Source organism: Kitasatospora sp. NPDC053057 (assembly GCF_044546945.1).
Lineage (GTDB): Bacteria > Actinomycetota > Actinomycetes > Streptomycetales > Streptomycetaceae > Kitasatospora.
Genome location: NZ_JBITZP010000053.1, coordinates 1 through 43,975, shown reverse-complemented (window position 1 = coordinate 43,975; position 43,975 = coordinate 1). Strand labels below are relative to the sequence as shown.

The following is a 43,975-nucleotide window of genomic DNA, read 5'->3' as shown; positions in this document are numbered from 1 at the left end:
CAGGCGTAGAGAACCTCGATCATCTCAAACCCACAGGGACACCTGTCGTCGTATCAGCCACGAACCCCCACCACTACCTGCGGATTCGGGTCTGACCACCCGGCGACCGCACCTCGGCCGAGGCATTCCACCCGTTCAGCCCCCAAGGCTCGACGGGATGACCGCCTCGGCCGACCCACATCCAGAGCCCGTTGAACAACAGATCATCAGATGTCAAGCACCCTCACGCCGACCTCTGCATGCGAGCTTGTACTCCGCTCTGCAGATGAACTCGTACCCCGACAGATGGGTTACAAGGCGATCTACCCGGCCGAGACGATCGAGGCCCATCGCGCCTTCATTGCCCGTCGCCGGGCCGCCCGACCCAGCGATGAGTATCGGACGCCGACCGAGGAGGAATGGGACGCTTTCCTCGCGCACTTCGAGAAGCGCAAGGTCTCCATCGGCACTTGCGCTCGTGCCTTTTCAAGCCCTTGTTTTCATGAACACGCTTGTGTCCGTTGCTCGCTCCTCCGGCCGGACCCGGCCCCGCGCGGCCGGTTGGGGGAGATCCGCGACAACCTCGTCGCCCGCATCGCCGAGGCCGAGCGCGAGGGCTGGCTAGGCGAGGTCGAAGGACTCAAGGTCAGCCTCGCCGGCGCCGAGGATAAGCTCGCCCAGATCGACAGGCGGTCCCAGAAGGCCACCATCAGCCTCGGCATGCCTACGACCAGGAGTGGGGGACGTTGAGTAGCGACGCATATCGAGAAGAACCAGGCCGCGATCTGAGCACGTGGACGCTCGACCAGCTGCAGACGTTCATCCATGACGCCCGCGGCCAGCAACTTGAGACGGCACGCGTCGCCGCGCAGGGACAGGCCTACAACTCCAGCCATCCCCAGGAAGCCCGTCGCCAGTGGGCGAAGCTGTCACTGCTCGCGAACCGGCGCATGCTCGACCACGCCGAGGGACGCTCTGCACGGGTGGCCCAGCAGGACTTCATGCTTCGGATGTGGGTGATCGACCGGCTGGGCCCCGACGACACGGACCCCGACTGGAGCCCCGAGGCGCTGGCGTCCGACACGCTCGACGCACTGACCTTCACGCCCACACAGGCCGCTGGTCTCGCCGAGGGCTGGCGCGACCTTCCCATCGAGCAGATCCGCGAGCTGCGGTGGCATAAGAACCTGACGGCCCATCTGGAAAGCCTGGTCGGTTACCTGGCACCTGGTCCGGTTCGTGAGCGACTCGTCACCTGGACCGCGACCCGACCGCTCTTGCCTTGACTAGCCCCCAGCGTTCAGGTCGCCTCAACTGACTTGCTTCAAGACGAGGTTCAACCAAACGGCGGTCGAAGATCAAAACGGAACCGACAGACCAGCGTCGCGCAGTCGGGCCAGAGCGACGGACATGCACTGCTGGACAGTCCTTCCGTCAGCTCGCATCCCATGCGCCAACGGGCCGCCGCTGGCGGCGAACGTCCACGCTGGCGCGTTGTCAGCCAGCCTCTCGGCGTCCATCCTGATCATGGCGTTCACACCCTGCTCGCCCAGCCACTCCAGGATCAGGAGTGTCACGTCCTCGACGCCGCGTTCCTCATCGATCTTCGGCCAACGGCCTCGGTTCCCAGTCATCACCCCAAACTCTATCGAGGCCCCGGAGGCGGAAAGGGGCCCCAACCGGCAAGTTCAGAGAAGCCTGTGTCAGGTGCCCCCTACTCCGCGTGGACCCAGCCCAGATGCCACGCCTCCAGGAGATCCGCGCCAATCTCGTCGACCGTCTCCAAGAGGCCAAGGAGCAGGGCTGGCTCGGCGAGGTCGCCGCCATCGAGACCACCATGGCCGCCGCCACGCAGAAGCTGGAGGCCATGCGCGAGCGTGCAACTCAGCCATCCACCGTTCACCTCGGCATGCCCGACATCCGACGCGACACCGGACGAAGCAGCGCCGACGCTGAGACAGCCTTCCCAACGGGTCCTAAGCTTCGCGGATGACCTACGAAGAGCTGTGCTGGGAACCGATAGCGGCGCTTCCAGAAGGAGAGCCCGAGACGTCCTTCGGCGGGCGTTGGAAGGACCGGCTCTGGTTGAACGTTCCTGGCCCCTTCTACACCGGCATCGCCGACAACTGTTGGACGGGCCGGCTGCACGCACCGCGTCATGTGCTCTACGGCGGCGAGTACTTCGGTGAATATGTGTATCGCCAGCCGACGACCACGGCCGAGGTCCTGAACCTGGTGACAGCAGCCCAGGAAGATCCGTACCGCGGCTATGCCTGCGACGGCGACAGCCGATGGACACCCGAGGCTGTTCGGGACTGGTGGCGCGACCGCGGACGGGTCACCGAGTACCTGGAGTCCCTGCTGCCCAGATGGTCGTCCAGCGACAGGTCTGACGAGCGGGAAGCCGCAGAGGGGCTGAGGGACTTTGCCACCTACATCACTGAAGGGCTCGGCGCGGACCTCCGGAAGTACCTCTTCCGGCTTGAAGAGGGCCGCTACCCGAAGAGCTCCGGACCACTGCCTGAGCTCCGATAAACAACGACGGCTTCGCTGCCCGCTCAGCTGTCGTTCCACCACGGTGATCTGATGGCTGCAGCGCCGTGATCTCCACGTCTTTTGCCGGTCGCTCATCGACAGCAATCGGAATATCGCGAACGCGTTCGTCACACCCAGATACGCAAGTCGCAGCAGCACGGTTGATCATCATGCCGCGCAGATCGCCTGCCGCACCAGAGCCCCGAACACAACTCCCACGGTCTGTGCCTGAAGACGGGCTCCCATCAGGGCGGATGAGGTTATCGGCAAGGGCAGGGTCGGAAGTGACGGGCGTCGTTCCAGGAAGCGGGCTGGCTCGTACAGCACAAATCCCCTGATGGAACGGGGAGTTCACATATCGCTACGTATGCCATAGGGTTCCCTTCGCGTCCAGGGGAGGGGCCTCATGTCTCGCTATCTGTTCGACAACACCGGTGCCGAGACCGGGGGCCGTTTCCACGCCCTGGAGTCCTGCTACGACTCCTTCTCCCGGCGCCAGCTGGAACTCACCGGACTCGCATCCGGCTGGAAGTGTCTGGAAGTCGGTGCCGGCAGCGGTTCCCTGGGCGATTGGCTCGGCGAACAGGTCGGCGGCAGCGGCGACGTCACGATCACCGATCTCGAGCCCTCCTGGGCCATCCCCCGACAGCGCCCGGACCACGTGCGCCTGCTCCAGCACGACATTGCGCGCGACCCGCTCCCCGGCGAAGGCTACGACCTGGTGCACGCCCGGCTCGTGCTGCTCCACCTGCCCGACCGGCTGCGCGTGCTGGAGCGGCTCGTCGATGCTCTGCGGCCGGGCGGATGGCTGGTGCTGGAAGAGTTCGACTGCGGGTGGACGCCCGTGCTGGCCGCGCCCGGGCAGGAGGCGCAGGACCTGTTCGAGCGTGTGCACACGGCATTGATGGGGCTGCTGGAGGACGCGGGAGCCGACCCGCTGTGGGGGCGTCGGGTACTCGCGGCGATGGCACGCACCGGGCTGGAAGACCTCGCCGCGGCGACATACGCCGAAGCATGGCCGGGCGGAGGCACCGGAATCGCCCTGCATCGCCACAACATCGACCAGGTGGCCGAACGCCTGATCGCCTCGGGGATCAAGCCCGGTGAGCTCGACGGCTTCCGCGCTCTTCTGGAAGACCGCCGATTCGTCGTTAACTCCTATCCGCTCATCAGCGTCCGGGGACGCCGACCGTCTGAAAGGACCGACCGGTGAACCGCCGGAGCTACCGGGAAGCACACCTCGACATACAGGAAGACCCGCTGCGCCTCATGGCGCGGCTGATCCGCAGCGGCTTGTTCGACTCGTACGTGGTGTACGAGGACGGCAGCCAGTGGTCCCTGGGCGGCAATGCCCTGGCGACCGTTCAGCTCAGCAGCGACGACGCAGCGGACCTGAACCGGGTCGAAGAACAACTCGCCGCCGTGCCGGTGAACGACTGGCGGGCCTACGGGTGGGCCGCGTTCGAGCTCGGTCCCGTGCTCGCCGGGATGGACATCCCCGAGAAGACACCCCTGCTGCATCTGGTCATCCCCGCCGACGAGGTACGCGTCGAAGGCGGCAGCGTGCTGGTGCGGTCCGTGGACCCCGAGCGCCTGGAGGGCCTGGTCCAGCTCGTGCGCACGGCAGGCGATGACATCAAACTGGCTGAGCGGATCAGCCTCTCGCTGGACGACACCGGAAACTACCAGGCAGCGGTCGCAGCAGCCCTCGTGGAAATCACCGGCGACGGCCCCCTCCACAAGGTCGTCCTCTCCCGGCGTCTGCCCGTGCCCACCGACGTGGACCTGGTCGCCACCTATGTCGCAGGCCGCCGGGCCAACACCCCGGCACGTTCCTTCCTGCTCAACCTCGGGGGAATCGAAGCAGCCGGGTTCAGCCCGGAGACCGTCGCCGAGGTCACCAGCGACGGCACCGTCACCACCCGGCCCCTGGCCGGCACCAGAGCTCTCACCGGATCAGAAGCCGACGACGCGCGCCTGCGCGCCCGCCTCCTCAGCGATCCGAAGGAAATCCACGAGCACGCCATCTCCGTCAAGCTCGCCTTGGAAGACCTCGCCGCCATCTGCGACAACCCGCTGGTGAGCGAATACATGACGGTGCAGGAACGCGGCTCCGTCCAGCACCTCGCCTCCACGGTCACCGGACGCCTGCGCCCCGGCCACGGCCCCTGGCAGGCCTTCGCCGCGCTCTTCCCCGCCGTCACCGCCACCGGCATCCCCAAGGCCCCGGCCTACCCCCTCATCCGATCACTCGAAGGACTACCCAGGGGCCTGTACGCAGGCGCCGTCCTCACCTGCGACTCCCTGGGCAACCTCGACGCCGCCCTCGTCCTGCGCAGCATCTTCCGGCAAGACGACCGCTGCTGGCTCCAAGCCGGCGCCGGCGTCGTACAGCAGTCCCGGCCGGAACGGGAGCACACGGAAACCTGCGAGAAGCTGCGCAGCATCGCCCCCTACGTGGTGCCTGCCGAGAGTTCAGCGGATGGCAGCGAGGGCAGACGGGCCATGCCGGCCAGGTCTCGGCATCGGGTGCACACTGACCGCTGATCAAGCGAATCCGCCGGCTCCACGCGTTCACCAACGGCCTCGAACTCGACCGCGCGGCCGTCGACGCCGACCTCACCCTCCCGCACCACAACGGCCGGACCGAAGGTATCAACACCCGTACCAAGCGCATCATGAGGCAGAAGCACGGCCGGCTCAAGAACTCCATCAAGATCTCCCCCAACCATCCGGCCGTTCTCAAGATCGACTATGAATTCAAGAACGCATCACCCAACTGCAGCCCCAGGCCTTGCGTCTCCGAGAAGAAGCAAGATGCCACGCTCTGGGTGAAGTCCGAAGGCCAGAAACGAGTAGGGCTGCCCCTTCCCTATGCCTACGGATACCTGTGACGGGCGGCCTGGAGCGGCGTGATCGCCCGCGGCGCACTACCGCCGCACCCTCCCCGTGAGCCGCGCGAAGCCGCCCCGTTTGCAAGGCCGGATGCGCGAGTAGAGTGCCGACCGAGGCTGTCGTGTACATCGTCTTCTGGAGGTGGGCATGGGCACAGGACGGCGGACGGCGCAGCCGTCGCTGTTTCGGATGCTGGAGCGGCACGAGTGGATCGAAGCCGAGCGCCTGCGGCCCAAGGGGCGGGTGTTCGTGTCGGACTACAACGGCGCGCATCCCTTCGTGGAGCGGTACCTGGGCGAGCTGGCAGACCTTGCGCCGCACCGCCTGGCGGACGTGACCCGCTACTCGGCCCTGGACGAGGACGCGGCGCTGCGTTCCAAGATCGGCCGTATGCACTCCCGCCTCGACGGCGCGGCCTACGAGGCGCAGAACGTGCTCCCTGCGGGAGGATCGAGCAGCCTGCTGGCCACGTTCGTCACGTGGCTGCTCGTCAACGGCCACCGGCGCATCCACTACCTGCCGCCGGTCTACTACAAACTCGCCTACCTGCTGCGTGAGTTCGGCATCACGCCGGTTCCCGCGGCCCGTACTCATGCCCACCAGGACGACTTCGAGCTGGAGCTGCCCGCCGAGCGGACCATCCTCGTCCTGACCGACCCCGTCTGGTACGCCGGGCGGCGCGTACCCGCCCACGTCCTTCAGGCCGTCGCCGCCTGGCAGCAGGCCACCGGCTCCCTGGTGTTCGTCGACGGCACCTTCCAGTACATGCCGTGGGACGGCTGCCTGGGCGAGGCCAGCGCCCGCCTGCCCGCCGAGCAGACCCTGCGCCTTGTCTGTCCCACCAAGTACCTGTCCATCCACGGCTATCGCGCCGCCCACCTGCTGGTGCCCACCGCGCTGCGCCGGCCGCTGGCGGACCTGCACATCAACCTGCACGGCGACGTCGCCGTCTCCGATCGCCTGTTCGCCCACCGCGCGGCCGACCTCATGCTGGAGGGCGGCAACGCCGATCTCGTGGGGCACATCCGCGACAACCACCGTGCGTTGACGGCGAGCGGTGCGCTGGCCGCCGAGGTCCCGGCCGAGTGCGGTTTCTTCCTCTTCGCCCGCCCCCGCGCGGCACTGGACCGTTTCCTCGCGATGGACGCGGAGTTCTTCGAACTCGGCGGCCACGAGGGCCATGTGCGGATCAACCTGCTCAACCGTGCCGGCATCGACGCACTGATCGCCGCCGCCCCCACCGGGCACGGCCCGCTACCGGATGCGGTGTCAGCGGCCGGCGGTGGCGATGGCATGCCGCCGGTGCCACACCCCGCGTGAGATGCGGGCCAGCAGCCGCGCAGCGGGATCCTCGACGTCGTGATCGTCGGCCAGCGGCCCGGTGTAGCACACGGCCAGCACGTAGGGCGGCGCGTCGTCCGGGTGGACGAGGGCGGCGCTGTGCCGCAAGCTGGGGAACCAGCCGTTCTTGCCGGCCAGACGGATGCCGGGCGGCAGGCCGGCGGCCAGGTCCACCCGGTGCGCGTTGTGCTCCATCAGGGCCAGGACCCCGGGCTCCAGCGATTGCAGCAGTCGTACCAGGTCCAGCGCGCTGACGCGGTTGTGCACCCCCGCGTCGCGGGCCGCGTAGTCCTCGATCCCGCGCGGGCTGCCGCCCACCGCCCCGGCCCGACGCCACACCTCGACCACCGCCTCCAGCCCGATCTGCTCCAGGCACAGGTTCGTCGCCAGGTTGGAGGAATGGGTGACCATCCGCTCGGCCAGCCAGCGCAGCGGCACACGCTCGCCGAAGTGCTCCCAGGGCAGTGGGTCGCTGTCCCAGGCGCGGCTGTTGCCGTACGCCGCGCCGGTCAGCGACCGGAACCGGTTCACCGCCGGCACCCGCGCGTGCAAGGGTGGCCGGCCGAGGACGTTCACCCTCGCGGAACGCCGGGAGATCAAGAAGATCGCCAAGTCCAAGCCGGCCGAGCACGGCCTGCCCTTCTCGACCTGGAGTCTGGCCAAGCTGGCCGACTTCCTGGTCGCCGAGGGGGTGGTCGACGATATCAGCCACGAGGGCCTTCGGGTCCTGCTCCGCGAGGAGGGCGTGTTGTTTTAACGTGTGAAGACCTGCAAGGCCTCCCGCGACCCCGACTACGCCACGAAGAAGGCCCGCGTCGAGCACCTCTACGCGATCGCCGACGGCGAGGTCATACCCGAGGACGGAGAGCCCGAAGTCGTTTTCTGCATGGACGAGTTCGGCCCCCTCAACCTCCAGCCCCTCCCCGGACGGCAGTGGGCCGAACGCGGCGGAAGGCACAAGGACCCCCACCGCGATCCGCGCCCGCGCAGGCGGGCGACCTACACCCGCCCGCACGGGGTCCGGTACCTGTTCGCGGCCTTCGACCTGGCCAAGGACCAGCTCTATGGGCACATCAAGAAAACCAAGAACCGCTCGAAGTTCCTGGAGTTCTGCCGCTACCTGTGCTCGCTGCACCCGATGGACGTGCGCATCGCGATCGTCGGTGATAACTACTCACCGCACCTGACGACGAAGCGATGTCAACGGGTCGGGACGTGGGCTGCGGCGAACAACGTCGAGATCGCCTACACCCCGACCAACAGCTCGTGGCTCAACCGGATCGAGGCCCAGTTCACCGCCCTGCGCTACTTCGCCCTCGACGGCACCGACCACGCCAGCCACAAGGAGCAGGGCAGCATGATCCGCCGCTACATCATCTGGCGGAACAAGCACGGCGCCGACGAACGCCTACGCGCAGTCGTCGCCAGGGCGAACGTTGCCTGATGCGGCACTAGGATGCGCCGTCGCCGGCAGTCTCGCTGCGGTGCGGCCCGAGGCGGTCGACTGCTTGCTCGCTCCATGCCCGGATGACTGATGCCTGCTCGGGGGTCAGTGAGTCGAGGAAGTGGCGGCGGATGTTGCCGCCGTGCACGAGGATGGCACTCTGGGCGGCGCGGCGCCCCTGGGCGGTCAGTCCGATCCCCGCACGGCGACCATCGGCCCCGTACTGGGTGCGCTTGACGAAGCCGCGTTTTTCCATCCTCGTCAGCTGGTGTGAGACGCGGCTCTTGTCCCAGTCGAGTGACTCGGAGAGCTCGCCGACCCGCATCTCGCTGCCGGCGGCCTGCCACAGCGTCACCAGCACGCTGAACTCGGGCTTCGAGATATCGCAGTCACGCTGTAGACCACGCTCCAGCTCCCTGGTGAGCAGGCGCTGCGCGCGCATCCAGGTATCCCAGAACTCCCACTCCTCCGGTTCCAGTGATCGAGTCTCTGTCATGTCACCGAGAATACCCCCGACCAGCAGAGTTGTCACGTCAACTATCCTCGACCTAGAGTTGACACATCAACTCTCTCGAAGGGAAGACCATGACACTTCGCATCGCACTCATCCTCGGAAGCACCCGCCCCGGACGCCGCGGCGACCAGATCGCCGCCTGGGTACTGGAGGTCGCCCGTGCCCACGGCGGTGCCGACTACGAACTCGTCGACCTCGCCGACCACAACCTCGGCAACCTCGACGAGCCCGGCAACCCGAACCTCCAGCAGTACCAGCACGACCACACCCGCGCCTGGGGCGCACTCATCGACAGCTTCGACGGCTACGTGTTCCTCGTCCCCGAGTACAACCACTCCTACCCCGGAGCGCTGAAGAACGCCCTGGACTACGTCTACCGGGAGTGGAACGACAAGGCCGCCGGGATCATCAGCTACGGCGGCTGGGTCGCCGGAGCCCGGGCCGCCGAGGCGCTGCGGCTCGTCCTCGCCGAACTCCAGGTGGCCACGGTCCGCGCCCAGCCCACCATCTCGACACACCCCTCGTTCCACACCGGCGCCTTCGTCCCCCAGGAGGGCCTCGACACCGCCGTGGGCGGCATGCTCGACCAGGTGATCGCGTGGTCCGGTGCGCTGCGCGAGGTGCGCGAGGCCAAGAGGCAGACGGCCACGGCTGCATGAGGCCCAGTTCGTGGCCGATCGCGTGCTAGCCGTGCCGCATCAGGCAACGTTCGCCCTGGTGACGACTGCGCGTAGGCGTTCGTCGGCGGCGTGCTTGTTCCGCCAGATGATGTAGCGGCGGATCATGCTGCCCTGTTCCTTGTGGCTGGCGTGGTCGGTGCCATCGAGGGCGAAGTAGCGCAGGGCGGTGAACTGGGCCTCGATCCGGTTGAGCCAGGAGCTGTTGGTCGGGGTGTAGGCGATTTCGACGTTGTTCGCCGCGGCCCACGTTCCGACCCGCTGGCACCGCTTGGTGGTCAGGTGCGGCGAGTAGTTGTCGCAGATGATCGCAATGTGAACGTCCGCCGGGTGTAGCTCGTGGCTGATGTCGTCGACCACCCCCTCGGCGACCAGGAAGTCGGCCAGCTTGGCCAGGCTCCAGGTCGAGAACGGCAGGCCGTGCTCAGCCGGCTTGGACTTGGCGATCTTCTTGATCTCGCGGCGCTCGGGCAGCGTGAACGTCCTCGGCCGTCCGCCCTTGTATTTCGGGTAGAGCGAGTCGAAGCCGTCGGCGTTGAAGTTGTGGATCACGTCGCGGACCCGGTCCGCGCTGGTGAACGTTACCTCGGCGATCTTCGCCACGGGCATGCGCTGGGCGGACAGCAGCACCATCTGGGCCCGCCGCCAGGTCACCACCGACCCAGTGCCCCGGCGGGCGATCCGCAGCAGCCGTCTTCCCTCGTCGTCATCGATCTCACGGACCTGCACGCGTTCAGCCACATGATCATTCTGACGGCCCGCTACCGCCCGGCATAGCAACCGGGCGATACGTCACGATGGGGCAAACCTTGCCTGATGCGGCACTAGGAACGGACCATGATCCATCGCGTCGGCCGGCGGGTGTCACGTCTGCCCCCAGGCCATCGGCCCGGCGGCGTACCCCGCGTACATCCCCGGGGTGACGCGCGGAGCCGACGCCGATCAATGCGATCTCCGCCCGGTCCGCCCGAAGAAGTCCGCCGCCGAGGTCGAGAACGAGAAGCTGCGCCGGCAGGTGGACCGGCTGGAGACTGCCGGGCACGCCCGAGGGAATCGGCCAGGTGCGGACGGCCGGAGGACCGCGCACGCGAGCCGATCCCGGTAGCTCTGCGTGACCATTTTGGTGGGCGATCGAGGGTCCGCCAGTGGGCGGCGGCTGCCTGGCTGGCGGCTTCGGGCCGGGGCGGGACGATGGAGTGAACCGACGTCGTCCTTGCCGGCGGGGGTGGGCGTCGGCGGGAGGAGGTGGCCGGATGGAGGCCGGGCACGCGACGCCGTCGGGTGCCGCCCAGCAGGACCGGGATCCCGCGATGGAGCCGGGTGGGCTGCTGGACGTGCTGGGCGTCGCCGCGGTGGTGCTGGACGCGCAGGGTCGGATCGTGCTGTGGAGCCCGCAGGCCGAGGACCTGTTCGGCTACCGGGCGGCCGAGGCCCTCGGCCGTCCCGCCGCCCAGGTGCTGGTCGACGAGCAGCACCTGGAGCTGGTGCTGTCGCTGTTCGCGAGGGTGATGGCCGGCGGCGGGGCGTGGGCCGGAGTCTTCCCGGTGCGGCACAAGGACGGATCCACGCTGCTGGCCGAGTTCCGCAACATGCGCCTGGAGGACGAGAACGGCCAGTACTACGCGCTCGGCCTGGCGTCCGACCAGGCCACACTGCGCCGCCTGGAACGGGACCTCGCGCTGTCCCTGCGCCTGGTGGAGCAGTCCCCGATCGGCCTGTCGGTGATGGACACGGACCTGCGGTACGTCCTGATCAACCCGGCGCTGGAGCGCATCAACGGCCTGCCGGCCGCCGAGTGCCTGGGCCACACCGTCCGGGAGGCGCTGCCGTTCCTGGACGCCGACGCGATCGAGGCGGCGATGCGGCAGGTGCTGGCCACCGGCACCCCGCTGCTGAACCGGTTCACCATGGGCCGCACCCACGCCGACCCCGGGACCGAACATGCCTGGTCCGCCTCCTTCTACCGCCTGGAGGACCCTGCCCACCGCGTGATCGGCGTCGCCGTCACGGTCATCGACGTCACCGAGCAACACCGGGCCTCCACCGCTGCGGCGGCGGCCCGCCGGCGCCTCACCGTCGTCGCCGAGGCCTCCGAACGCATCGGTACCACCCTCGACCTCGACACCACCACCCGCGAACTCGCCGACGTCCTCGTCCCGGAGTTCGCCGACCTCGCCGCCGTCGACATCCTGGAAACCGTCCTCACCGACAGCCCGCCCCCGACCGGCACGGACGACCCGGTCCTGATCCGGGCCCTCGCCGTCAAAGCCGCGTACCCCACACCCGCCCTCGACGCCGCCGATCCCGTCGGCCGGATCGCCCGGTACGACGCCTCCCGCCTGATCACCCGCTGCGCCCGCACCGGCCGCCCCATCCTGTTGGCCCACGTCACCGACCGTGATCTGCCGCGCATCGCCCGGGACGACGAGGCCGCCGAACTGCTGAGGCAGGCCCGGGTCCACTCCTACCTGGCCGTACCGTTGCGCGCCCGGGGCCAGGTCCTGGGCGCGCTCGACCTCAAACGCGCCCGCAACGATCAGCCGTTCGACCACGACGACCTGGTACTGGCCGGTGAACTCGCCGCCCGTGCCGCCGTCGCCATCGACAACGCCCGCTGGTACCAGCGCCAGCGCCACGCCGCCCTCGCCCTCCAGCGTCACCTGCTGCCCGGCTCGCCCCCGCAACCACCCGGGCTGGAAGTCGCCTACCGCTACCAGCCGACGGCGAGTGTCGGCGAGGTCGGCGGCGATTGGTTCGACGTCATCCCCTTGGGTGCCGACATGACGGCTCTGGTGGTCGGGGACGTCATGGGCAGCGGCATCAACGCAGCCGCCACCATGGGCCAACTCCGCACCGCCGCACGGACCCTGGCAGGTCTCGACCTGGCGCCCGCCGCCGTCCTCACCCACCTCGACCGGATCGCCGCCGACCTCGGAGAGTCCATCGCCACCTGCGTCTACGCCGTGCATGACCCCCACCACCGCCGCAGCCGCATCGCCACCGCCGGCCATCTGCCCCCGGTCCTCACCCGCCCGGGGCGTCCGCCGGTACTCCTCGACCTGCCCACCGGCGCACCCCTCGGCGTTGGCGGCGTCGCCTTCCGCGACACCCTCCTCGACCTCGCGGTCGGCGACGAACTCGTCCTCTACACGGACGGGTTGGTGGAGACCCGTGACCACGACATCGACACCCGCCTCGCGGCCCTCACCGACCTCCTCGGGAGGCCCCGCCGCTCCCCGGAGGAGACCTGCGACCTCCTCCTCGGCGGCCTGCGCCACCGGAGTGGACACGACGACATCGCCCTGCTCGTCGCCCGCGTCAGACCTCTGCCGCGTGCGGGCGGAACCGCGGGTTCGTGAGCCGGCCCGAGAAGCACTGTGCGGCGGCTACGGGGGGAGGGCGCGGGTGAGCAGGTCGGGCCCGGTGGTCGGACGTGGTTCGGTTCTTGAAGGGCTTGACCGTCCATGGCACTGGCAACGGGGCGATGCCGGCGGGGGCTCGAGTCAGTCGACGAAGCCTGACCGGCGCTCCCTGCCGAACGGCGGCGCACCGTAGGATGTCAGGCGGGTTTCGAGGCCGGGGGTCGACTTCCGCGGAGCGGACCTGGCGGGGATGCCGCCCGTAACCCGCCACGCCGACGGACGGCTCGCCGAACGGTGAGCGGAAAGCAGACACCCTTGAGCTTCGCGCCGAACCGCTCTCCGTCCGCGACGTCCGGTGGCTCGCTGGTCGTCGGCAGCGCGGCTCCGGGCAGTACCCCCGGAGCCGGCCTGAGCACCGTTCGCTACGACGGAACCGGCGGCATGAGCCTCGTCCGGACACTGTCCGTCGACCACGCTTCCTACGTGGCCGTCGACCCCGGGCGCGCGGTTCTCCACGCCGTCGTGGAGCAGGAAGCCGGACACGTCCTGTCCTTCGGGGTCGATTCGGGCACCATGACGCCGGCCCCACGTGCTGCGGCCGCCAGCGGCGGCGCCGGACCTTGCCACCTCGCCGTCCACCCCAGCGGTTCACACCTGTTCGTGGCCCACTACGGTGACGGCGTCCTTTCGGTCCTTCCCCTGGGAGCGGACGGCGTGGTCGGCACCGGCGAGCCGCTGCAGACCATCCGCCATTCCGGGCGGGAGCGCGACGGTGAGCTGCTCACCTCGCCTCACGCCCACATGGCCGCGCCTTCGCCCGACGGGCGGTTCGTGCTGTGCACCGACCTCGGCACCGACCGGATCCACGTTTACGCCTTCACCGGGGGCACCGGCCGACTCCGTGCTCACCAGACGGTCCAGCTGCCGGGCGGCAGGGGGCCCCGGCACCTCGTGTTCCACCCCTCGGCCCGGTACGTCCACGTGCTCAACGAACTCTCCTCCACCCTCACCGTCTGCACCTGGGACGCACTCTCCGGCCGCCTCGAACCCACCGGCGAGCTGGAGACCCGGCGGGACCCGGGCGCGCCGAACACCAACTACGCGGCGGCCGTCCGGTTGTCCGCGGACGGCCGCTTCCTCTACACGACCAACCGGGGAGACGACGCGATCGCCGTCCACGTCGTTCGCGATGACGGTGCGTCCGTCGAGCTGCTCACCACCGTCGCGTGCGGCGGGTCCTGGCCCCGGGACATCGCCCTCACACCCGACGGGCGGCTCCTGTTCTGCGCGAACCAGGGCTCTGACTCGCTGACGGCTTTCCACCTCGACCCGTTGTCCGGGGCTCTGACCCAGGCCGGAGAGCCGTTGGCGATCACCCAGCCCACGTCCGTCCTGCCGATCCGCCCCTGAGCGGAGAGGTCCGGTCGGGGCCGCACGGCTGCGGAGCCTAACCGCCTGGCCTGCTGTCCGACAGGTTCACGAGCCGATCCTGCGGCCCGCGATGAGGCCGTGTCAAGGCGTCGTTCGCCACCTGTTCACCAGTGGGGAGCAGCGGCGTTCCCCGATCGTCTCCGCCGTCGGCTCAGGACTCTTGACAGCACTGCACGGCATCCCCCAGGATCGCCCCGTGAACCTGTCAGACAGCCAGACAGTCAGTCCGATGCCCCGGCGTGTGAGTGCCATGGAAGCGGTGTTCGGCCATCTCCGCGGTGCCATCGAGCGCGGTGAGTACGTGGTGGGGGACAAGCTCCCCTCCGAAGCGGAGCTGTGCCGCACCCTGGAGGTCAGTCGGCCCGTGCTGCGGGAGGCGCTCCGGGCTCTCCAGGCCATGGGACTGACCGTCTCGAAGACCGGGAGGGGCACCTTCGTCGTGGCGAACACGGTCGAGGACCCCACCTTCGGCGACTACGCCGCCAGCGACCTCCTGGAGGTGCGCCGGCACGTCGAGATCCCGGTCGCCGGGTACGCGGCGCTGCGCCGCACCCCGGAGGACCTGGACCACTTGGCCCACCTGCTCGACCGGATGGAGCGGGAGACCGACACCACGGCCTGGGTCGCACTGGACACCGTCTTCCATCTGGCGGTGGCCGAGGCCTCCCGCAACCCGGTCTTCCGTCGGGTCATCGAGGAGATCCGCGACGCACTGGCGCGTCAGTCGGCCTTCCTCAACGAGCTGGGCGATCGACGCGAGCAGTCCAACTGCGAGCACCGGGCGATCGTCGAAGCGCTGGTCGACGGTTCCGAGCCGGACGCGGTGGAGGCCATGTCCCACCACTTGCGCCGCGTCGAGGCGACCCTCACAGACATCGTGCGCCCCCAGCGCGCGGATACCCCGACAGAAGGCAGACCCGAGGCGTGAGCGAGCATTTCCTCAAAGACGAGAAGCGCCCCTCCACCCGTCACGTCGACGCCGGGGACACCGGCTACAGCAAGTCCTTGAAACCCCGGCACGTCAACATGATCGCCATCGGCGGTGCCATCGGCACCGGCCTCTTCCTCGGCGCCGGGGGACGTCTCGCCGAGGCCGGTCCCTCCCTGTTCGTCGCCTACGCGGTCTGCGGCGTCTTCGCGTTCCTCGTGGTGCGCGCGCTCGGCGAACTCGTCCTGTACCGCCCGTCCTCCGGCGCCTTCGTGTCGTACGCCCGTGAGTTCCTGGGCGAGAAGGGCGCCTACACCGCCGGCTGGATGTACTTCCTCAACTGGGCGACCACCGGCATCGCCGACATCACCGCGGTGGCCACGTACACCCATTACTGGCACCTGTTCTCCGACGTCCCGCAGTGGGTGATCGCGCTCATAGCCCTGGCCGTGGTCCTCACCGTGAACCTCATCTCGGTGCGGATCTTCGGCGAACTGGAGTTCTGGTTCGCCATCGTGAAGGTCAGTGCCCTGGTGGTCTTCATGGGCATCGCGATCTTCCTGCTCGTCACCCGGCACCCGGTCGACGGCGCCGTGCCCGGTCCCTCCCTGATCACGGACAACGGCGGGATCTTCCCCAACGGTCTGCTGCCGATGCTGCTGATCATCCAGGGCGTCGTCTTCGCCTACGCCTCAGTCGAACTGGTCGGCGTCACCGCGGGTGAGACCGAGAACCCCGAGAAGATCATGCCGAAGGCGATCAACTCGATCATGTGGCGGGTGGGCCTGTTCTACGTCGGTTCGGTGCTCCTGCTGTCGATGCTGCTGCCGTGGAACAAGTACACCGCCGGCCAGAGCCCCTTCGTGACCGTGCTCTCCCACATCGGTGTGCCGGCCGCCGGCAGCGTGATGAACCTGGTGGTCCTCACCGCGGCGATGTCCTCGCTCAACTCCGGTCTCTACTCCACCGGCCGCATCCTGCGCTCGATGGCCGTCAACGGCTCCGCCCCGCGCTTCACCGCCCGGATGAGCCGCAGCCAGGTGCCCTACGGCGGCATCCTGCTCACCAGCGGCATGTGCGTGCTCGGCGTGGGCCTCAACTTCGTGGTGCCCGCCGACGCGTTCGAGATCGTGCTCAACCTCGCCGCGATCGGCATCCTCGCCACCTGGGGCATGATCATGATCTGCCACCTCTTCTTCTGGCGGAAGACCCGGGCCGGCGAACTGACCCGCCCCGCCTACCGGCTGCCGGGCTCGCCCTGGACCGAACTCGTGACGCTGGCCTTCCTCGCCACCGTCCTGGTCCTGATGTACGCCGACGGCGGCGCCGGACGCACCACCGTGCTCTGCGTACCGCTGATCGCCGCCGTGCTGGTCGCCGGCTGGTACGCGATCCGCGGCCGCCTCGCACGCGAAGCCGCCAGGTCCGACGGCTGACACCGGGCGGTGGCCCTCGACGCGGGGACGATCCCGCCGCTGTCGAGGGCCACCGCCCGGCCGACTGACCGGCAGCGACCCACCACCGAACGAGGCAGTGATGCACACCAGTTCCCCCGCGGACGCCCCCGTCGTCCGCGAGCCCCGGCACGCCCCCGTCGCCCACGTCACCCGCGGCGGCATGATCGAGGGGGTCCACCACGGCTCCGTCGTCGTCCTCGACGGCGACGGCGAAGTCCGGTTCCGGCTCGGCGACATCGAGGTCGCCTGCTACCCACGATCCGCCCTCAAGCCGCTCCAGGCCGTCGCCATGGTGCGCGCCGGTCTGCCGCTCGACGGCGAGCTCCTCTCCCTCGCGATGGGCAGCCACTCCGGGGAGGAGCGCCACCTCGCGGGCACCCGACGGATCCTCGAACTGGCCGGTCTCGGCGAGCGCGACCTGCGCAACGTCCCGGACCTCCCGTACGACCCGGCGGTGCGGGACACCTGGGTGCGGGGTGGACGCCCGCCCTCCCGCCTCGCCCAGAACTGCTCCGGTAAGCACGCGGCGATGCTCTACCTCTGCAAGCTCAACGGTTGGCCCCTGGCGACGTACCTCGACCCCGCACACCCGCTCCAGACCGCGATAGCCGAGCTCGTCCAGGAGCTCACCGGCCAGCGCGCCGCCCATGTCAGCGTGGACGGCTGCGGCACCCCGCTGTTCGCCGTCTCCCTGCACGGCCTCGCCCGTGCCGCCTCCCGCATCGCCACGGCGCTGCCGGGCACTCCCGAATTCAGGGTCGCGGACGCGCTGCGCGCTCACCCGGAGATGGCGTCGGGGACCGGACGCGACACGGCCGCGCTGATGCGCGCGGTGCCCGGGCTGCTCGCCAAGGACGGTTTCGAAGGAGTCCAGATCGCCGCGCTGCCGGACGGCCGCGCCATCGCGGTGAAGATCGCGGACGGGGCGAACCGGGCTCGGATCCCGGTGGCGGCCGCCGCCCTGGCGCTGGCGGGCGTCGATCCCCGCCTGCTGGCGGACTGCGCCGGTGAGGCGACGGCGGGCGGCGGCCGGCGCGTCGGCAGCGTACGGCCGGTGTCCGCACTGGCACCGCACGCCCGCACCCGTCCCGCGTGACCGACCGCCGACCCGCTACCACCCGACCCCAGGAAGAGGACCCGCACACGATGACGACCGCCACCCGGAGCGAACACGACCTGCTCGGAGACCGCGACGTCCCCGCCGACGCCTACTGGGGCGTCCACACCCTGCGTGCCACCGAGAACTTCCCCATCACGGGCACAACCATCTCCACCTACCCGCACCTGATCGACGCCCTCGCCGCCGTCAAGGAGGCCGCCGCCCTCGCCAACGAGGAACTCGGCCTGCTGGAGCCCCGGAAGGCCGCCGCGATCGTCGCCGCCTGCCGGGAGATCCGTGGCGGAGAGCTGCACGACCAGTTCGTCGTCGACGTCATCCAGGGCGGCGCCGGCACCTCGACCAACATGAACGCCAACGAGGTCATCGCCAACCGGGCGCTGGAGCTGCTGGGGCACGCCAAGGGCGAGTACCGGCACCTGCACCCCAACGAGGACGTCAACCTCGGCCAGTCCACCAACGACGTCTACCCGACGGCCGTTCGGATCGCGACCGTCTTCGCGGTGCGCGGCCTGCTCGACGCGATGGCCGTCCTCCAGGACGCCTTCGCCGGCAAGGCCGTCGAGTTCCGCGACATCCTGAAGATGGGCCGCACGCAGCTGCAGGACGCCGTGCCGATGACGCTCGGTCAGGAGTTCTCGACGTTCGCGGTCATGCTGGACGAGGACCGCAGCCGGCTCGCGGAGGCCGCCGAGCTGATCCACGAGATCAACCTCGGCGCCACCGCGATCGGCACCGGCCTCAACGCTCCGGCCGGGTACGCCGAAGCCGCCCGCCGCCATCTCGCGGACATCTGCGGGCTGCCCCTGGTCACCGCCGCCAACCTGGTCGAGGCCACCCAGGACTGCGGCGCGTTCGTCCAGATGTCCGGCGTGCTCAAGCGCATAGCCGTCAAGCTGTCGAAGAGCTGCAACGACCTGCGACTGCTCTCCTCCGGGCCACGGGCGGGCCTGGGCGAGATCAACCTGCCGCCGGTGCAGGCCGGTTCGAGCATCATGCCCGGCAAGGTCAACCCGGTGATCCCCGAGGTCGTCAACCAGGTCGCCTTCGAGGTGATCGGCAACGACGTCGCGATCACCATGGCCGCCGAGGCGGGCCAGCTCCAGCTCAACGCCTTCGAGCCGATCATCCTGCACTCGCTGTCGGAGTCGATCACCCATCTGCGCGCCGCCTGTCTCACCCTCGCCGAGCGCTGTGTCGTCGGCATCACGGCCAACACCGAGGTGCTGCGTGCGACCGTCGAGAACTCCATCGGCCTGGTGACCGCCCTCAACCCCCACATCGGGTACACGGCCGCCACCGACATCGCCAAGGAGGCCCTCGCCAGCGGCCGGGGCGTGGCCGAACTCGTACTGGAGAAGGGGCTGCTACCGGCCGAGCGGCTCGCCGCTCTGCTGCGACCCGAAGTGATCGCGGGCAGCGGCGCTCCCGCGGTTTGACGGAAAGCGCGGCGAACGAGCCGAACGACGCGCCGCCGCACCGGGATCCGGTGCGGCGGCGCGTTTCAGGGGACCTGGGTCAGGCCTGACCGGCCAGCGCCGGGATCAGCCGCACGGCCTCGGGGGCCCGGGCGTTGTGCCGTTCGGTCCAGGCGGTCAGCGCGGACTGGCAGGCGTGGTCGAGGTGCCGCAGCCCGGAGAGGTCCAGCTCCACCACGCGGTCGGCCGGCATCGCTTCGAGGGTGTCCAGGAGCTTGGGCAGCCGGAGGAAGGTGGCGTTGCCGGTCAGCCGGACCCGGACCGGGCCGCCGGGCTGCTCCTCGGTGTCCACGTGCAGCCGGGACGTCTCCCAGGCCGACTTGACGACCGACAGGCCCAGGCCGATCAGCACGCCCTCGAACATGTTGACCGTGACGATGGCCACGGCGGTGGCCGCGAGGACGAGCGCCTCGGCTCGGTGCTCGCGCCACAGCGGCCCGAACTGCTTGAATGGCAGGAGCTTGAACCCGGCGTGCACCAGCACCCCGGCGAGTGCCGCGACGGGGATGACGCCGAGGGCCGCCGGGAGCAGTGCGGCGAAGAGCAGCAGCCACACGCCGTGCAGCACGCGCGAGGCCTTGGTCCGGGCACCGGCCTGGACGTTGGCGGCGCTGCGGACGATGACGGCGGTCATCGGCAGGGCGCCGAGGGCGCCGCACAGGGTGTTGCCCGCGCCCTGGGCCATGAGTTCCTTGTCGTAGTCGGTGCGGGGCCCGTCGTGGATCCGATCGACGGCGGCCGCGCTGAACAGGCTCTCGGCGGAGGCGACGAGGGTGAAGGCGATGATCGTGACGATCAGGGCGGGGGTGAACTGCTCGAACACCCCGGTGCCGGGCGGCTGGATGGCGTCCAGCAGGCCCTTGACCTCGACCTTCTGCACCGGACGGTGGATCAGCCAGGTCGCGGCTGTGGCGAGCACGACGGCCACCAGCGCGCCCGGGACGACCCGCACCCGGGCCGGCAGCCGCTGCCACAGCACGATCACCGCGATGGTGCCGGCACCGATCACGAAGGAGTAGCCGGCGGGGGGTGAGGAGACGAGCCGGGACAGCAGGCCCGGAAGGCCCAGGAGCTTGTCGATCCCACTCGCGGGCGCGGGCCGGTCGGCCATCGCGTAGAGCTGGCCGGCGATGATGACCAGGCCGATGCCGGCCAGCATGCCCTCGACCACGGCGACGGAGATCGCGCGGAACCACCGGCCCCAGCGCAGCGCGCCCAGCAGCAGTTGGAGCAGGCCGGTGGCGGCGACCACGACGCCGAGTGCCGGCAGGCCGAACCGTTGCACGGTCTCGGCGACCAGGACGGTCAACCCGGCGGCCGGGCCGCTGACCTGGAGGCTGCTGCCGGGAAGCAGGCCGGTGACCAGGCCGCCGACGATGCCGGTGATCAGGCCGAGTTCGGCGGGTACGCCCGAGGCGACGGCGACGCCGACGCACAGCGGGAGGGCGACCAGGAACACGACGAGCGAGGCGGTGAGGTCGTACTTGAGAGTGGCAGACCTGGGAGTGGGAAACCTGGGAGTGCGAAACCTGGGAGTGGGAAACCTGGGAGTGCGAAAGCGCATGGGAGCCCTCATCCGTGGGAGTTCGGGGTGGTGGGCCGCAGGGGTCACAGCGGCAGGAAGACGTCGGTGCCGGGGCGGTGGGTGAGGACCGCGCCGGTGTGCACCTCGTAGAACCAGCCGTGCAGGCCGAGCAGGCCCTCGTCGGCCCGGCGCGCGACGCTCGGGTGGGTGCGCAGCTTCTCCAGCTGGTCCAGCACGTGGCGTTGCACCGGGGCGGCGAGGTCCTGGCTCGGCTCCGTGACGGGCGTCAGCGCGGTGCCGTCGGCGAGCCAGTCGCGCACCGAGGGCACCCCGGTGAGGTCGTCGCCGCGCACGACGGCGCCAACGGCGCCGCAGTGGGAGTGGCCGCAGACCACGATGTCGGCGACTCCCAGGACCTCGACCGCGTACTCGATGGTCGCGGCCTCGGCCGAGGGGGCGGACGGGCGGTGCGGCGGGACGATGTTGCCGGCGGTCCGCAGCTCGAAGAGGTCCCCGGGCCGGGCGCCGGTGACGACGGAGGGGATGATGCGGGAGTCGGAGCAGGTGATGAACAGTGCCTGCGGGCTCTGGCCGGCGGCCAGCCGCCTGAGGGCGTGGCCGTCCTGCACGGCACGGCGGCGGAAGGTGCGGGCGTGGTCGATGAATCCTTGCATGTCGGTGCCTCGGGCCCTTCGGAAGTCGTGTGGGAGCAGTGACTTCGGGGACCGTGCCCGCTCACTCGGTACGGGGGCAGCACGGAGCGCGACGGCAGCGGCGGTGTTGCCGTGGGCCGTCGTGAACTGCCGGGCGTGGGGCGGCGGGACGGCACCCTCCCGGGGTGTCGCCGCCGATGATGAGCGTGCGGGCGCGGTCGGCGCCGATCAGCAGCGGAACACCTGGAGGACCGCGGCTCTGCACTGTCTGCTCGCCCGGTGGGCCGGCTCGGGGACCCCGGCCCGCGACGGGTCGTCGTCGGCGGAGACTTCACCGGCGAGGGACGGGTGCAACTCCGGTTGCCGGCCGGGGAGTTCGGCGTTTCGGATGCGCGTCCAGCCAAGGCCGGCCGGGCACTTGGGGGCCACCGCCTCCTCGACGAGCTTGGCCTCCGCGACCACCCGGGGGCAGCGCTCCTCCCGGGTGAAGGCGGACGCGGACTGGGACAGCACCAACAGTCCCAGCGCGGCCACGAGGAGCACGGCGGTGGCGCCGATCACCCTCCTGACCACGGACATCGCCGTTCCTTTCCCTGCCTGGGCACTTGTTGAAGTGTCATCAATTCTGACGGATGAAGGCGGAGGAGGGTTCCGGTACGCCGGTGAACGGTCCGTGAATCACTTCGGCCGACTGGTGATGATCCGTGCGGTGGGGGCGCGAAATGCGGCAGACCGGTGAACCGTTTGCGATGAGAACGTCAACTCACGAGAGTCCTAAGGCACTTGGCAGACCGTCGAACTCTCGGTTGCGGGTCAGCCGGGCAGCTGCTCGGTGCCGGGCCGGAGCGCGTCCGGCACCGAGCAGAAGCAGAAACGGGTTCAGCGTCCCGACATGCCTGACACGACCTGGGCGCGCGCGGTGGCGGCGTCGTCGGCGAGCAGGGCCAGCCCGGCGAGTTCGCGGCACTGCGCGAGGGTGTGGGTGGCCAGCGCCGCCCGCAGCTCGGGGAGGGAAGCGGGTGCGGCGGACAGGCTGGTGATCCCGAGACCGACCAGGACCAGGGCGAGTGCCGGGTCGGCGGCGGCCTCGCCGCAGACGCCGATCGGACGGCCGTGCTCGGCCGCCGATCCGGCTGCGGTGGCGACCAGTTCGAGCAGGGCGGGCTGCCACGGGTCGAGCAACTCGGCGAGGCTGCCGAGCGTCCGGTCGGCCGCGAAGGCGTACTGGGCCAGGTCGTTGGTGCCGATGCTGAAGAAGTCGCACGACTCGGCCAGCCGGTCGGTCCGCAGCGCGGCTGCCGGGACCTCGATCATCGCGCCGGCCGTCGTCAGGCCGTGCGCCCGGACCCGGGCGGCGAACTCGGCGGCCTCACGCGGGAGGGACACCATCGGGGCCATGACCCAGACCTGCGCGGCGCTGCCCTCGGCGGCCTCGGCGATCGCGGCGAGCTGGGTCTCCAGGAGCTGCGGATCGCGCGCGGCGGTCCGCAGGCCGCGGACGCCCAGCGCGGGGTTCTCCTCGTCGGCGGAGCCGGCGAAGGGCAGCGGTTTGTCGGCGCCCGCGTCCAGTGTGCGCACGACCACCCGGCGGCCGGCGAAGGCCGCGAAGACCTGCCGGTAGGCGGCGGCCTGTTCGGCCAGGCCCGGAGCCTCGGCGCGGTCCAGGAAGAGGAACTCGGTGCGGAACAGGCCCACCCCCTCGGCGTCGGCGGCGGCCGCGCCGGCCAGCTCGTGCGGCGCACCGAGGTTGACCAGCAGCGCGACCGGATGGCCGTCCGCCGTCCGGCCCGGTCCCTGGAAACCGGCCGACAGCTCGCGGCGTCGGCGCTCGCGCGCGGCGGCCCGCTCGACCGCTTCCGGACTCGGGTCGGGCTCGATCATGCCGTCCGCGCCGTGCACCAGGACCTGCCGGCCGTCCTCCAGATCCATGGCGCCGGCGCAACCGACCACGGCCGGCACGCCGAGCGCCTTGGCGAGGATGGCCGTGTGGCTGGTCGGCCCGCCGCGGACGGTGACCAGGGCCAGGACCCGTTCGGGGTCGAGCAGCGCGGTGTCGGCGGGCGCCAGGTCGTCGGCGACCAGGACGTACGGGTGCCCGGGGTCGGGCAGGCCGGGCACGGGCAGGCCGAGCAGGTGGGCCACCGCGCGGTCGCGCAGGTCGTCCAGGTCGGGGGCGCGTTCGGCGAAGTAGCCGCCGGCGGCGACCAGCGCGGCGCGGAAGCCGTCGAAGGCGGCGGCGAGGGCGTGGGCGCCGTCGGTGCCCTGTTCGGCGAGCTCGGCGGCCCGGTCGGCGAGGACCGGGTCGCCGGCCATCATGGCCTGGGCCGCGAGCACCTCGGAGCCGGTGCCGCGCGCACGGGCGGCGCGCTCCTCCAGGTCGGAGAGGACCGCACCGAGTGCGGCGCGGACCGCGGCCGCCTCGGTCGCCGGGTCGGCGACCGCCCTCGGTGCGGGCAGCGACGGAACGGGTGCCATCCGGGCGACCGGGCCGGCCGCGCTGCCGGTGCCGACACCGATCCCGCGCATCAGGTCGGTCATGCCGCTGTGTCGAGGTCGGAGGCGAGCAGCTCGGCGAGCGCCTTGAGCGAGTCCTGGGCCCCGTCGCCGGAGGCGGTGAGCTCCAGGGTCTCGCCGCAGCCGGCGGCCAGGGCGAGGACGGACAGCAGGCTTCGGGCGTCGACCGGCGCCTGGCCCGGGCGGCCGACGGTGACCTTGAGCGGCTGTCGGGCGGCAGCCTGGACGAACAGTGACGCCGGGCGGGCGTGCAGACCGCGGCTGGAGCCGACGGTGACCTGGATCGAGTGCATGGGAGTCCTTGAGGGAGACGGAGGAGACGCCCGCCGACCCGGGTGGGAACCGGGTCGGCGGGAGAGCGGAGCACGTGGCCCGCGCGGAGGGTGAAGCGTGGGCCACGGTGGGCGGGTGCCTGGTCCTCGCGGTACGGGGGCAGTCACGGGGACCAGGCAGCCTGTGGTTTCACGCCCGTTAGAGCGTTGTTTCGGTTGGTTCTACGCCCGGTTACGCCGGGATGTCAACACATTCGGGCGCATTCCACAACGTGGACGAGAGGCGGAGCAGCCTCTTGCTTTTCCGTCCGAAGCGCGTATGGTCGGGCTTCACCAGGCGTAAACAGACATGAAACGGACCCAATCCCACATGTATGCACCGGAGCGGCAGCAACAGATCCTCCGCCTCGCCCAGGAGCAAGGCCGGGTGGACGTGCCGACGCTGGCCGAGGACTTCGGCGTCACGCAGGAGACCATCCGGCGTGACCTGAGCACCTTGGACCGGGCCGGCCTGCTGCACCGGGTGCACGGCGGGGCGCTTCCCGTCGGCGCACTGCACCTGGAACCCGGCCTGGCCGAACGGGACTCCACGGCCGCGGCCGAGAAGGAGCGCATCGCCAGGGCGGCCCTGGCCCTGCTGCCCAGCGAGGGCAGCGTGATCCTCGACGCCGGGACGACCGTCTCCCGGCTGGCCGGACTGCTGCCCTTGGACTGCGCCCTCACCGTCGTCACCAACGCCCTCCCGGTCGCGGCCCGGCTGGCCGACCACCCCGGGCTCGCCCTGCACCTCGTCGGCGGGCGGCTGCGCCACCGCACCCAGGCGGCCGTCGACGCCTGGGCGCTGCGGGACCTGGCCGACATCCACGCGGACGTCGCCGTGGTCGCGACCAACGGCTTCTCGCCGGAGGGCGGTCTGTCGACCCCGGACCTCGCCGAGGCCGCCGTCAAGAGGGCGATGCTCGCCGGGGCACGCCGAGTGGTCCTGGTGGCCGACTCCTCCAAGTACGGTGCCCGCCACTTCGCCCGGTTCGGCTCGCTGGACCAGGTCGACGTCCTGGTCACGGACACTGGACTGACCGACGAGCAGGCCGCCGAGATCGAGAACCAAGGACCGGAAGTCATCCGCGCATGATCGTCACCATCACCCCGAACCCCAGTCTCGATCGCACCTACGAGCTGCGAACGCTCACCCCGGGCGAAGTCAACCGAGCCGCGCACGACCGGCTCGACCCCGGCGGCAAGGGCGTCAACGTCTCCCGCGCGCTCACCGCCGCCGGCCACCGCACCACGGCCGTCCTGCCACTGGGCGGCCTCTCCGGCGGACTGCTCTCCGACCTGTTGCGCCGCCAGGGCATCGACGTGGCGGCGGCCACCATCGCGGGCGACACCAGGATCAACGTCTCGATCGCCGAGGACGGCGGCAGCCTCACGAAGATCAACGCCATGGGCCCCGAACTCAGCGCCGCCGAGTCGGCCGCGCTGCTGGCGCTCGTCCGCGACACCCAGAGGATCGGACGGGGCACCGGGAACGGCGTCGACTGGCTGGCCTGCTGCGGCAGCCTGCCGCGTGGCCTGGCGCCCGAGTGGTACGCCGAGTTGGTGGCCCAGGTGCACTCGGGTGGCGCCCGGATCGCCCTGGACACCTCCGGCCCCGCCCTGCTGGCCGCGCTCTCGGCGCGTCCCGACGTGGTCAAGCCCAACCGGGAGGAACTCGCGGAGGCGGTGGGCCGCCCGGTCGCCACCGTCGGCGACGCCGTGGACGCGGCCGGGGAACTGCGCAAGCGCGGCGCCCAGCAGGTCCTGGCCAGCCTCGGTGCGGACGGGATGCTGCTGATCGCCGAGGAGGGCAGCTGGTACGGCAGCGCACCGGTCGCCGTCGTCCGGAGCGACGTGGGAGCGGGCGACGCCTCGCTCGCGGGCTTCCTCGGAGCCGGTGGCACCGGCCCCGAGGCACTGGCGGCGGCCCTGGCGCACGGCGCCGCCGCCGTGCAACTGCCGGGGAGCGTCATGCCGACCCCGGCCGATCTGGACCCGGCCGCCGTGGTCGTGACGGCGGACATCCCGCTCGGACGACCGCTTCGCGGTTGAGAACGGCCTCCAGCCGGAGGCAGCACGCCGGACCGTGTGGGACGGAACGGCGACCATTCCCGGGGGCAAGGGAAGACTGTCAGGCACCAGTTGAAGGATCGACACGATGAACGACACCAGCGGACTGATCACACCCGCACTCGTTGATCTCCACCTCGCCCCGGCGGACAAGGGCGAGGCCCTCCGCTCCCTCGCCCAGCGGCTGGTCGCCGAGGGCCGGGTGACCGACCTCGACGGCTTCCTCGCCGACGTGGCCGCCCGCGAGGCCCAGGCCCCGACCGGGATGGGGGACGGGATCGGCATCCCGCACTGCAGATCAGCCCACGTCACGCGGCCGAGCCTGGCCTTCGGCCGCAGCACCAGGGGCGTGGACTTCGACGCCCCGGACGGTCGGCCCGCCGACCTGATCTTCATGATCGCGGCACCGGCCGGTGCGGACGACAGCCACCTGCAGATCCTCGCCGCGCTGGCCCGCCGACTGATGGACCCCGCCTTCACCGGTGCCCTCCGCGACGCCGGGAGCCCGGGTGCGGTCGCGGCCCTGATCAACGGCGAGGAGGTGCCGGCCGTCGCTCCGGAAGCGGCCCTGGCCCCGGAGGCGGCGGCTTCCCGTGGCGGGCTGCGGCTGGTCGCGGTGACCTCCTGCCCGACCGGCATCGCCCACACCTACATGGCCGCCAAGGCCCTCGAACTGGCCGCCACCCGGGCGGGTGCGCGGATCCAGGTCGAGACCCAGGGCTCGGCCGGCACGACGGTGCTGGCGCCCGAGGTGATCGCTGCCGCCGACGCGGTGATCCTCGCCCATGACGTCGAGGTCCGGGACCGCGCCCGCTTCGCCGGCAAGCCGACCGTGGACGTGGGGGTGAAGGCCGCCGTCAACCGCGCCGACGACCTGATCGCCCAAGCCGCCGGGCTGGTCGCCGAATCCGGTGGCGGCGCACGCCCCGGCACCGCACCGGTGGCAGCGCCGAGTGCGCCGGCGGGTGAGCACTGGGCCCAGCGGCTGCGCAAGTACCTGATGACGGGCGTCAGTTACATGATTCCCTTCGTCGCGGCCGGTGGCCTGCTGATCGCCCTGGCCTTCGCCATCGGCGGCTACCAGATCGCCTCCGCGCCGTCCGTGCTGGGCCACTTCGACTGGACCTCCTCGCACAGCTGGGCGGCGATGCTGTTCCAGACCGGCAAGACCTCCTTCGGCTTTCTGGTCCCGGTCCTCTCCGGATTCATCGCCTGGGCGATCGCGGACCGGGCGGCGCTGGCCGCGGGCATCGCCGGCGGCGCCGTCTCGGTGGCGGTCGGCGCGGGCTTCCTCGGCGGCATCGTGTCCGGCCTGGCCGCGGGCTTCCTGGTGCTGTGGATGATCCGCTGGAACGTCCCGCGCGCGGTCAGGGGCATCATGCCGGTCGTGGTGATCCCGCTGCTGTCGGTGGCCGTGGTCGGCTTCCTGATGTTCGTGGTGGTCGGCTCGCCGATCGCCTCGGCGATGACCGGCCTGACCGACTGGCTCAACGGCCTCTCCGGCTCGAACGCGATCCTGCTCGGCGTGCTGCTCGGCGCGATGATGGCCTTCGACATGGGCGGTCCGCTCAACAAGGTCGCGTACACCTTCGCGGCCGGTGCGCTCACCACCGCGGGCACCACCCCGGACGCCGGCAGCCTCAAGGTGATGGCGGCCGTGATGGCCGCCGGTATGACGCCGCCGCTGGGCATGGCCCTGGCCACCGCCGTCCGGCGCGGGCTGTTCACTCCCGAGGAGCGGGAGAACGGCAAGGCCGCGTGGGTGCTCGGCGCCTCGTTCATCACCGAGGGCGCGATCCCGTTCGCGGCGGCGGATCCGCTGCGGGTCATCCCGGCGAACATCGTCGGCAGCATGACGGCCGGCGGACTGGTGATGGCCTTCGGTTCCACCCTGCGGGCCCCGCACGGCGGGATCTGGGTGCTCCCGCTGATCGGCAGCCCGTTCCTGTACCTGCTCGCGGTCGTGGCGGGCACGGTGGTCACCGCGGCGGTGGTCGTCCTGCTCAAGGGGATGCGGAAGGATGCAGCCGTGGCGGCTCCGGAAGCCCCCGTCGCCGAGGAGGGGCTGGTCGGAGTCTGATTCGATGGCCCGTGAGGTGCGCCCGGGGTGATCCGGGAGGCCGGACCGGGCTGCTCCGGGGCCGAGCCCGGCAGGTTCAGGGCGCCCGCTCGTTGGAGCGGGCGCCCTTTCCGTTTCCGGTGCGGAGACCCCTTGCACGGCCTCCGGCCTCCGGCCGCCGTGCCGGGTCCGGTGCTGAAGCAACGCGGACCGGGTGGGCGCAGCGGTGGACTGCCGCGTCCGGCCGGGAGCCGGCCGTCAGCCCGCCGGGGTGAAGCCTCCCCAGACGGCGGCGGTGCCCCCAGTCGACTGGGCCTCGACGCGGTAGCTGTCGCCGGCGGCGCCGCGCACGCCGGTGGCGTGGTTGTACTGGCCGGCGAACTCGTGCTGTCCGGGCGGTACGGTGCGGCCCGGCTTGAGGACCCAGCGGTAGACCAGTGCGCCCCCGGACTCCTGGACGGTGACGGTGAAGTCGTCGACCGGAAGGGTCCGCCAGTTGCCGGTGTCCCGTACGCCGCCGGTCTGCGCGATGCGCAGTTCCACGGTGAGCGACGTGAGCGGCTGGCCGGTCCTGAGGAGGAGGTTGCTCTGTGCCCAGTAGATGGTGCTGTGCGAGTCGATCGATCCCTCCGACCACAGCGGCCCGTTCTGGGCCCGGACGCTCGCCGACGGCGTCGGGTGCGGACTCGCCGGGGTGGTGGCCGGGTCCGGGGCCGGTACCGGGACGGTGGTGGCCGGGGGAGCCGAGCGCGTCGGCGTGGGCGTGGCCGTCGGGGAGGGGGCGGCCGGAGCGGTGGTGGCCGTCTCCGAGGGCTGTGGGGGCCGGACGAGGCCGGCGGCGAGACCGCCGGTGGCCAGGATGCCGGCGGCGGCGAGGCCGGCGATCGCGGCCTTGGGCCAGGACCTCAGGCCCGACCGGGCGCGGTGACGGACGGCGGGACCGGCCGCGCCGCGCTGCACGCGGGCCAGCATCCTCGCGCGATCGGGGTGGTGGGCCTCGGCAGCCTCGCGCAGCTGCCGGGAGATGTGGTCGTTCACCGGTTCCTCCTTCCTGTCGCCAGTTCGCCGACCGCTCGTGCGCCGAGCAGCTGTTCCAGCTCGGCCATGCCCTTCGAGGTCTGGCTCTTCACCGTACCGACCGATATGCCCAGCGCCGCCGCGGCGTCCTTCTCCGAGAGGTCGAAGGCGTGCCGCAGGACCACGCACGCCCGCTTGCGGAACGGCAGCCGGGCGAGTGCCGCGCGGACGTCCAGCACGGCCGCGACGTCGGGCCCGGTGGTCTTCTCCGGGCTGCGGGACCAGAACAGCAGGACCCGGCGGCGCTCGCGGACCGCGCTGCGGATCCGTTCCCGGGCCATGTTGGCGACCACACCGCGGGCGTAGGCCAGCGGGTGGTCGGCCGCGCGGAGCCGGTCCCAGCGCTGCCACAGGGCGACCAAGGCGTCCGCGGCAAGGTCGTCGGCCGCATCCGTCTCGCCGGTCAGGAGATGGGCGAGACGGGCGAGTTCGGCGTAGTGGCGTTCGAAGAAGTCGTGGAACTCCACGGACGCGTCATCGAGGAGCATGTCCCCCAGTCGCCCTCTCCCTGCAATGTGAGCGTTAACAAGCGGCCTGAGCCTAGCAGTGCGCGGTTCCGGGGCCGGACGGCGGTCGCCCCGGAGGGAGACCCGCGACGGCGGACCAGCGAGCGGCGCGGTCAACGCCGGGCGAACTGGACGCGGGTCGGCTGGACGACGTCCGGTTGCAACGCGATGCCGTCGACGGTCAGTTGTTCGCCGTAGATGTCGGTGACCCTGATCGTCCCGCCGCACCCGCCGCCGTCGGGAGAGAGGAAGTAGTTGTAGTCGGTGCGGGTCAGCTGCCGCCAGCCACCGCCGGTCCGGACCTCAAGCGCTGCCACCGGGTTCCGGTGCCCGATCACCTGGATCCCGCACCACCACTGGCTGGACCCGGTCTTGTACCGGATGGACATGGCGTCCGGCGTGCCGGGGCTCAGCAGCGTCCAGGTGATCGGGAGGCGGCCCACCGAGAGGTCGGCGAGCTTGGCGAAGGCCTCGTGGCTGAGGTCGAGCTGCCCGGGCGCGCAGGGCAGCGGGCACTCGTTGACGATCCGCACGGTGATGCTCGCCCCGTTGGCGGCGTGGACCTGCACGTACGCCCCGCACGCCCTGGACGTCTCGTAGTCGGTGTGGTTCATCGCCGCGATCATGAGATCGCCGGACGGGCCGAACGAACAGGCGCCGTTGCCGTCGGCCGCGTCGTAGGAGGTCGCCACGCCCTGGTAGCTCGTTCCGGGCCTGATCCGCCCGGCCGACGACGCCGCGACGGCGGCCGTACGCGCGCTGCTGGTCGCCGCGGACGACGGCGTCGCGGTGGGGGACGGCTTCGGGGTGGCGGGGGCCGAGGGCGACGGAGTGTCGGCGGACGGCGTCGGCGGGCTGGTGGGCGACGGCCGCGCCGCCAGGGACGTGGGATCGGCCGGGCCGGCGCTGCCGGGCGCCGTGCTCGGTGCGGTGGCCTCGACGGCCGCGGCGGCGGGTTGCCCCGCATCAGTGCCAGCGTCGGCCCCGCTCCTCCCGAGGAACGCGACGGCAAGGCACACCAGCACCCCGACGGCCACCGCCGCCAACGGTATGCCCATGGCCAGCCCTCGCCTGCGCCGTGCTCCCGGGGCGGCGTGCTTCGTTGCCCTCATGCCCATCCAATTCGGTAGATCGAGTCGACGTTGCACCACTCAGTGGCCGCCGGAGGCGGAAAGGTTGCCGCCCGGGCGGTGATTTTTTTCCGCGACCGGCCCGCGACCGGCCCGGGACCATTCACAGCCGGCCCGCGGGTGGACGGCACGGCGCCGCCGTCCACCCGCAGGCCACCCACGACGTCAGGACTGATCGCCGTACACCACGCCGCGGCCGTAGCTGCCGAAGTAGACGCGGCCGTACACGTCGGGGTCGCCGGTGATGATGCTGATGGCAGTCCCGCCGTACTGGTGCTGGTCGTCGTTGATCCGGACCCAGGTCGAGCCGCCGTCGGTGGAGCGGAACAGCCCGGTCACGCCCTTGACCGTCCCGCTGAGGTAGAGGGCCTGGTAGTCCGCGCCGGGGGCCGCCTTGCCGAAGCCGATGGCGCTAGCCTCCGCCACGCCGGCGACCTTGGTGAAGCTCGCCCCGCCGTTGGTCGAGTGCTGGAGTCCGGTGTACCGGTTGGCGATCCACAGGTCGCCGGCGACACCGGGGACGGCCTTGAGATGCGCGTCGCCCAGGCCGGTGGCGCGGGCGGTGAAGTGCCTCCCGCCGTCGGTGCTGGCGTACAGGGTGCCGCCGCTGAGGGCGTAGAAGGTGCTCGCCACGGAGCGGTCGGCCACCACGACCGCGTCCTTGGGCAGGCCGGAGACCGCCGTCCAGGCCGCGCCGTGGTTGGTGGAGAGGTACGGAAGCTGGCCCTGCGGGGTCCACACCACGGTGGCGCTGTCCGCCGAGACGGCCACGGTGCCGCTGACGGCGTCGCCCGTCGGCGCCGCCGCGAACGGCGTCCAGTTCGCTCCGCCGTCGGTCGAGTAGGCGCCGTGCTGCTCGCCGCCGGAACCGACCCGCACGGAGAACTCCGGCTTGGCCTGGGCGAAGTCGATGCCCGTGGTGGTGGTGAACCTCGGCCCGATCAGCGCATGGGCCGGGACCTTGGTCAGGTCGTCGTGCCGGAACCCGCTGACGTCGCCGAGCGCGCTGATCAGCGGGAGGCCGGGCGGCTTGATCAGTCCGTTGGTCGCGGTCTCCTCCAGGCCCTTGGCCGGGATGGTCCAGTGGGTGGCACCCCCGCGGTCGGCCGCGGTCACGTCGGTGCTGCCCCACAGGCCCGATCCGGTGCCGTACAGCACGTGCCCGGAGTCGAAGGGGTCGATGGCCAGCGCACCCATCCAGTGCCCGACGTTGGTGCCCACGTAGGGCGCCGCGGAGTCGTCGCGCACGCCGGTCGCGCCCAGTGCCTTCCAGGTGGCGCCGCCGTCGGTCGACCGGTAGACCTCGTCCCCGGGCCACCAGCGGTCCAGGGTGGTGACCATCACCGTGCCCGGGTGCTGGGCGTCGACCGCGAGGCCGGCGAAGCCGTAATTGCCGCTGGACGGCGTGATGTTCTTCCAGGCCCCGGTGGCCGGCGTGTACTTCCACACCGAACCGGCCGTCACCGGCTGCGGGCCCGGCCCGTTGCTGTACGTCAGGTAGAGCGAGCCGTCGCCGGACAGCACGCCGTGGTGCGGCAGCTGCCCTGTCGGCTGGCCGGGGACGGCCTGCCAGGTGTTTCCGCCGTCGGTGGAGCGGTACAGGGAGGTGGTCTTGTCCGCCACGCCCACGTAGATCGTCTTGCTGCCCGACGGGCCGAAGGTCACGAAGGACAGGCCGACGCCGCTGCTCGCACCGTCCTTGACGGGGAAACCGCCGACCTGGCTCCAGGTCGCGCCGTAGTCGGTGCTGCGCCAGAGGCCGTTCTTGCGGGTGCCGAGGTAGAGCCTGCTGTGGTCGGAGGGGTCCACCACCAGCCGCTCGCCCATCGACCGCCCGTCCTCGTTGCCGCCCAGCTTGAACGGCAGGTCGGTGCGCTGGAAGGTCTTGCCCTGGTCGGTGGAGCGCAGGATCGCGCCGTTGCCCGCCCAGTCGTTGGTGTAGGTGCCGCTCGCCAGGTACACCCGGTTCGGGTCGACCGGGTCGGTCGCCAGGCTCTCGATCCCGAGCAGGTTCCAGTCGTTGCCACCGATCCAGTCGGTCAGCGAGATCCACTGGCCGGCGGTCGCGTCCCAGCGGTACGCGCCGCCGACATCGGTCCGGGCGTACAGCAGGTCCTTGCGGGTGGGGTTGAAGACGAAACCGGTGACGAACCCGCCGCCGACGATCTGCGCGTTGTGCCAGCTGTACCCGCCCGTGCCGGACACCTTCACCAGGCGCCACTGCTGGTTGGTGCTGCCCCTGTCCGCGTACTGGATGAGCGGTATGCCCTCCTCCTTGCCGCCGCCCCAGACGTCCAGCACCAGGCCGCTGAGGCGGGAGACGAACTTCACCGCGCCGTCCCCCGCGTCCGCCATCCGCCACTGCTGTGCGGCGGAGGCGTGGTCGCTCTGCTGCTCGACGGCGGCGACGGACTGCGTGGAGTCACCGCGCACCCCGAGGACCTTGTGGCTGCTGCGGTTCTCCAGCTCGTAGTAGCCGTCCCCCGCCAGCCGCAGCCGCCACTGCTGGCTCACGGACCCGGCCGCGCGGTTCATCTGCCGGGCCCAGGCGCCGTCGGCCGCGTCCGCTCCGGGCACGTCCAGCGCCTTGTCGCTGCGGACGGACACCAGGGTGTAGTACGCGTCGGGGTCCACCGACGCCGCGTTGGAGTCGGCCTGCACGAACAGCAGGTACGGGCCGAGCACGCCGGGCACGCCCAGGGCCAGGGCCAGCGTGGTCCAGCGCCGACGGTGGCGCCCACGGGGACGCCGCGCGCCACCGGCCGCCCGGGAGCGCCGGCCGCGGTCGTTCGCCGTGGGATCCGTCTCGTTCATGGGGGGGCTACTCCTTGCTTCGGCCCCGCCGCTGCGCACCCGCCCGGTCGGGCGGTTCGCGGCGGCGGTCGGCAGTGGGATCGGGAAACCGTGGGGTGTTCCGCCCTCGGTGTCGCCCATCAGTTGCCGCCGTTGCCAGGAAGGTTGCCGCCCGCCGGAAAACATTTCGGCGGGGGCGCGAGCCGGAAGCCCGGACGGCCCGCGCCCGGGCGCCCGGCCGCTGGACCGGTCGTCAGCCGGAGAGGACGTCGAGTACGAAGGCGAAGTCCGCGGGCTGAACTTCGAGGCGGTACTGGGGAAGGACACCAGGGCCGCACGCTGCCGTTCCGAGGCCCTGGACGGCGTGGTCGGTGTGCAGGTGGATCACGGAGTCGGCGACCAGGTCGGTTCGGTGACGGGCCGCAGCGAGATGTCGGTCGCTCCACCGGCGTGCCGCGAGGTTGAAGACGGGGGCGCCCTCGATCCGGATGCCCGTGCCGTCGGGGCCGGTGAGTTCCGCCCAGCGCACGTCCATCCGGTTGCCGTTCTCCTGCGGGCGCACGTAGGGAGTCTGCAGGTCGTCGACGTCGGCCCGGAAGCGGCCGACCAGGGCTGCTCGACGTGAGTCCGGGTAGGCCTCTCCCGGCCCGGCGCCGAACCACTGGACCTGGGACCAGTCTTCGGGCAGCCGCCATTCGAGGCCGAGACGGGCCAGCGACGCGGCCCTGTCACGCCGGACCAGTTCGCCGTACTCCTCGGCCGGGAGCCGGGGGTCGACCATCGGCTCGGCGAAGGCGTCCGGCCGGTCGGGCCAGAAGCCGAAGGGCTCGGCGTGCACGCGTACCCGCAGCCGTTGGCCGTCCGACTCCCACCGGTAGGTCGTCAGGTAGCCACACGTGCTGGTCGCTGCGGAGCTGCGGACGAGGACGGTGAGTCCCCGGGCGTCCGGCTCCACCGCGACGGTGCGGTGCCGGAGCCGGTGCAGGCCGCAGGCTTCCCAGTAGCGGGAGTCGGCCGGTGCCCAGCCGCGGTCGTTGTCGGTGGGCGCCCGCCACAGTGCCAGCCGCGGACCGTCCACCCGGTGTGCGCCGAGGCCGACGAGGGTTCCGGTGGACCGGTCGAAACGCGCGGGGCCGAGCACCAGGTGTCCGCCGTCCACCGCGCCGGTGGTCAGCGACCCGATGGTCAGTGCGCCGGTGGTCAGGGCGCCGCCGGGGACCGCCCGTTCGGTCGGGGAGTCGGCTACCGGGGCGAACTGTCCCCAGGCCACCACGTGGCCTTCGGGGGCCCAGGCGGTGGCCTCGGCCAGCTTCGCGTGGACGGTGAAGTGGCATTCGCCGCCCTTGGCCGCGTGCGCCAGGGCCTCAGCCGGCAGCGGAAGTTCGGCGCGCTCGCCCGCGGCCAGCGGCGGGACCTCCAGCGGCCCGCCGGCCACTGGCTCGCCCTCTCGGCTCAGCGACCAGGTGAAGCACAGGTGCGACAGATCGCGGACGTCGTAGCGGTTGCGCAGCGAGAGGACGCCCGGTCCCGCTTGCTCGATCAGTACGGGCTCGTTGACCTTCTGGTACTCCACCAGGCCCGGCGACGGCGTCCGATCGGGGAAGACGAGACCGTCGCAGACGAAGTTGGCATCGTGCAGGTCCTCACCGAAGTCGCCCCCGTAGGCGAAGAACTCGCGTCCCTGCTCGTCGGTGGCTCGCAGTCCCTGATCGATCCACTCCCAGACGAACCCGCCCTGGACCCGCGGGTGCTCCTCGCACAGCCGCAGGTACTCGTGCAGGCCGCCGGGGCCGTTGCCCATGGCGTGGGCGAACTCGGTGTAGATGAACGGCATGTGGTTGCGCCGGTCGTCCGCGGGGTCGCCCTCGCCGTCGGTGGGGGGCCAGAACTTCTCGCCGGGCAGGAGTTCGCCCCGGCCGATCCGGCTGACGACGGCCGGCGTCCGGTACATCTCGCCGTACAGATCGACGTACCGGGCCAGCCGGTCGCCCTCGTAGTGGATGGGCCGCGCCGGGTCCCGGTCCCGGATCCAGTCGGCCATGGCCTCCAGGTTGCGGCCGTCCCCGGCCTCGTTGCCGAGCGACCAGGAGATGACGCTGGCGTGGTTCTTGTCGCGTTCTACCGTGCGCCGGGCCCGGTCCAGACAGGCGTCGTGCCAGCGCGGGTCGTCGGAGGGGTTGTCCTGCCAGGGCTCCGGCTGGGTCGTCTCGAAGCCGTGGGTCTCCAGGTCGCACTCGACCATGACCCACATGCCCAGCTCGTCGCAGATGTCGAGGAAGGCCGGGTGCGGCGGGTAGTGCGAGGTGCGGACCGCATTGATGTTGTGCCGCTTCATCAGTTCCACGTCGTGGCGCATCGTCCCGACGCTGAGCGTGCGACCGGAGTCCGGGGCGAACTCGTGGCGATTGACGCCCCGTAGCACCACCCGCCGTCCGTTGACGGTGAGCACCCCCGACTCGTCGATGGCGACGGTGCGGAATCCGATGCGCAGCCGGACCCATTCGGCGGCTGAGGCCAGCACGGCGTCGTAGAGGAACGGTTCCTCGGCGCTCCACGCCCGCACCCGGTCGATGACCAGGGGCTCGTCGGCCGGAACACCGGCCACGCCGAGCTCCGGGATGCTCAACGTGGCGGGGGCGTCGGCGTCCACCTCGACGCGCAGCCGCCCGCCGCCGGTCAGGGCGTCGTAGTCGGCGTGCACGAAAACGTCGCGGATGCCGCCCACGGGCCGCGCGAGCAGGGTCACGTCACGGAAGATGCCCGACATCCGCCAGGTGTCCTGGTCCTCCAGGTAGGTGCCGGACGAGTACTGGTGGACCCTGACCGCGAGCACGTTCCGGCCCGGCCGCAGCGCGTGCGAGGCGTCGAATTCGGCCGCGAGGCGGCTGCCCCGGCTCACGCCCAGCTCGACGCCGTTGAGCCACACCCGTGCACAGGAATCGACACCGTCGAACCGCAGCACGGCCGGGGTGCCGTCCCAGGCCTGTGGCAGCTCGAAGGCCCGGCGGTAGTCTCCCGTCTGGTTCTCGTCCGGGACGAACGGAGGGTCCAGCGGAATGGGGTAGGGAATGTTGAGGTAGGCCGGCTTGCCGTAGCCGTGCAACTGCCAGTGGGAGGGCACCGCGAGGCGGTCCCAGCCGGCATCGTCGAACCCCGGCTGCTCGAAGCCGTCCGGGGCGTCCAGGCCCACGGGGGAGAACCTGAACGCCCAGGCGCCGTTCAGATCGAGGCGGGGGGCATCGGTGGCAAGGGCGGCGCGCGGCGGCGCCGTGCCGTGTCCGGGTGAGAAGTCCTCGAAATAACGCGGAGGCATGCCGCTCCTCTGCACAGTCGATCGGATCTGGGTTGGTCGTCGCCCGTCAGCACCCGCCACAGCAGGGCTTTCGGTGCTCCACGACCGCCACGCTAGGCGCGGCCACCGCGCGCCAGGTGGGCCCGGCTCACCCTCTGCTGGTCCATTTCCACCATCACCCGGGACCGGGCGCGATCCTTCGTTCGGGGTTCGAGCCCGCGCACGCGGTGGTAGAAGGTATCCCCATGGACACGATCCTGACCCGGCTGGAGGAGCCGCCCGTCCTCGCCACCGTCGGCCTCGGCGTGCACGGGTCGGCGGGCCAGGTGGACGATTTCCTGGTGCCGGACCAGTGGCAGCTGCATCTCTACCGCTACGAGGCGGACTTGGAGGTGGCCGGCACGGATCACACGATCCGCCCCGGCCGGATCGGCCTCGTGCCGCCCGGTACACCGGTCCGCTACCGGTACCGGGGCCGCTCCGAGCACATCTACGTCCACCTGCGCCTGGGGACGACCGGAGCGGCTCGCAGCATCCCGGTGCTCCAGGACGCCGGCGCCGAACTGCCGCTGCTGGACCAGCATTTCCGGCAGGCTCTGGCCGCCTGGCCGGACGCTCCGGCGCGGGCCACGGCCGAAGTGTGGGCCGCCCTCTGGCGAATCGCCCACCTGGCTCCGCCGAGCGCGCGAAACCCTCGGGCGCGTCATCCTGCGGTGATGGCCGCGGCCGCCCTGATCGAGACCCGCCTGGCGGAGCCCCTGACGGTGCCGGAGATCGCCAAGGCCGCGGGCGTCTCGCACAACCACCTCACCCGGTTGTTCCGCACCACCGTCGGCGAGACGGTCGTCGGTTACCTCCGGGCCCGGCGGATGGAGCGGGCCCGCCACTTCCTCCAGGCCACCACACTGTCCATCCCCGCCATCGCCGCCACCGTCGGCATCCCCGATCTGCAGGCGTTCAACAAGGCCTGCCGTCGCGAACTCGGGGCCTCTCCCCGCAGCATCCGCAGTGCCGGGGCGAGCCGCTCCTCGTGACGACGCGCCCGGAACCGGTCCGCGCCCGGGCGGAAACACAGCGGGACGGGCGCGGTGCCGAGGCACCGCGCCCGTCCCGTCCCGCCGACAGGGTCAGGAACCGGCCCGGCGCTTGTTGTAGACGTCGAAGCCCACGGCCGCGAGCAGCACCAGGCCCTTGATCACCTGCTGGTAGTCGGTGCCGATGCCGACCAGCGACATGCCGTTGTTCAGCACGCCGAGCACCAGGCCGCCGATGATCGCGCCGAGGACGGTGCCCACGCCGCCGCTGGCGGAGGCACCGCCGATGAAGGCGGCGGCGATCGCCTCCAGCTCGAAGTTGATGCCGGCCTGCGGGGTGCCGGCGTTGAGCCGCGCGGCGAAGACCAGCCCGGCCAGCGCCGCGAGGACACCCATGTTGGTGAAGGCCAGGAAGACGACCCGCTTGCTCTTCACTCCGGAGAGCTTGGCCGCCGCCTCGTTGCCGCCGATGGCGTAGGTGTGCCGGCCGATGATCGAGTTGCGCATCAGGTAGCCGAATCCGACCAGCAGGGCACCGAGGATCAGCAGGACGATCGGCACGCCGTGGTAGCTGGCCAGCAGCAGCGTGAACACGAGCACGGCCGCCGTGATCACGGCGAGCTTGGCCAGGAACAGCCCGAGCGGGAGCACCTCCAGCCCGTACGAGGCGGTTTGCCGCCGGCCGCGCAGTTCCTGGAGGATGGCGACGGCCAGCACGGCGAGACCGAGCAGCAGGGTGAGGTTGTGGTAGTTGGTGTGCGGGCCGACCTCGGGGAGGAAGCCGCTGCTGATGCTCTGGAAACCCTTGGGGAACGGCGCCACCGACTGGCCCTGCAGCAGGATCTGGGTGCCGCCGCGGAACAGCAGCATGCCCGCCAGGGTGACGATGAACGACGGGATCCCGAGGTAGGCGATCCAGAAGCCCTGCCAGGCGCCGGCGAGGGCCCCGATCACCAGCGCGGCGAGCATCGCCACCGGCCACGACACGTGGTGCTGGACCATCATGACCGCGGCGGCCGCCCCGACGAAGGCGGCCAGCGAGCCGACCGAGAGGTCGATGTGCCCGGCGATGATGACGATCATCATGCCGATCGCCAGGATGAGGATGTAGCCGTTCTGCTGGATCAGGTTGGTGATGTTGAGCGGCTGGAGGAGGATGCCGTCCGTCCAGATCTGGAACAGCACCACGATCAGGGCCAGCGCGACCAGCATGCCGTACTGGCGCACGTTGCCGCGCAGCGTCCGGGCCAGGACGGAACCGACGGAGGAGCCGGGGCCGGCCTCCGGGTCGTTCTGGGTGGAGTCCGGAATGATCTCGGTCTGGGCCATGCCTACACCTGCTCGTTGCTGGATGCGGTGCTCATGGTCATGAGCCGCATGAGGGATTCCTGGGTGGCGTCGGCACGGGCGACCTCGCCGGTGATCCGGCCTTCGGCCATGGTGTAGATCCGGTCGCACAGGCCCAGGAGTTCGGGGAGTTCGGACGAGATGACGAGCACCGCCTTGCCCTGGGCGGCGAGCTCGGCGATCACGGTGTAGATCTCCGCCTTGGCGCCGATGTCGATGCCCCGGGTGGGCTCGTCGAGGATCAGCACCTCGGGCTCGGCGAAGATCCACTTGCTGAGGACAACCTTCTGCTGGTTGCCGCCGCTGAGCGTGCCGGTCCGGGTGAACACCGTCGGGGCCTTGATGTTCATCTGTCGCCGGAACGATTCGGCGACCTTGCTCTCCTCGTGCCGGTCGACCCGGCCGTACCGGGCGACCTTGCCGAGCGCGCTCAGCGAGATGTTCCGGCTGATGTCGTCGATGAGGTTGAGGCCGAGCTGCTTGCGGTCCTCGGTGACGTACGCGATGCCATGGCCGATCGCCTCCGGCACCGTCCGGGTGCGGACCTCCCGGCCGTGCAGCAGCACCCGCCCGCCGGCCCAGCGCCCGTACGAGCGACCGAAGACGCTCATCGCGAGTTCCGTGCGCCCGGCGCCCATCAGTCCGGCGATGCCGACGATCTCGCCGCGCCGCACGTTCAGCGAGGCGCCCGCCACCACCGTGCGCTGCTGGTCGATCGGGTGCCGGACGGTCCAGTCCTCGACCTCGAAGGCGATCTCGCCGATCTCAGGGGTGCGTTCGGGGTAGCGGTGCTCCAGGTCGCGGCCGACCATGCCGCGGATGATCCGGTCCTCGGAGATGCCCTCGGAGCCGATCGCGATGGTCTCGATGGTCCGCCCGTCGCGCAGGATGGTGACGGCGTCGGCGACCCGGGCGATCTCGTTCAGCTTGTGCGAGATGATGATGCAGGAGATGCCCTGCGCCTTGAGCTCCAGGATCAGGTCGAGGAGCTTGCGGCTGTCCTCGTCGTTCAGGGCGGCGGTCGGCTCGTCCAGGATGAGCAGCTTGACCTTCTTGGCCAGCGCCTTGGCGATCTCGACCAGTTGCTGCTTGCCCACGCCGAGGTCGGCGATCCTGGTCTGCGGGCTCTCGTCCAGGCCGACCTGCCGGAGCAGTTCGGCGGCGTGGGTGAGCGTCCGGTGCCAGCTGATGATGCCGCGGGTGGCGTGCTCGTTGCCCAGGAAGAGGTTCTCGGCGATGGACAGGTACGGCACCAGCGCCAGTTCCTGGTGGATGATGGCGATGCCGCGCTGCTCGCTGGCCCGGATGTCCTTGAACCGGCAGGGCTCGCCCTCGAAGAGGATCTCGCCCTCGTAACCGCCGTGCGGGTAGACGCCGCTGAGCACCTTCATCAGGGTGGACTTGCCGGCGCCGTTCTCACCGCAGACGGCGTGCACCTCGCCGGCGGCGACGGTCAGGTTGACCTCGGAGAGCGCCTTGACGCCGGGGAACGACTTGCTGATCGACCGCATTTCGAGAACGGGTCCAGCCATGGTTGTGCGTCCGTATCGTTCGGGGCGGTGCGGTGGGGGAGCCACCGGGCTCCCGGGGGGAGCCCGGGCTCCGCACCGCCGGTTCGGCGCGGGGCCCGGTCGGCCGGGCCCCGCGGGCTACTTGAGCTGGTCCGCGGTGTACTGCCCGCTGTCGACCAGGACCTTCTGGTAGTTGTCCTTGTCGACACTGACCGGCTGGAGCAGCTGCGCCGGGACGGTCTTCACGCCGTTGTTGTACTGGGTGGTGTCGTTGACCTCGGGCTTCCCGCCGGTCAGCAGCGCGTCGCCCATCTGGACGGCGGCCTTCGACAGTTGGCGGGTGTCCTTGTAGACGGTCTCGGTCTGCTCGCCCGCGATGATCGACTTGACCGAGGCCAGTTCGGCGTCCTGGCCCGTGACGATCGGCAGCGACTTCGCGGTGCCGTAGCCGACGCCCTTGAGCGAGGAGAGGATGCCGATCGAGATGCCGTCGTACGGCGACAGCACGGCATCGACGTGGGCGGTGGTGTAGGCCTTGCTCAGCAGGTTGTCCATCCGGGACTGGGCGACACCGCCGTCCCAGCGCAGCGTGGCGACCTGGTTGAAGTCGGTCTGGCCGCTCTGCACGACCAGCTTCTTGCTGTCGATGTACGGCTTGAGGACGCTCATCGCGCCGTTGAAGAAGAAGGTGGCGTTGTTGTCGTCCGGCGAGCCGCCGAACAGCTCGATGTTGAACGGGCCCCTGCCGTCCTTGAGGCCGAGCTTGTCGACGATGTAGCCGCCCTGGAGGACGCCGACCTTGTAGTTGTCGAAGGTCGCGTAGTAGTCGACGTTCTGGGTGCCCCGGATCAGCCGGTCGTAGGAGATGACCGGAATGTGCGCGTCGGCGGCCTTCTGCAGCACGTTGGTGAGGGAGGAGCCGTCGATGGCGGCGATCACCAGCAGCTTGGCACCCTTGGTGATCATGTTCTCCACCTGGGAGACCTGGTTCTCCACCACGTTGTCGCCGTACTGCAGGTCGGTCTTGTAGCCCTTGGCCTGGAAGTCCTTGACCATGTTGTTGCCGTCGTTGATCCAGCGCTCCGACGACTTGGTCGGCATCGCGATGCCGACCAGCCCGCCCTTGGCGTCGCCCTTGGCCGCCCCGTCGCCGACTCCGTTGGCGCTCTGGCCGCAGGCTGCCAGGGAGAGCGTCAGGCCCACCGCGACGAGGCCCGCTGAAAGCTTCCGCACAGTTCCTCCAGTGATGATGTTCCGCGACCGGCGCAGAGCGACCCTGGTTGGGCGACTGGGAGCGGTCGAGCGGGGGCCGGCCGGAGCGGTCCCTCGCGCTGTGGAACGTCGGGGTTGCGGTAGCTCTGGCCTGGCGTGACATGAAGTGTTAACGCTAACAACGGTGCCGTCAAGGGGCGTGAGATCACCGTTGGGTCGCGATGCCGCGTCAGCCCGTTGGCCTGGGCGTGAACTGCTGGGAGGGAGGTGCTCCGAGAATGCTCAGGATGAACATCTGGCGAACTATGGCTGAATGTTGAGTGTGTTGCGGGGGAGTGCCCTCTTCGGTGCGGCGGTGCGAGCGGCCTTCGTCGGCGGTCGGCACGGCAAGGTGCCCGCCTCCCGTCGGCGGTCGGGAAGCGGGCACCTGCCGGTCCGGGCTCAGCCGGTGGCCAGGGTCAGGCCGTAGGTCTGGAGGATGGGGTTGACGGGCTGGAAGTAGGTGGTTCCGCCGGAGGTGCAGTTGCCGGAGCCGCCGGAGGTGACGCCCTGCGCCTGGCTGCCCGAGATGAACGAGCCGCCGGAGTCACCGGGCTCGGCGCACACGCTGGTGCGGGTGAGGCCGGACACGGAGCCCTCGGAGTAGTTGACGGTGGCGTTGTACTGCTGGACGGTGCCGCAGTGCCAGCCCGTGGTGGAGCCCGAGCGGCAGACCGACGAGCCGATGGGGGCGACGTCGGAGCCGGAGACCGTCACGGTGCCGCCGGCGTAGTTGTTGACCTGGGGCTGGGCGGTCCAGCTGGAATCGGCCTGGATCCACGAGTAGTCGTTTCCGGGGAAGGTCGAGCCCTGGAAGGTGCCGATCGAGCTGCCGTCGGGGGCGGCGGCGCTCGAACCCGCCTGGCCGCAGTGGCCGGCGCTGACGAAGCCGGGCTGGCCGTTCTGGGTGACGGGGAAGCCGATCGAGCAGCGGGCCGTGCTGTTGATGAAGTAGGCGTCCCCACCGCGCAGGTCGGCCAGCGGCCGGGGGGCGTCGGCGGCGCGGTCGACCCGGACGAGGGTGTGGTCCACGCCGGACCGGGCGAGGAACTCCTCGGTGCGGTCGGCGTCGGTGGACTGGACGACCACGGTGTTGGCGGTCGGGTCGACGTACCACAGCGGGGTGCTCTCCGGAGTGGCCGTGCGGGCCGTCGCGTCGAGCGTGGCCCTGGCGCGGTCGAGTGCGGCGAGAGTGTTGTGGACGACCCTGGCGCGGCCGCCGTGGGCGGTTATGGAGCGGGCGGCGGCCGGGTCGGTGGTGGCGACCGTCAGGGTGGTGTCCGCGCCGTTGAGCCAGGCGCCGGCCCAGCGCTCTCCCAGCGCCTGCTGGAGCGCCTCCTGCGTGGCGGCGGCCCGGGCTTCGCCGGCCAGGCGGGTTCCGGCGGCCTGCGGGGTGAGGCCGAGGTCGCGCTGGAGGGCCTGGAGCAGAGCCGCGGGTACCGGGGCCGTGGTCTCTTGACGGTTCGTCATGGCTCGGGCGATCGCGGCCTCGTCCGTGCTGGCGCCGGCCGGTGCGACGGTGGCGACCAGCGTGGCGATGGCCAGGGCGCAGGTGGCAACGGCCGCGTGGCGTCGGAGCATTGGGGTCTCCTTCGAGTGGGGGGTTGCCGGAACCCTAGCTAGGGCAGAGGGAGACCGGGACATGTCAAAACGGGCTCTTCTGCTCCATCTGTGGGTCGCTTCGGAGAGCCTGACGCAGTGCACGCCGCTCCCTGTGCGGATCTTGAGGTGTTGAGGCCCGAGATCG

General features: G+C 70.9%; 37 protein-coding genes and 1 pseudogene. 20 read left to right on the top strand and 18 right to left on the bottom strand.

Translation table 11 applies throughout. The features are described from left to right. Window positions 1–285: 285 nt before the first annotated feature. Both ACIG5E_RS34885 and ACIG5E_RS34880 read left to right on the top strand, forming a co-directional pair. A complete protein-coding gene (locus ACIG5E_RS34885; protein WP_396540501.1) occupies window positions 286–729 on the top strand; it encodes an integrase in 444 nt (147 codons plus the stop codon). Next, window positions 726–1,265 (top strand): hypothetical protein, encoded by a 540-nt coding sequence (locus ACIG5E_RS34880; RefSeq protein WP_396540499.1) that lies wholly within the window; start codon window positions 726–728, stop codon window positions 1,263–1,265. The genes ACIG5E_RS34885 and ACIG5E_RS34880 overlap by 4 nt, the downstream gene beginning before the upstream one ends. Window positions 1,266–1,337: 72 nt before the next feature. Here ACIG5E_RS34880 and ACIG5E_RS34875 read toward each other — a convergent pair whose 3' ends face one another. Then, the gene (locus ACIG5E_RS34875) at window positions 1,338–1,613 is read right to left on the bottom strand and encodes a hypothetical protein (protein ID WP_396540497.1); all 276 of its coding nucleotides are present in this window, start codon (window positions 1,611–1,613) and stop codon (window positions 1,338–1,340) included. Between the two features lie 104 nt (window positions 1,614–1,717). Between ACIG5E_RS34875 and ACIG5E_RS34870 the strand changes: the two genes are divergently transcribed. The 6 genes from ACIG5E_RS34870 (at window position 1,718) to ACIG5E_RS34845 (ending at window position 6,729) form a co-directional block, all read left to right on the top strand. Continuing rightward, complete coding sequence (locus ACIG5E_RS34870; protein ID WP_396540495.1) at window positions 1,718–1,972, top strand: hypothetical protein; 255 nt, start codon at window positions 1,718–1,720, stop codon at window positions 1,970–1,972. After that, a complete protein-coding gene (locus ACIG5E_RS34865) occupies window positions 1,969–2,514 on the top strand; it encodes a hypothetical protein (RefSeq protein WP_396540493.1) in 546 nt (181 codons plus the stop codon). The genes ACIG5E_RS34870 and ACIG5E_RS34865 overlap by 4 nt, the downstream gene beginning before the upstream one ends. Before the next feature lie 406 nt (window positions 2,515–2,920). Beyond that, window positions 2,921–3,727 (top strand): class I SAM-dependent methyltransferase, encoded by an 807-nt coding sequence (locus tag ACIG5E_RS34860; RefSeq protein ID WP_396540491.1) that lies wholly within the window; start codon window positions 2,921–2,923, stop codon window positions 3,725–3,727. Beyond that, window positions 3,724–5,061 carry a salicylate synthase gene (locus ACIG5E_RS34855; protein WP_396540489.1) on the top strand — a complete coding sequence of 446 codons (1,338 nt, stop codon included), beginning with the start codon at window positions 3,724–3,726 and terminating at the stop codon, window positions 5,059–5,061. Before ACIG5E_RS34860 ends, ACIG5E_RS34855 begins: the two co-directional genes overlap by 4 nt. Before the next feature lie 131 nt (window positions 5,062–5,192). Beyond that, complete coding sequence (locus ACIG5E_RS34850) at window positions 5,193–5,408, top strand: hypothetical protein (RefSeq protein ID WP_396540487.1); 216 nt, start codon at window positions 5,193–5,195, stop codon at window positions 5,406–5,408. A gap of 148 nt (window positions 5,409–5,556) precedes the next feature. Beyond that, window positions 5,557–6,729 carry an aminotransferase class I/II-fold pyridoxal phosphate-dependent enzyme gene (locus ACIG5E_RS34845; RefSeq protein WP_396540485.1) on the top strand — a complete coding sequence of 391 codons (1,173 nt, stop codon included), beginning with the start codon at window positions 5,557–5,559 and terminating at the stop codon, window positions 6,727–6,729. On the opposite strand, the gene ACIG5E_RS34840 is transcribed toward ACIG5E_RS34845, so the two are convergent. Further along, window positions 6,679–7,281, bottom strand: a complete 603-nt coding sequence (locus ACIG5E_RS34840; RefSeq protein WP_396540483.1) for a serine hydrolase — start codon at window positions 7,279–7,281, stop codon at window positions 6,679–6,681. The genes ACIG5E_RS34845 and ACIG5E_RS34840 overlap by 51 nt on opposite strands. Before the next feature lie 19 nt (window positions 7,282–7,300). Here ACIG5E_RS34840 and ACIG5E_RS34835 point away from each other — a divergent pair. Next, window positions 7,301–8,194 (top strand): annotated as a pseudogene (locus ACIG5E_RS34835) (IS630 family transposase); the annotation flags it as partial. Between the two features lie 7 nt (window positions 8,195–8,201). On the opposite strand, the gene ACIG5E_RS34830 reads toward ACIG5E_RS34835, so the two are convergent. After that, window positions 8,202–8,726: a MarR family winged helix-turn-helix transcriptional regulator gene (locus ACIG5E_RS34830; RefSeq protein WP_396540481.1), complete on the bottom strand. Its 525-nt coding sequence runs from the start codon at window positions 8,724–8,726 to the stop codon at window positions 8,202–8,204. Window positions 8,727–8,779: 53 nt separating this feature from the next. On the opposite strand from ACIG5E_RS34830, the gene ACIG5E_RS34825 reads away from it, so the two are divergent. Next, the gene (locus ACIG5E_RS34825) at window positions 8,780–9,367 is read left to right on the top strand and encodes an NADPH-dependent FMN reductase (RefSeq protein WP_396540479.1); all 588 of its coding nucleotides are present in this window, start codon (window positions 8,780–8,782) and stop codon (window positions 9,365–9,367) included. Window positions 9,368–9,406: 39 nt separating this feature from the next. Here the strand turns inward: ACIG5E_RS34825 and ACIG5E_RS34820 are convergent, their stop codons facing one another. Then, window positions 9,407–10,126 (bottom strand): helix-turn-helix domain-containing protein, encoded by a 720-nt coding sequence (locus ACIG5E_RS34820; RefSeq protein ID WP_396540477.1) that lies wholly within the window; start codon window positions 10,124–10,126, stop codon window positions 9,407–9,409. A gap of 512 nt (window positions 10,127–10,638) precedes the next feature. Between ACIG5E_RS34820 and ACIG5E_RS34815 the strand changes: the two genes are divergently transcribed. The 6 genes from ACIG5E_RS34815 to aspA all read left to right on the top strand — a co-directional run bounded on the left by ACIG5E_RS34815 (window position 10,639) and on the right by aspA (window position 19,119). Continuing rightward, window positions 10,639–12,744: a SpoIIE family protein phosphatase gene (locus ACIG5E_RS34815; protein WP_396540475.1), complete on the top strand. Its 2,106-nt coding sequence runs from the start codon at window positions 10,639–10,641 to the stop codon at window positions 12,742–12,744. 297 nt (window positions 12,745–13,041) lie between these two features. Next, window positions 13,042–14,157: a lactonase family protein gene (locus ACIG5E_RS34810; protein WP_396540473.1), complete on the top strand. Its 1,116-nt coding sequence runs from the start codon at window positions 13,042–13,044 to the stop codon at window positions 14,155–14,157. A 271-nt stretch (window positions 14,158–14,428) separates the two neighbouring features. Next, window positions 14,429–15,106, top strand: coding sequence for a FadR/GntR family transcriptional regulator (locus ACIG5E_RS34805; RefSeq protein WP_396540503.1), 678 nt, complete (start codon window positions 14,429–14,431; stop codon window positions 15,104–15,106). Beyond that, window positions 15,103–16,542 (top strand): amino acid permease, encoded by a 1,440-nt coding sequence (locus ACIG5E_RS34800; RefSeq protein WP_396540471.1) that lies wholly within the window; start codon window positions 15,103–15,105, stop codon window positions 16,540–16,542. The genes ACIG5E_RS34805 and ACIG5E_RS34800 overlap by 4 nt, the downstream gene beginning before the upstream one ends. Window positions 16,543–16,642: 100 nt before the next feature. Then, a complete protein-coding gene (locus tag ACIG5E_RS34795; protein ID WP_396540469.1) occupies window positions 16,643–17,659 on the top strand; it encodes an asparaginase in 1,017 nt (338 codons plus the stop codon). 50 nt (window positions 17,660–17,709) lie between these two features. After that, the gene (gene aspA / locus ACIG5E_RS34790; RefSeq protein ID WP_396540467.1) at window positions 17,710–19,119 is read left to right on the top strand and encodes an aspartate ammonia-lyase; all 1,410 of its coding nucleotides are present in this window, start codon (window positions 17,710–17,712) and stop codon (window positions 19,117–19,119) included. Between the two features lie 79 nt (window positions 19,120–19,198). Here the strand turns inward: aspA and ACIG5E_RS34785 are convergent, their stop codons facing one another. The 5 genes from ACIG5E_RS34785 to ACIG5E_RS34765 all read right to left on the bottom strand — a co-directional run bounded on the left by ACIG5E_RS34785 (window position 19,199) and on the right by ACIG5E_RS34765 (window position 24,143). After that, on the bottom strand, window positions 19,199–20,722 hold the full coding sequence (locus tag ACIG5E_RS34785) for a SulP family inorganic anion transporter (protein WP_396540465.1): 1,524 nt from the start codon (window positions 20,720–20,722) through the stop codon (window positions 19,199–19,201). A 44-nt stretch (window positions 20,723–20,766) separates the two neighbouring features. Then, window positions 20,767–21,357 carry a carbonic anhydrase gene (locus ACIG5E_RS34780; RefSeq protein ID WP_396540463.1) on the bottom strand — a complete coding sequence of 197 codons (591 nt, stop codon included), beginning with the start codon at window positions 21,355–21,357 and terminating at the stop codon, window positions 20,767–20,769. A 207-nt stretch (window positions 21,358–21,564) separates the two neighbouring features. Beyond that, entirely contained in the window at window positions 21,565–21,915 is a 351-nt protein-coding gene (locus ACIG5E_RS34775; RefSeq protein WP_396540461.1) for a hypothetical protein, read from the bottom strand. 300 nt (window positions 21,916–22,215) lie between these two features. Further along, entirely contained in the window at window positions 22,216–23,874 is a 1,659-nt protein-coding gene (gene ptsP, locus ACIG5E_RS34770; RefSeq protein WP_396540459.1) for a phosphoenolpyruvate--protein phosphotransferase, read from the bottom strand. Then, complete coding sequence (locus ACIG5E_RS34765; RefSeq protein ID WP_396540457.1) at window positions 23,871–24,143, bottom strand: HPr family phosphocarrier protein; 273 nt, start codon at window positions 24,141–24,143, stop codon at window positions 23,871–23,873. Before ACIG5E_RS34765 ends, ptsP begins: the two co-directional genes overlap by 4 nt. A 349-nt stretch (window positions 24,144–24,492) precedes the next feature. Here ACIG5E_RS34765 and ACIG5E_RS34760 point away from each other — a divergent pair, with 349 nt between their 5' ends. The 3 genes from ACIG5E_RS34760 to ACIG5E_RS34750 all read left to right on the top strand — a co-directional run bounded on the left by ACIG5E_RS34760 (window position 24,493) and on the right by ACIG5E_RS34750 (window position 28,308). Beyond that, a complete protein-coding gene (locus ACIG5E_RS34760; RefSeq protein ID WP_396540455.1) occupies window positions 24,493–25,254 on the top strand; it encodes a DeoR/GlpR family DNA-binding transcription regulator in 762 nt (253 codons plus the stop codon). Continuing rightward, on the top strand, window positions 25,251–26,210 hold the full coding sequence (gene pfkB / locus ACIG5E_RS34755; RefSeq protein WP_396540453.1) for a 1-phosphofructokinase: 960 nt from the start codon (window positions 25,251–25,253) through the stop codon (window positions 26,208–26,210). The genes ACIG5E_RS34760 and pfkB overlap by 4 nt, the downstream gene beginning before the upstream one ends. A gap of 106 nt (window positions 26,211–26,316) precedes the next feature. Then, the gene (locus tag ACIG5E_RS34750; protein ID WP_396540451.1) at window positions 26,317–28,308 is read left to right on the top strand and encodes a fructose-specific PTS transporter subunit EIIC; all 1,992 of its coding nucleotides are present in this window, start codon (window positions 26,317–26,319) and stop codon (window positions 28,306–28,308) included. A gap of 237 nt (window positions 28,309–28,545) precedes the next feature. Here the strand turns inward: ACIG5E_RS34750 and ACIG5E_RS34745 are convergent, their stop codons facing one another. The 5 genes from ACIG5E_RS34745 to ACIG5E_RS34725 all read right to left on the bottom strand — a co-directional run bounded on the left by ACIG5E_RS34745 (window position 28,546) and on the right by ACIG5E_RS34725 (window position 37,106). Beyond that, window positions 28,546–29,325: a hypothetical protein gene (locus tag ACIG5E_RS34745; protein WP_396540449.1), complete on the bottom strand. Its 780-nt coding sequence runs from the start codon at window positions 29,323–29,325 to the stop codon at window positions 28,546–28,548. Further along, entirely contained in the window at window positions 29,322–29,852 is a 531-nt protein-coding gene (locus ACIG5E_RS34740) for a SigE family RNA polymerase sigma factor (protein ID WP_396540447.1), read from the bottom strand. The genes ACIG5E_RS34745 and ACIG5E_RS34740 overlap by 4 nt, the downstream gene beginning before the upstream one ends. Before the next feature lie 131 nt (window positions 29,853–29,983). Then, on the bottom strand, window positions 29,984–30,982 hold the full coding sequence (locus ACIG5E_RS34735; RefSeq protein WP_396540445.1) for an expansin EXLX1 family cellulose-binding protein: 999 nt from the start codon (window positions 30,980–30,982) through the stop codon (window positions 29,984–29,986). Window positions 30,983–31,165: 183 nt separating this feature from the next. Continuing rightward, window positions 31,166–33,814 carry an RICIN domain-containing protein gene (locus tag ACIG5E_RS34730; RefSeq protein ID WP_396540442.1) on the bottom strand — a complete coding sequence of 883 codons (2,649 nt, stop codon included), beginning with the start codon at window positions 33,812–33,814 and terminating at the stop codon, window positions 31,166–31,168. Window positions 33,815–34,046: 232 nt separating this feature from the next. After that, entirely contained in the window at window positions 34,047–37,106 is a 3,060-nt protein-coding gene (locus ACIG5E_RS34725; protein WP_396540439.1) for a glycoside hydrolase family 2 TIM barrel-domain containing protein, read from the bottom strand. Window positions 37,107–37,330: 224 nt separating this feature from the next. Here ACIG5E_RS34725 and ACIG5E_RS34720 point away from each other — a divergent pair, with 224 nt between their 5' ends. Further along, a complete protein-coding gene (locus ACIG5E_RS34720; protein WP_396540437.1) occupies window positions 37,331–38,119 on the top strand; it encodes a helix-turn-helix domain-containing protein in 789 nt (262 codons plus the stop codon). 93 nt (window positions 38,120–38,212) lie between these two features. Here ACIG5E_RS34720 and mmsB read toward each other — a convergent pair whose 3' ends face one another. The 4 genes from mmsB to ACIG5E_RS34700 all read right to left on the bottom strand — a co-directional run bounded on the left by mmsB (window position 38,213) and on the right by ACIG5E_RS34700 (window position 43,809). After that, complete coding sequence (gene mmsB, locus ACIG5E_RS34715; RefSeq protein WP_396540435.1) at window positions 38,213–39,448, bottom strand: multiple monosaccharide ABC transporter permease; 1,236 nt, start codon at window positions 39,446–39,448, stop codon at window positions 38,213–38,215. A 2-nt stretch (window positions 39,449–39,450) separates the two neighbouring features. Next, entirely contained in the window at window positions 39,451–40,998 is a 1,548-nt protein-coding gene (mmsA, locus tag ACIG5E_RS34710) for a multiple monosaccharide ABC transporter ATP-binding protein (RefSeq protein WP_396540433.1), read from the bottom strand. A gap of 117 nt (window positions 40,999–41,115) precedes the next feature. Then, complete coding sequence (gene chvE / locus ACIG5E_RS34705) at window positions 41,116–42,210, bottom strand: multiple monosaccharide ABC transporter substrate-binding protein (protein WP_396540431.1); 1,095 nt, start codon at window positions 42,208–42,210, stop codon at window positions 41,116–41,118. A gap of 420 nt (window positions 42,211–42,630) precedes the next feature. After that, window positions 42,631–43,809 carry a S1 family peptidase gene (locus ACIG5E_RS34700; RefSeq protein WP_396540429.1) on the bottom strand — a complete coding sequence of 393 codons (1,179 nt, stop codon included), beginning with the start codon at window positions 43,807–43,809 and terminating at the stop codon, window positions 42,631–42,633. Window positions 43,810–43,975: the final 166 nt, after the last annotated feature.

Bases quoted from the DNA above. Each gene is read 5' to 3' on its own strand.
- ACIG5E_RS34885 (WP_396540501.1), top strand. From the start codon at position 286: ATGGGTTACAAGGCGATCTACCCGGCCGAGACGATCGAGGCCCATCGC.
- ACIG5E_RS34875 (WP_396540497.1), bottom strand. From the start codon at position 1,613: ATGACTGGGAACCGAGGCCGTTGGCCGAAGATCGATGAGGAACGCGGC.
- ACIG5E_RS34870 (WP_396540495.1), top strand. From the start codon at position 1,718: ATGCCACGCCTCCAGGAGATCCGCGCCAATCTCGTCGACCGTCTCCAA.
- ACIG5E_RS34865 (WP_396540493.1), top strand. From the start codon at position 1,969: ATGACCTACGAAGAGCTGTGCTGGGAACCGATAGCGGCGCTTCCAGAA.
- ACIG5E_RS34860 (WP_396540491.1), top strand. From the start codon at position 2,921: ATGTCTCGCTATCTGTTCGACAACACCGGTGCCGAGACCGGGGGCCGT.
- ACIG5E_RS34850 (WP_396540487.1), top strand. From the start codon at position 5,193: ATGAGGCAGAAGCACGGCCGGCTCAAGAACTCCATCAAGATCTCCCCC.
- ACIG5E_RS34845 (WP_396540485.1), top strand. From the start codon at position 5,557: ATGGGCACAGGACGGCGGACGGCGCAGCCGTCGCTGTTTCGGATGCTG.
- ACIG5E_RS34825 (WP_396540479.1), top strand. From the start codon at position 8,780: ATGACACTTCGCATCGCACTCATCCTCGGAAGCACCCGCCCCGGACGC.
- ACIG5E_RS34815 (WP_396540475.1), top strand. From the start codon at position 10,639: ATGGAGGCCGGGCACGCGACGCCGTCGGGTGCCGCCCAGCAGGACCGG.
- ACIG5E_RS34805 (WP_396540503.1), top strand. From the start codon at position 14,429: ATGGAAGCGGTGTTCGGCCATCTCCGCGGTGCCATCGAGCGCGGTGAG.
- ACIG5E_RS34795 (WP_396540469.1), top strand. From the start codon at position 16,643: ATGCACACCAGTTCCCCCGCGGACGCCCCCGTCGTCCGCGAGCCCCGG.
- aspA (WP_396540467.1), top strand. From the start codon at position 17,710: ATGACGACCGCCACCCGGAGCGAACACGACCTGCTCGGAGACCGCGAC.
- ACIG5E_RS34785 (WP_396540465.1), bottom strand. From the start codon at position 20,722: ATGCGCTTTCGCACTCCCAGGTTTCCCACTCCCAGGTTTCGCACTCCC.
- ACIG5E_RS34780 (WP_396540463.1), bottom strand. From the start codon at position 21,357: ATGCAAGGATTCATCGACCACGCCCGCACCTTCCGCCGCCGTGCCGTG.
- ACIG5E_RS34775 (WP_396540461.1), bottom strand. From the start codon at position 21,915: ATGTCCGTGGTCAGGAGGGTGATCGGCGCCACCGCCGTGCTCCTCGTG.
- ptsP (WP_396540459.1), bottom strand. From the start codon at position 23,874: ATGACCGACCTGATGCGCGGGATCGGTGTCGGCACCGGCAGCGCGGCC.
- ACIG5E_RS34765 (WP_396540457.1), bottom strand. From the start codon at position 24,143: ATGCACTCGATCCAGGTCACCGTCGGCTCCAGCCGCGGTCTGCACGCC.
- ACIG5E_RS34760 (WP_396540455.1), top strand. From the start codon at position 24,493: ATGTATGCACCGGAGCGGCAGCAACAGATCCTCCGCCTCGCCCAGGAG.
- pfkB (WP_396540453.1), top strand. From the start codon at position 25,251: ATGATCGTCACCATCACCCCGAACCCCAGTCTCGATCGCACCTACGAG.
- ACIG5E_RS34750 (WP_396540451.1), top strand. From the start codon at position 26,317: ATGAACGACACCAGCGGACTGATCACACCCGCACTCGTTGATCTCCAC.
- ACIG5E_RS34740 (WP_396540447.1), bottom strand. From the start codon at position 29,852: ATGCTCCTCGATGACGCGTCCGTGGAGTTCCACGACTTCTTCGAACGC.
- ACIG5E_RS34735 (WP_396540445.1), bottom strand. From the start codon at position 30,982: ATGAGGGCAACGAAGCACGCCGCCCCGGGAGCACGGCGCAGGCGAGGG.
- ACIG5E_RS34730 (WP_396540442.1), bottom strand. From the start codon at position 33,814: ATGAACGAGACGGATCCCACGGCGAACGACCGCGGCCGGCGCTCCCGG.
- ACIG5E_RS34725 (WP_396540439.1), bottom strand. From the start codon at position 37,106: ATGCCTCCGCGTTATTTCGAGGACTTCTCACCCGGACACGGCACGGCG.
- ACIG5E_RS34720 (WP_396540437.1), top strand. From the start codon at position 37,331: ATGGACACGATCCTGACCCGGCTGGAGGAGCCGCCCGTCCTCGCCACC.
- mmsB (WP_396540435.1), bottom strand. From the start codon at position 39,448: ATGGCCCAGACCGAGATCATTCCGGACTCCACCCAGAACGACCCGGAG.
- mmsA (WP_396540433.1), bottom strand. From the start codon at position 40,998: ATGGCTGGACCCGTTCTCGAAATGCGGTCGATCAGCAAGTCGTTCCCC.
- ACIG5E_RS34700 (WP_396540429.1), bottom strand. From the start codon at position 43,809: ATGCTCCGACGCCACGCGGCCGTTGCCACCTGCGCCCTGGCCATCGCC.